Origin of the sequence: Streptomyces sp. QH1-20, from assembly GCF_041283565.1 — a bacterium.
Taxonomy (GTDB): domain Bacteria; phylum Actinomycetota; class Actinomycetes; order Streptomycetales; family Streptomycetaceae; genus Streptomyces; species Streptomyces syringius.
In genome coordinates this window covers 1,435,001-1,492,506 of record NZ_CP166299.1, presented here as the reverse complement: position 1 = coordinate 1,492,506, position 57,506 = coordinate 1,435,001, and the positions used below count along the sequence as shown (strand labels likewise).

The 57,506-nt window shown below is 73.4% G+C and carries 46 protein-coding genes and 2 pseudogenes (1 of these 48 cut by a window edge); 21 read left to right on the top strand and 27 right to left on the bottom strand.

The features are described 5' to 3' along the window. A protein-coding gene (locus AB8O64_RS06640; RefSeq protein WP_370418336.1) for a PLP-dependent aminotransferase family protein crosses the window boundary here: on the top strand, window positions 1–829 show its 3' portion. Its footprint begins 677 nt before the window's first position; only the last 829 of its 1,506 coding nucleotides appear in the window; its start codon lies beyond the left edge, outside the window; its stop codon occupies window positions 827–829. Here AB8O64_RS06640 and AB8O64_RS06635 read toward each other — a convergent pair. Both AB8O64_RS06635 and AB8O64_RS06630 read right to left on the bottom strand, forming a co-directional pair. Next, window positions 817–2,727, bottom strand: a complete 1,911-nt coding sequence (locus tag AB8O64_RS06635; protein WP_370418335.1) for a hypothetical protein — start codon at window positions 2,725–2,727, stop codon at window positions 817–819. The genes AB8O64_RS06640 and AB8O64_RS06635 overlap by 13 nt on opposite strands. A gap of 42 nt (window positions 2,728–2,769) precedes the next feature. Beyond that, a complete protein-coding gene (locus AB8O64_RS06630; RefSeq protein ID WP_130877060.1) occupies window positions 2,770–2,964 on the bottom strand; it encodes a hypothetical protein in 195 nt (64 codons plus the stop codon). Window positions 2,965–3,421: 457 nt separating this feature from the next. Here AB8O64_RS06630 and AB8O64_RS06625 point away from each other — a divergent pair, with 457 nt between their 5' ends. Next, a complete protein-coding gene (locus AB8O64_RS06625) occupies window positions 3,422–3,835 on the top strand; it encodes an ankyrin repeat domain-containing protein (RefSeq protein ID WP_370418334.1) in 414 nt (137 codons plus the stop codon). Window positions 3,836–3,877: 42 nt separating this feature from the next. On the opposite strand, the pseudogene AB8O64_RS06620 reads toward AB8O64_RS06625, so the two are convergent. Further along, window positions 3,878–5,093, bottom strand: a pseudogene (locus AB8O64_RS06620) (MFS transporter). Window positions 5,094–5,189: 96 nt separating this feature from the next. Between AB8O64_RS06620 and AB8O64_RS06615 the strand changes: the two are divergent. From AB8O64_RS06615 to AB8O64_RS06605, 3 genes and pseudogenes are all read left to right on the top strand, one after another. Continuing rightward, window positions 5,190–5,642 (top strand): winged helix-turn-helix transcriptional regulator, encoded by a 453-nt coding sequence (locus tag AB8O64_RS06615; protein WP_370418332.1) that lies wholly within the window; start codon window positions 5,190–5,192, stop codon window positions 5,640–5,642. A gap of 28 nt (window positions 5,643–5,670) precedes the next feature. Continuing rightward, window positions 5,671–6,523 (top strand): annotated as a pseudogene (locus AB8O64_RS06610) (hypothetical protein); the annotation flags it as partial. Between the two features lie 195 nt (window positions 6,524–6,718). Further along, complete coding sequence (locus AB8O64_RS06605; RefSeq protein ID WP_370418330.1) at window positions 6,719–8,737, top strand: glycoside hydrolase; 2,019 nt, start codon at window positions 6,719–6,721, stop codon at window positions 8,735–8,737. A gap of 2 nt (window positions 8,738–8,739) precedes the next feature. Here AB8O64_RS06605 and AB8O64_RS06600 read toward each other — a convergent pair whose 3' ends face one another. The 4 genes from AB8O64_RS06600 to AB8O64_RS06585 all read right to left on the bottom strand — a co-directional run bounded on the left by AB8O64_RS06600 (window position 8,740) and on the right by AB8O64_RS06585 (window position 14,155). Further along, window positions 8,740–10,347 (bottom strand): ATP-dependent DNA ligase, encoded by a 1,608-nt coding sequence (locus AB8O64_RS06600; RefSeq protein ID WP_370418329.1) that lies wholly within the window; start codon window positions 10,345–10,347, stop codon window positions 8,740–8,742. Between the two features lie 75 nt (window positions 10,348–10,422). Continuing rightward, on the bottom strand, window positions 10,423–11,838 hold the full coding sequence (locus tag AB8O64_RS06595; RefSeq protein WP_370418327.1) for an FtsW/RodA/SpoVE family cell cycle protein: 1,416 nt from the start codon (window positions 11,836–11,838) through the stop codon (window positions 10,423–10,425). Window positions 11,839–11,944: 106 nt separating this feature from the next. Further along, on the bottom strand, window positions 11,945–13,477 hold the full coding sequence (locus AB8O64_RS06590) for a sensor histidine kinase (RefSeq protein ID WP_370418325.1): 1,533 nt from the start codon (window positions 13,475–13,477) through the stop codon (window positions 11,945–11,947). A 3-nt stretch (window positions 13,478–13,480) separates the two neighbouring features. Further along, window positions 13,481–14,155, bottom strand: a complete 675-nt coding sequence (locus AB8O64_RS06585) for a response regulator transcription factor (protein WP_370418323.1) — start codon at window positions 14,153–14,155, stop codon at window positions 13,481–13,483. A gap of 166 nt (window positions 14,156–14,321) precedes the next feature. On the opposite strand from AB8O64_RS06585, the gene AB8O64_RS06580 reads away from it, so the two are divergent. Next, window positions 14,322–14,714, top strand: coding sequence for a hypothetical protein (locus tag AB8O64_RS06580; protein ID WP_370418321.1), 393 nt, complete (start codon window positions 14,322–14,324; stop codon window positions 14,712–14,714). A 107-nt stretch (window positions 14,715–14,821) separates the two neighbouring features. Here the strand turns inward: AB8O64_RS06580 and AB8O64_RS06575 are convergent, their stop codons facing one another. The 6 genes from AB8O64_RS06575 to mdlC form a co-directional block, all read right to left on the bottom strand. Beyond that, window positions 14,822–15,184 (bottom strand): hypothetical protein, encoded by a 363-nt coding sequence (locus AB8O64_RS06575; RefSeq protein WP_370418319.1) that lies wholly within the window; start codon window positions 15,182–15,184, stop codon window positions 14,822–14,824. Next, window positions 15,181–16,968 carry a peroxidase family protein gene (locus AB8O64_RS06570; protein ID WP_370418317.1) on the bottom strand — a complete coding sequence of 596 codons (1,788 nt, stop codon included), beginning with the start codon at window positions 16,966–16,968 and terminating at the stop codon, window positions 15,181–15,183. The genes AB8O64_RS06575 and AB8O64_RS06570 overlap by 4 nt, the downstream gene beginning before the upstream one ends. Window positions 16,969–17,064: 96 nt before the next feature. Beyond that, window positions 17,065–18,492, bottom strand: a complete 1,428-nt coding sequence (locus AB8O64_RS06565) for a hypothetical protein (protein ID WP_370418316.1) — start codon at window positions 18,490–18,492, stop codon at window positions 17,065–17,067. Next, the gene (locus tag AB8O64_RS06560) at window positions 18,489–19,898 is read right to left on the bottom strand and encodes a cytochrome P450 (RefSeq protein WP_370418314.1); all 1,410 of its coding nucleotides are present in this window, start codon (window positions 19,896–19,898) and stop codon (window positions 18,489–18,491) included. Before AB8O64_RS06560 ends, AB8O64_RS06565 begins: the two co-directional genes overlap by 4 nt. Further along, window positions 19,895–21,298 carry an FAD-linked oxidase C-terminal domain-containing protein gene (locus tag AB8O64_RS06555; RefSeq protein WP_365379450.1) on the bottom strand — a complete coding sequence of 468 codons (1,404 nt, stop codon included), beginning with the start codon at window positions 21,296–21,298 and terminating at the stop codon, window positions 19,895–19,897. Before AB8O64_RS06555 ends, AB8O64_RS06560 begins: the two co-directional genes overlap by 4 nt. A 77-nt stretch (window positions 21,299–21,375) precedes the next feature. Next, complete coding sequence (gene mdlC / locus AB8O64_RS06550) at window positions 21,376–23,037, bottom strand: benzoylformate decarboxylase (RefSeq protein ID WP_370418312.1); 1,662 nt, start codon at window positions 23,035–23,037, stop codon at window positions 21,376–21,378. A 166-nt stretch (window positions 23,038–23,203) separates the two neighbouring features. Between mdlC and AB8O64_RS06545 the strand changes: the two genes are divergently transcribed. Next, window positions 23,204–23,386, top strand: coding sequence for a hypothetical protein (locus AB8O64_RS06545; RefSeq protein ID WP_356452243.1), 183 nt, complete (start codon window positions 23,204–23,206; stop codon window positions 23,384–23,386). 103 nt (window positions 23,387–23,489) lie between these two features. On the opposite strand, the gene AB8O64_RS06540 is transcribed toward AB8O64_RS06545, so the two are convergent. Further along, window positions 23,490–23,921, bottom strand: coding sequence for an SPW repeat protein (locus AB8O64_RS06540; protein WP_370418310.1), 432 nt, complete (start codon window positions 23,919–23,921; stop codon window positions 23,490–23,492). A gap of 163 nt (window positions 23,922–24,084) precedes the next feature. Between AB8O64_RS06540 and AB8O64_RS06535 the strand changes: the two genes are divergently transcribed. Together AB8O64_RS06535 and AB8O64_RS06530 are read left to right on the top strand one after the other, a co-directional pair. Then, entirely contained in the window at window positions 24,085–24,243 is a 159-nt protein-coding gene (locus AB8O64_RS06535) for a hypothetical protein (RefSeq protein ID WP_370418308.1), read from the top strand. A gap of 121 nt (window positions 24,244–24,364) precedes the next feature. Continuing rightward, complete coding sequence (locus AB8O64_RS06530) at window positions 24,365–25,519, top strand: glycosyltransferase family 4 protein (protein WP_370418307.1); 1,155 nt, start codon at window positions 24,365–24,367, stop codon at window positions 25,517–25,519. Between the two features lie 7 nt (window positions 25,520–25,526). On the opposite strand, the gene AB8O64_RS06525 is transcribed toward AB8O64_RS06530, so the two are convergent. Genes AB8O64_RS06525 through AB8O64_RS06510 form a run of 4 tightly spaced genes read right to left on the bottom strand, consistent with a single transcriptional unit; the run spans window position 25,527 to window position 28,466 of the window. Then, window positions 25,527–26,390, bottom strand: a complete 864-nt coding sequence (locus AB8O64_RS06525) for a biotin-dependent carboxyltransferase family protein (protein WP_370418305.1) — start codon at window positions 26,388–26,390, stop codon at window positions 25,527–25,529. Next, on the bottom strand, window positions 26,387–27,034 hold the full coding sequence (gene pxpB, locus AB8O64_RS06520; protein WP_370418303.1) for a 5-oxoprolinase subunit PxpB: 648 nt from the start codon (window positions 27,032–27,034) through the stop codon (window positions 26,387–26,389). The genes AB8O64_RS06525 and pxpB overlap by 4 nt, the downstream gene beginning before the upstream one ends. Further along, window positions 27,031–27,825, bottom strand: coding sequence for a LamB/YcsF family protein (locus AB8O64_RS06515; protein WP_370418301.1), 795 nt, complete (start codon window positions 27,823–27,825; stop codon window positions 27,031–27,033). The genes pxpB and AB8O64_RS06515 overlap by 4 nt, the downstream gene beginning before the upstream one ends. Beyond that, complete coding sequence (locus AB8O64_RS06510; RefSeq protein ID WP_370418300.1) at window positions 27,822–28,466, bottom strand: GntR family transcriptional regulator; 645 nt, start codon at window positions 28,464–28,466, stop codon at window positions 27,822–27,824. The genes AB8O64_RS06515 and AB8O64_RS06510 overlap by 4 nt, the downstream gene beginning before the upstream one ends. Window positions 28,467–28,642: 176 nt before the next feature. On the opposite strand from AB8O64_RS06510, the gene AB8O64_RS06505 reads away from it, so the two are divergent. The 6 genes from AB8O64_RS06505 to AB8O64_RS06480 all read left to right on the top strand — a co-directional run bounded on the left by AB8O64_RS06505 (window position 28,643) and on the right by AB8O64_RS06480 (window position 38,444). Next, window positions 28,643–29,353, top strand: coding sequence for a DUF969 domain-containing protein (locus AB8O64_RS06505; protein ID WP_370418299.1), 711 nt, complete (start codon window positions 28,643–28,645; stop codon window positions 29,351–29,353). Continuing rightward, window positions 29,350–30,318 (top strand): DUF979 domain-containing protein, encoded by a 969-nt coding sequence (locus tag AB8O64_RS06500; protein WP_370418298.1) that lies wholly within the window; start codon window positions 29,350–29,352, stop codon window positions 30,316–30,318. Before AB8O64_RS06505 ends, AB8O64_RS06500 begins: the two co-directional genes overlap by 4 nt. A 70-nt stretch (window positions 30,319–30,388) precedes the next feature. Beyond that, on the top strand, window positions 30,389–31,033 hold the full coding sequence (gene pcp, locus AB8O64_RS06495) for a pyroglutamyl-peptidase I (RefSeq protein ID WP_370418297.1): 645 nt from the start codon (window positions 30,389–30,391) through the stop codon (window positions 31,031–31,033). Between the two features lie 78 nt (window positions 31,034–31,111). Then, window positions 31,112–32,635: a hypothetical protein gene (locus AB8O64_RS06490; RefSeq protein ID WP_370418296.1), complete on the top strand. Its 1,524-nt coding sequence runs from the start codon at window positions 31,112–31,114 to the stop codon at window positions 32,633–32,635. A 180-nt stretch (window positions 32,636–32,815) separates the two neighbouring features. Next, window positions 32,816–33,736, top strand: coding sequence for a hypothetical protein (locus AB8O64_RS06485; RefSeq protein WP_370418295.1), 921 nt, complete (start codon window positions 32,816–32,818; stop codon window positions 33,734–33,736). A gap of 31 nt (window positions 33,737–33,767) precedes the next feature. Next, a complete protein-coding gene (locus tag AB8O64_RS06480; protein ID WP_370418293.1) occupies window positions 33,768–38,444 on the top strand; it encodes a hypothetical protein in 4,677 nt (1,558 codons plus the stop codon). Window positions 38,445–38,653: 209 nt separating this feature from the next. Here AB8O64_RS06480 and AB8O64_RS06475 read toward each other — a convergent pair whose 3' ends face one another. From AB8O64_RS06475 to AB8O64_RS06465, 3 genes are all read right to left on the bottom strand, one after another. Further along, entirely contained in the window at window positions 38,654–39,307 is a 654-nt protein-coding gene (locus AB8O64_RS06475) for a hypothetical protein (protein ID WP_370418292.1), read from the bottom strand. 33 nt (window positions 39,308–39,340) lie between these two features. Further along, on the bottom strand, window positions 39,341–40,474 hold the full coding sequence (locus tag AB8O64_RS06470; protein ID WP_370418291.1) for an L-histidine N(alpha)-methyltransferase: 1,134 nt from the start codon (window positions 40,472–40,474) through the stop codon (window positions 39,341–39,343). A 98-nt stretch (window positions 40,475–40,572) separates the two neighbouring features. Next, on the bottom strand, window positions 40,573–40,923 hold the full coding sequence (locus AB8O64_RS06465; RefSeq protein ID WP_362217203.1) for a hypothetical protein: 351 nt from the start codon (window positions 40,921–40,923) through the stop codon (window positions 40,573–40,575). 401 nt (window positions 40,924–41,324) lie between these two features. On the opposite strand from AB8O64_RS06465, the gene AB8O64_RS06460 reads away from it, so the two are divergent. From AB8O64_RS06460 to AB8O64_RS06445, 4 genes are all read left to right on the top strand, one after another. Continuing rightward, window positions 41,325–43,970, top strand: a complete 2,646-nt coding sequence (locus AB8O64_RS06460) for a nitrate- and nitrite sensing domain-containing protein (RefSeq protein ID WP_370418289.1) — start codon at window positions 41,325–41,327, stop codon at window positions 43,968–43,970. Then, on the top strand, window positions 43,967–44,428 hold the full coding sequence (locus AB8O64_RS06455) for a roadblock/LC7 domain-containing protein (RefSeq protein WP_370418287.1): 462 nt from the start codon (window positions 43,967–43,969) through the stop codon (window positions 44,426–44,428). The genes AB8O64_RS06460 and AB8O64_RS06455 overlap by 4 nt, the downstream gene beginning before the upstream one ends. Before the next feature lie 8 nt (window positions 44,429–44,436). Further along, window positions 44,437–44,937, top strand: coding sequence for a DUF742 domain-containing protein (locus AB8O64_RS06450; protein WP_370418286.1), 501 nt, complete (start codon window positions 44,437–44,439; stop codon window positions 44,935–44,937). Between the two features lie 135 nt (window positions 44,938–45,072). Then, the gene (locus AB8O64_RS06445) at window positions 45,073–45,684 is read left to right on the top strand and encodes an ATP/GTP-binding protein (protein WP_370418285.1); all 612 of its coding nucleotides are present in this window, start codon (window positions 45,073–45,075) and stop codon (window positions 45,682–45,684) included. 65 nt (window positions 45,685–45,749) lie between these two features. On the opposite strand, the gene glpK is transcribed toward AB8O64_RS06445, so the two are convergent. The 4 genes from glpK to AB8O64_RS06425 form a co-directional block, all read right to left on the bottom strand. Beyond that, window positions 45,750–47,267, bottom strand: a complete 1,518-nt coding sequence (gene glpK / locus AB8O64_RS06440) for a glycerol kinase GlpK (protein ID WP_370418283.1) — start codon at window positions 47,265–47,267, stop codon at window positions 45,750–45,752. 56 nt (window positions 47,268–47,323) lie between these two features. Then, complete coding sequence (locus tag AB8O64_RS06435) at window positions 47,324–48,121, bottom strand: M15 family metallopeptidase (RefSeq protein WP_370418282.1); 798 nt, start codon at window positions 48,119–48,121, stop codon at window positions 47,324–47,326. Between the two features lie 77 nt (window positions 48,122–48,198). After that, window positions 48,199–48,366 (bottom strand): hypothetical protein, encoded by a 168-nt coding sequence (locus tag AB8O64_RS06430; RefSeq protein WP_370418281.1) that lies wholly within the window; start codon window positions 48,364–48,366, stop codon window positions 48,199–48,201. Window positions 48,367–48,764: 398 nt separating this feature from the next. Continuing rightward, window positions 48,765–51,200 (bottom strand): glycoside hydrolase family 31 protein, encoded by a 2,436-nt coding sequence (locus tag AB8O64_RS06425; RefSeq protein ID WP_370418279.1) that lies wholly within the window; start codon window positions 51,198–51,200, stop codon window positions 48,765–48,767. Between the two features lie 229 nt (window positions 51,201–51,429). Between AB8O64_RS06425 and AB8O64_RS06420 the strand changes: the two genes are divergently transcribed. Both AB8O64_RS06420 and AB8O64_RS06415 read left to right on the top strand, forming a co-directional pair. Next, complete coding sequence (locus AB8O64_RS06420) at window positions 51,430–53,442, top strand: acetoacetate--CoA ligase (RefSeq protein WP_370418278.1); 2,013 nt, start codon at window positions 51,430–51,432, stop codon at window positions 53,440–53,442. 120 nt (window positions 53,443–53,562) lie between these two features. Next, window positions 53,563–54,513, top strand: coding sequence for a hypothetical protein (locus AB8O64_RS06415; protein ID WP_370418276.1), 951 nt, complete (start codon window positions 53,563–53,565; stop codon window positions 54,511–54,513). Between the two features lie 79 nt (window positions 54,514–54,592). Here AB8O64_RS06415 and ptsP read toward each other — a convergent pair whose 3' ends face one another. Further along, on the bottom strand, window positions 54,593–56,263 hold the full coding sequence (gene ptsP, locus AB8O64_RS06410) for a phosphoenolpyruvate--protein phosphotransferase (protein WP_370418274.1): 1,671 nt from the start codon (window positions 56,261–56,263) through the stop codon (window positions 54,593–54,595). An 86-nt stretch (window positions 56,264–56,349) separates the two neighbouring features. After that, window positions 56,350–56,799, bottom strand: a complete 450-nt coding sequence (locus tag AB8O64_RS06405) for a PTS glucose transporter subunit IIA (RefSeq protein ID WP_356459058.1) — start codon at window positions 56,797–56,799, stop codon at window positions 56,350–56,352. Between the last annotated feature and the right edge of the window lie 707 nt (window positions 56,800–57,506).

Below are 57,506 nucleotides of genomic sequence, written 5' to 3'. Positions count from 1 at the left end.
GGCCGGCACCCGGCTCGTGCCCGTCGCGATGGCCGACCGACTCGCCGGCTGGGACCTGCCCGCCTGGCGTCAGGTGCTGCGCGACGCCGCGCCCCGCCTCGCCTACGTCATCGCCGACTTCCACAACCCGACCGGCGCGCTGGCCCCCGAGGAGCAGCGCCGTCAGCTCGTCGAGGCCGCCCGGGCCGCCGGCACCCTCCTCATCGCCGACGAGACCATGTCCGACCTGTGCCTCGAACCGGGCGTCGACATGCCCCGGCCCGTCTGCGCCTTCGACCCGGCGGGCAGTGCGGTGATCACCGTCGGCTCGGCCAGCAAGACGTTCTGGGCCGGGCTGCGGATCGGCTGGGTGCGCGCGGCCCCCGACGTCATCCGCAGCCTCGTCGCCGCCCGCGCCTACGCCGACCTCGGCACGCCCGTACTCGAACAGCTCGCCGTCACCTGGCTGCTCAGCACCGAGGGCTGGGACGCCTCCATCGACATACGGCGCACCCAGACGCGGGAGAACCGCGACGCCCTCGTCGACGCCCTCGGCCGCCATCTGCCCGACTGGGAGTTCACCGTCCCGAAGGGCGGGCTCACCCTGTGGGTGCGCACCGGCGGCCTCTCGGGATCGCGCATCGCCGAGGCGGGGGAGCGGCTCGGGGTGCGGGTGCCCTCCGGTCCGCGCTTCGGTGTCGACGGGGCCTTCGAGGGCTTCGTACGGCTCCCGTTCACCGTCACCGGGGCGGTCGCCGAGGAGGCCGCGACCCGGCTCGCGGAGGCCGCCCGCCTGGTGGCGAGCGGCGCGACGGCAGCGGTCGAGGCCCCGCGGACCTACGTGGCCTGAAGCGGCTTCGGGTCCGTTCCGGGGTGGTGGGGCCCGGCCCGGTCACCGGTGTCCGGTCCGGCCGGTCCGTGCCCCGGCCGGCCCTCGCCGGCCTCCGCGAGTTCGGCACCGGCCCAGGCCAGACCGGGGCCGGCCTGCGTCGAATCCACACTGAGCCACACCGGGTCGGTGCCCGCCCAGGTGGGTCCGCCGTCGTCGGCCGCCGGGACGGCGGTCGCCCACGCCGCGCCCACGCCGCCCTCCGTCGAGTCCGGGTCGAGGAGGCCCGGGCCCTGGGCGTAAGCGGAGACAGAGGCATAGGCGGAGACGGGGGCGGCGGCCGGGACCGGGGCAGGGGCGGTGACCGGGGCGGGGTCCGCGTACGACCACGTCTCCTCCGCGCCACCCGGCGCGGAAGTGGTCTCGGGCAGCAGGGCCAGCACCGCCTCGCGCTGGGCGTCGGTCGTCTCCTCGTCGTACGGGTTGGGCGTGTGCGGCACCTGGACCCGGTGCACCGGGCCCGAGCCCAGCCGGGCGTAGCCGCGGCCCGGCGGGACGTCCCGCGCCGGAGTGGTGTGCGGTGGCGCGCCGAGCGCGGTGCACACCTGATCGGGGGTCACGGCGCCGAGGACCAGCCGGGCGCGGGTGTGGGTCCGGACCGGCTCGGTCAGCTGCTCGTAGCCGTCGAGCTGTTCGGCCACCGCGACGGTGACGTTGCCGACACGGCCGTGCCGCAGGGGCACTTGGAGCAGCTCCTGCGGATCGCGGCGCCCCTCGCCGCGGGCGAGATGGCTCAGCACCGTGGGCCGGTCGACGATGACCCACAGGGGGCGGCGGATGTCCTCGGGCGTCGGACGCCCCTGCTGGCGGGCGTGGTTGGCGGTCAGCAGCCGGCGCTCGGTCTCGTGCGCGGCCCACTCCAGGGTCGCGAGGGCGCCCGGCAGGGAGGATTCGACGGCCAGCACCCCGTCCCGGCCGCGCAGGAAGGCGTACTCGCCCGCGCCGCTGCCGTCGACCACCACGACGTCGCCGTGGTGGAGGACCTGCAAGGTGATCGACCGCAGCAGCGTCGTGGTGCCGCTCGACGGCTGACCGAGGGCCAGCAGGTGCGGCTCGGTGGACCGCTGGCCCGTACGCCACACGACGGGCGGCGCGTCACGGGTCTCGTCGCCCGCGGTCACCGGCAGGGTCCGCTGGACGTCCGAGGCGTCGGTGAAGCCGAGCACGGCCTCGCCGGGCGCGGTGACGAACCGCTGGGCGAAGACGTCGGTGTCGAGCGCGGGCAGCGCGTGCAGGGCGAGGCGGTTGCCCGCCTCGTCCCAGTCGAAGCGGTACTCCCGGCCCCGGCCGGCCTTCAGGTGCAGCAACTGCTCGATCCGGGTCCGGGATTCGGCGTCGCCGTCGGTGAAGTAGGCGGGGTAGCGCAGCCGGAGGGTGATCAGCCGTCCCCGGTCGTCGAAGGCGTGCCCCTCGAACGCCGCGCTCCAGCTGCCCCCGTGCGCGTAGAGCGGCGCCGGGTCCCCCGGGGCCGCGAAGTACGGCACCAGGGCCTCGTACAGCGCCTGGAGCCGTCCGGTGTCCGCCTCGTCCACCTCCGCCGCCGGCTGGGGCGCGTTCCGGCGCCCCGCCCAGGCGGCCGCCGCCATCAGCCCGATCGTGGCGAGCACCGGCCCGTACGGCACGAGCGCCACGATGAACACGCACGAGCCCACCAGGACCACCGTGGGCCCCCGCCGTTCCTTCGGCGTCTCGGCCCACTTGCGCCGCCCGGAGGCGGCCAGGGAACGCAGCCCGCGCGAGAGGACGATCAGCGGGTGGAGCACATCAGCGGCATTGTCGGCGACGGTGCGCGAGAACTCCCGGACACGGGTGACGGTCGGGTTCTCGGACAGAAAGCGGGGAAGCGTACGCCGGCCCACGTCGGTCTCCTGTTGTCGGTACGTGCGGGGGTGCGGGAGGCGTCAGAACTTGAGCCCGCCCAGCAGGCTCGCGAGGCTCGCCCCGCCCGCCTTGATGCTGGGCGCGATCGCCGTACCCGCGAGGTAGAAGCCGAAGAGGCAGCAGACGAGCGCGTGCGATGCCTTCAGGCCGTCCTTCCTGAAGAACAGGAACACGACGACACCGAGGAGCACGACGCCGGAGATGGTCAGGATCATGGGGTTCTCCTGTTGGTGGGGGACGGTCACCATGAGTCCCTCCAGCCTCACAGAAAGTGTTAATACGGCAAAAGCGGCAAAGGGGTTATTGGTCGTTCGATTCACTCGATCGGGAGGACGCGTGATCACTTCGCCGGGGGAGGCGAACCCCGCAATCACGGCCCGAAACCGGCTCCCCGGCGATCATCGACCCCCCTGCCACGCCATTGCCGTCCGCCGATGGGGATCTGCGGTGATTCACCCGGATGGACGCGCCCGAACCCCGTCGGGGTCCGTCCGAGGGTTCACCATCGAGCTCCGTCCGGGGCCGGTCATCGAGCTCCGCCCGGGGCCGGTTGGCCGAAGCGGCGCGCGCCGCACAGCACCGCCGGTTCCCCCGCGCGCGGCCGTACGTAGGGTGGAGCGGCACCCAAGTCGGGGTGCCGTTCCAGGCGCCGAACCCGGAGGACCGCAGACCATGACCGAGCCGACCCCCGAGACCGAGCCCGCACACGACCCCGAGATGCTCCAGCTCGCGTCCAAGGTCTTCGACCTGGCACGCCACGGGGACACCGACACCCTCGCCGCCTATGTGGACGCGGGTGTACCGGCCAACCTCACCAACGACAGGGGTGACTCCCTCATCATGCTGGCCGCCTACCACGGCCACCTCGACGCGGTGAACGCCCTCCTCCAGCGCGGCGCTGACCCCAACCGCCCCAACGACCGGGGCCAGACCCCGCTCGGCGGTGCCGTCTTCAAGGGCGAGGACGAGGTCGTCCGCGTCCTCCTCGCCCACGGCGCGGACCCGGAGGCGGGCTCCCCCTCGGCGATCGAGGCGGCGGGGGTCTTCGGCCGCCAGGACCTGGTGGAGCTGTTCCGGGGGGTGTGAGGGGGGTGGGGGCGGGTGCCGGGGATGCCGGGCGCCCGCCCCTTACCCGGCGGGGACCGGGGTGCTGTGCCGAGTGAACGCCCACAGCACGAGCCCGAGGCAGCTGAACGCGGCTCCCAGTGCGCACACGGCGCCCCAACCGGCCACCGTGTAGAGGGAAGTCGCGGCGATGGCGCCGGTGGCACTGCCGATCGAGTAGAAGACCATGTAGCCGCCGATCAGCCGACTGCCCGCGTCCGGGTGCAGCGCGTAGATCAGGGTCTGGTTGGTGACATGCACCGCCTGCACGGCGAGGTCGAGCAGGATCACCCCCACGACCAGGGCCCAGAGCGAACTGCGGGTGAAGGCCAGGGGCAGCCACGAGGCGGCGAGCAGTGCCAGGGCGATGCCGGTGGTCCGCCGGGAGAGTCCGCGGTCGTTCAGTCGGCCCGTCACGGTCGCGGCCAGGGCCCCGGCGGCACCGATCAGCCCCAGCGCCCCGATCGCGCTGTGGGACCAGAAGTACGGGGCCTCGCTGAGCGGCAGCGCGACGCTGCTCCACAGGGTGCTGAAGGCGGCGAAGATCAACAGGCCGAAACAGGGCCCGGAGCCGCAGCAGTCGTTCCCGTGCGAACAGAATGACCGTGGAGCGCAGGAGTTGTCCGTAGCGCAGGGTTGTCGGCGGAGCGTCACTGTGGCGCGGCAGCACCCGGTGCAGGACCAGGGCGAGCGAAGCCGTGAGCGCAGCCGAGGCGAGGTACACGGAGCGCCAGCCCGCGAGATCGGCCATGAGGCCGGACGCGGTGCGGGCGAGCAGGATTCCGATGACCACTCCGCTGGTGACCAGACCGACGACCCGCCCGCGCCCGGCGGGAGGGGCCAGTGATGCCGCGAAGGCCACCAGCGTCTGTGTGACGACCGCGAGAAGCCCCGTCGCGGCCATGCCCGCGAGCAGGACCGCCGCGCTGGGGGCGGCAGCCACCACGGCCAGCGCCCCCACCAGGAGCAGTAACTGGCCCACGATGAGCCGTCTGCGGTCGGCCACGTCCCCCAGCGGCACGAGGAAGAAGAGCCCCAGCCCGTATCCGACATGGGTGAGGGTGACCACGCTGCCGACGAGTGCCGGGCTCATGGCGAGGTCGTGTCCCATGGTCACCAGGAGCGGCTGGGAGAAGTAGACGTTGGCCACCGCGGCCCCGCAGGCGACGGCGAACAGTGTGACGACACCACGGGACAGGACGAACGCGGAACCTTCCCCGCTTTCACGGTTGCCGGGCATCGGCACTCCCTCATCTATCTGGTTTCATCTTGCTACCAGAGGCGACGGTAAGCTCTTCGGTAGCATGTTGCAACCGTCGTGAGAGTGGAGGACGCCATGGTGACCAGGACGCGCTTCGACGACAGCGAATGTCCCGTCGCCCGGTCGGTGGACGCGATCGGCGACTGGTGGTCCCTGCTGATCGTGCGGGACGCCTTCGACGGAAGCCGGCGCTTCGGGGAGTTCCAGCGCAGCCTCGGCGTGGCGAAGAACATCCTCACCGCGCGTCTGCGCACCTTGGTCGCCGGCGGCGTCCTCGAATCCGTCCCCGCCTCGGACGGCAGCGCCTACCGCGAGTACGTCCTGACTCCGAAGGGCAAGGCGCTCTTCCCCGTCATCGTGGCCCTGCGGCAGTGGGGCGAACAGAACTTCTTCGCCCCCGGCGAACCCCACTCACAGTTGGTCGATCGCCAGCAGGGACATCGCCTCCGCGCACTGGAAGTGCTGTCCGCGGACGGGCGACGGCTGGACCCGGACGACACGGCCGTCCACAAGATCTCCACCCAGTGATCCGGGCCGGGGCGCCAAGGAGGTCGTGATGACCGCATCCCTGCCCGTCGCTGCCCGAGTGGATCTGCGCCGCCAGCCGGTCGAAGACGTGGTGGAGCGCGTGGAGGAAGCCCTGCGTGTGCGCTTGGACCGACAGACGCTGGTACGCAAGCGCCGTTCCTTGGGCGGCCGTACGGAGCAGGGCACGTGGGTGCGTATCGAGCGGCGGGGGTTCGAACGGATCGGCCCGCAGGGCTGGAACGGGACTGAGGCCGCTGCGGTGCTGCGAGGTGTCGCGATGCCCGAGTGGTACCGGGGCGTGGCATGGCGGGAGCCCGGCGAGCCGGTGATGTGGCGTGCGGACGAGCTGGAGCTGATCGCTGTACCGCCGGTCGCCAACGGCGCCTTGCTGCTCAAGGGCCCGGGCCTGCCGGATGCGTGGTGGGAGGCGCTGAACGCCTCACTGGACGCCCTCGCCGAACAGCCAGACACCACGGATCGCGACACCGGACACGGTGACGATCACGCAGGAGCTGGTGACGCGGATGCTCGGGGAGGTCTTCCCGGGCGTGACCGACGCGCGGGTCGAGCGGTGGACACCGGCTCACGCCGATCTGACCTGGGCCAACGTGATGGGGTCGAAGTTCACCATCGTCGACTGGGAGGACTGGGGCATGGCGCCCCGCGGCTTGGACGCGACAACGCTGTGGGGCAACGCGCTGGCCGTCCCGGCACTGGCGGACCGCGTCCGCCAGGAGAGGCGCGCGGACTTGGAGAGCCGGGACGGCAAGCTGATGTCGCTGTTCTTCCTGTCGAAGATCGTCGGACCGCACGCCTACGAGGAGGATCCGCTACTGGCGCCGGCCCGAAAGGAAGCCGATCGTCTGGTGGCTGAGCTTCAACTCCTCGGCCAGGCCGGTGACGGGTTCGGCAGCGGGGGGCAGACGGCATCCCTGGCAGCGGATCAGGAAGGGGTTGGGTGCGCAGCGTAAGACCTGACTGTCTGCTTCTACCTGGGGCGGCACGACGGAAGCCCCTCTCCCGCGCTCACCGCCGCGTCTTAGAAGTCTCTTAATCCCGTTCGTTATTAACTCCTCATGCACTTCATCACCTCCCGCCGGACCGCCCGCACCGTCCGCGCCGCCGCCGTGGCCCTCGCGGCTACCCTCCCGTGCGTCACCCTCGCCGACTCCGCGCAGGCCACCATGCAGCAAACCGCCCCCAGCGCCCCGCAATCCGCCCGTGTCCATGGTGGTCACCTCGTCGACCTCCCCATCCGGGGCGGCACCGCCACCGTCGACACGACGACGCTCCGCGTGACGGCGCGCACGGGCAAGGGAGAGGTCGAGCTCTCCGCACCCGCCGCCACCGCTCCCGGGAAGCCCGGGAAGGTGGCCGTCACCGCCGACGGCGCCCGGTGGACGTACCCCGGCAGCGGGCTGGCCGTTACCGCCCGTTCCGACCGAGGGCGGCTCGTCGTCTCCGTCAAGTCCACCGGTGCCGCCGACCGCACGCTGAGCTGGCCTGTCACCGGGACCGACCGGGCCGCCTCCGCCGTGCAACTGCCGCGTGGCGAAGGGCTGTCCATACCCGTGGGCGACGCGTTCTGGAACTCCGACCGGGCGCAGCTCGTCAACAGTGAGCTCGATGTGTCCTCGGCGCTGACCATGCCGTTGTGGGGGCACACCCTCGGTGGCCGGGGTGTCAGTTATCTGGTGCCCACCGACATCGGGACCTCCCTGCGTTCGACCTCCGAGCACGGGCGGCTGCGTACCACCGCCACTCACCGTTTCTCCCGCGGCGAGGGCACCACCGACTACACCGTCACCTTCGCCCTCACCGACGGTTCCCCCGTCGCGCCCGCCGTCGACTACCGTGCCTGGCTCGAGCAGCACGGGCAGCTCGGCAGTCTGCGTGCCAAGATCGACGCGGTGCCGGCCACCAAGAAGCTGCTCGGTGCCTTTCACGCCTACACATGGGGCGACGCCCGTACCGCCGAGGGCGTGAAGAAGCTGCGGGCGCTCGGCGTGGACCGGATGTGGCTCGGCTACGACGCCGACGACACGCCCATGGACGCCGCCGCCGTCGCCGCCGCGAAGAAGGCCGGGTACCTCGTCGGGCCGTACGACTCCTTCGCCAACGGCCAGGACCCCAAGGCCTCCGACGCCCCCACCTCCGTCTGGCCCGACAAGGTCTATCCGGACTTCTGTGTCCAGGGCGCCGACGGCAAGCCCGTGCCCGGCTTCCACGACCGCGGCTGCTACCTCAGCTCCGAGGCGTTCGAGAAGGCCGAGCCCACCCGGCACTACCTCGCCGACCGCACCAAGAAGATGACCGCCAACGGTGCCGACAGCTACTTCCTCGACGTCGACGCCGCCGGTGAGCTGTTCCGCGACCACAGCGACGCCCACCCCATGGACCAGGCCCGTGACCGTGCCAACCGGCTCGCCCGGATGGAGCGGCTGTCCGGCAAGGGCCGCCTCGTCCTCGGTTCCGAGTCCGCGGGCGCGTGGTCCAACCAGGTGCTGGCCTTCGACCACGGATCCGGCACCCCCGTCGCCGACGGGCTGTGGAAGGCACAGAAGGACAAGGAGAAGTGGGGCGGCTACACCCCCGCCAAGGCCCCGGGGATCTTCTTCAAGCCCGCCGAGCTCCCCGCCGATGTCGCCAAGGCCATGTACGACCCCGCCTACCGCGTCCCGCTGTTCGAGACCGCGCTGCACGACTCCCTCGTCAACACCGAGCGCTGGGAGCTGTCCTACGACAAGCTCCCGCAGCAGAAGACCACCCGCGCCCTGCTGGCGATGCTCTACAACACCCCGCTCAACTTCGTCCTCGACGGCAAGTCCATCCAGGAGCGCGGCAGTGAACTCGCCGCACTGCAGAAGTACTTCAAGCCCCTGCACGAGGCGGCCGGCACTCAGGCCATGACCGACTTCCGTACCCTGAACGCCGACCGCACCGTCCAGCGCACCGTCTTCGGTGGCGGCACCCTCACCGTCACCGCCAACTTCGGCACCAAGGCTTACGACGGGCTGCCCGGCGGCTGCGTCGACGCGAAGCTGCGCGACGACAAGAAGCCGCGACGTCTGTGCCCCGCCGACGTCAACCGGTGACCTCAGCCGGCGGAATCGGCGGGACCAGCGGGATCGGTGAGGTCGACCGAATCAACCGAATCGGCGGCATCGGCTGACAACGTCAGGCCCAGCACGCTCTCGACCGTGTCCGCCTCCTCCGCCGTCTTGTCCTCCCGGTACCGCAGCACCCGCGCGAACCGCAGGGTCACCCCCTCCGGGTACCGGGTGGACCGCTGGACGCCGTCGAAGGCGATCTCCACCACCAGCTCCGGCCGCACGGTCACCACGAAGCCGTCGTCGGAGACCGCCAGCTCCCGGAGCCGCTCGGTCTGCCAGGCCAGCAGCACGTCCGTCAGCCCCTTGAAGGTCTTGCCGAGCATGGCGAACGAACCGTCCGCCCGCCGCGCTCCCAGATGCAGATTCGACAGCTTGCCGGTCCGTCGTCCGTGGCCCCACTCGGCGGCCAGTACCACCAGGTCCAGAGTGTGCACCGGCTTCACCTTCAGCCAGGAAGCACCGCGCCGGCCCGCGCTGTACCGCGCGTCCAGCGCCTTGGCCACCACCCCCTCGTGGCCGCGCCGCAACACCTCGGCCGCGAACTCCCGCGCCGCCGCGCGGGCCCCGGCGTCCGTCGGGTCGGCGACCACCAGCCGTCGGACGCGCAGTGGCTCGGGCACCACCCGTGCCAGCTCCGCGTGCCGCTCGGCCGTCGGCAGTTCCAGCAGATCCCGGCCGTCGACCGCCAGCAGGTCGAAGAAGACCGGTGAGAGCGGCACCGTGACCGCCGCTCCCGCCACGTCCGTCCGGGAGCCGACCCGGCCGGCGGTCTCCTGGAACGGGCGCGGGCGGCCCGTCACGTCCAGGGCGATGAGTTCGCCGTCCAGCACGGCCCGGGACACCGGCAGCTCCCGGGCCACGCGGGCCAGTTCGGGCAGCCGCTCGGTGATCTCGTCCAGGGTGCGGGTGTAGACCCGCACCTCTTCACCGTCCCGGTGCACCTGCACCCGGATGCCGTCCAGCTTCTCCTCCACCGCGCACGGCCCGAGCCGGTCCAGTGCCTCGTCCACGTCCTTGGCGCTGTGCGCGAGCATCGGCTGCACCGGCCGTCCCACCTCCAGCCGGAAGTCCGCCAGCGCCTCGGGCCCTTCGGCCAGCAGCGCCCGGGCGACCGTGCCGAGGGAACCGCCCAGCATCACCGCCCGCCGGACGTCTGCCGGGGCCGCGCCCGTCGCCGCCGCCAGCCCCTCCACGGCCAGCGCGTCCAGGGCGCCCTGCCGCAGCTCACCGCCGATCAGCCCCAGCAGGAAGCGCTGCTCCTCGGCTGTGGCCGCGCCCATCAGCGCGTTCACCAGCCGTTTGCGTTCGCCCTGCGCGCCCTTGCCCGTGACGCCCGCGATCCGGGTGAGGGCCGCGTTCACCTCCAGGACGGTCAGGGTCGGGGCGTCCGCCGGGGCGGCGGCGTTGCGCAGGGTGCTCCAGCCGACGCCGATCCTGCGCTGCGGCAGCCGGCCGGCCAGGTACGGAATGACGATCGGTGCCTCGTCGGGCTCGGCCTTGCGGAACAGCTCCGCCAGCAGGGAGATCTTGGCCGACCGCGCACTGGTCGCCGCCACCTGTGCTGACACCCGGGCGATATCGACAAGAAGCATGCGTTCATCCTGCGACGTGCGCCGACCGGGCGCCTCCCGGATCCCGGTGGACACGGGCGAACGGACCCCCTGGCCTCAAGCGGGAGCGCCGGCCGCTTCCCGGTCCCGCCCGGCGCCGTCGCTGATTCTGATCAGCAGGGCCACCATCAGCCAGTTCGCGACGAGGGACGAGCCGCCCTTGGCGAGGAACGGCAGCGCCTTGCCGGTGAGCGGGATGAGGCCCATGACACCGCCCGCCACCACGAAGACCTGGAGCGCCAGCGCCGCCGCGAGCCCCACCGCCAGCAGCTTGCCGAACCGGTCGTGCGAGCGCAGCGCCACGCTCAGTCCGCGCTGGACGAGCAGCGCGTAGAGCAGGATCACCGCCATCGTCCCGGCGAGCCCGAGTTCCTCCCCGACCGTGGTGAGGATGAAGTCGCTGCGGCCCGCGAAGCCGATGAGCTCGGGGTGGCCCCGGCCCAGGCCGGTGCCGGTGACGCCGCCGCTTCCGAAGCCGAAGAGGGCCTGGGCGAGCTGGTCGGAACCCGTGCCCGGCGGCTGCCGGTCCTTCGGCAGGTACACCGCGAACGGGTGCTGCCAGGCGACGATGCGCCCCTTGACGTGCGGTTCGGTCGAGCCCACGACGCCGGCTCCCACCACGGCCATCGACAGGCCGACCAGCACCCAGCTGAGGCGCTCGGTGGCGGTGTAGAGCATCACCACGAACAGCCCGAAGAAGATCAGCGAGGTGCCGAGGTCACGCTCGAAGATCAGCACCAGCAGGCTCAGCGCCCAGACGCCCAGGATCGGTCCGAGCTGCCGTCCCGGCGGCAGCCGCACCCCGAGGACCCGGTGGCCGGTGAGCGCCAGGGCGTCCCGGTGGGTGACCAGATAGCCCGCGAAGAACACCGCGATCATGGTCTTGACGAACTCGCCGGGCTGCAGCGACAGCGGCCCCAGCAGGATCCACCGCTTGGCGCCGTAGGTGTCGCCGGGGAAGAACGCCGGTGCCATCAGGAGCACCAGCGCCACGGCCATCAGGACGTAGATGTAGCGCTGCAACCGGCGGTGGTCCCGCAGCACCAGCAGCACGCCGACACAGACGGCGACCCCGATGACGGACCACATGAGCTGGCCCGGGGCGGTCGGTTCGGATGCGTACGCCGCCCGGTACGCGGGGTCCAGCCGGTACAGCAGCACCAGCCCGAAGCCGGAGAGCAGCGTCGCCAGGGGCAGGATCAGCGGATCGGCGTACGGGGCGTAGCGGCGCACCGCCAGATGCGGTACCAGGGCCAGGGCGGCCATGCTGACGGCGAACCCGACGAAGCCCTCCGGGACGGTCCCGTCGAGGGACAGCCCCGTGCTGACATAGCCGAAGCAGCTGATGAGGACGGCGAAGGCCAGCAGCAGTGCCTCGCTGCGGCGGCGCCGTCGTGGTGCCGCGGACGGCACCTCGGGGGCCCGGCTGTCGTCGCTGTCCCCGACGCGTACGGAATCCACGGTCACACTCATGAATCATGGACGGCACGCCCTGAAGGAAACCTGAGGGTCCTGAACGTTCCTTCAGGAACCGCTGCGTTGTCCGGATCGTGTGCGCGTGGGCCGTGCGCAGGCCGGATCACAGGGCCCCCGGCCGCCTCTCGGACCGCTTCCCCGGCTGCTGTCCCGGATGCCCGTCCGGCAGTGGGAAGCGGGCCACCAGCCGTGCCCCGCCGCCCCCGGCGGCCACCACCAGGCTTCCGCCGTGGGCGTGCGCGATCTCCCGGGCGATGGCCAGCCCGAGGCCGCTGCCGCCGCTCTCCCGGTCCCGCGCGGCGTCCAGCCGGACGAAGCGTTCGAAGACCCGCTCCCGCTGGTCCGCGGCGATCCCCGGGCCGTCGTCCGCGACCTCCAGCACCGCCTGCCCCGCCGCCTGGTCGAGGAACGCGCTCACCTCCACGCGCGAGGACGCGTGGCGCAGCGCGTTGTCCACGAGGTTGGCCAGCAGCCGCTCCAGCTGCCCGGTCCGGCCGCGCATCGGCGTCGGCAGGGCGGCGGTCACCGTCAGCGGTACGCGGGTCGCCGGCCGCCGGGCGGCCTCCTCGGCGGCCAGCAGCGCCAGGTCCACCGGCTCACCGGTCCCGGTCGGCAGCCGGGCGTCGAGCCGGGCGAGGAGCAGCAGGTCCGCGGCGACGTGCTGCAGCCGTACGGTGTCGGCCAGGGCGGCCCGCACGGCATCGCCCGTCGGGCATGTGACGGCACCGCCCGCCGGGCAGTCGGTCGCCCGGTCCGGGCCACGGCCCTCCGGGAAGTCCGCCCGGTGGTCGGGCCGGGCCGCGGCGGCCAGCGCGACCTCCAGCTGTGAGCGCACCGCGGCGACGGGGTTGCGCAGCTCGTGGGAGGCGTCGGCGACGAACTGCCGCTGCCGGGCGACCGCCTGCTCCAGCCGGTCCAGGGTGGCGTTGACGGTACGGGCCAGCGCCGCCACCTCGTCCCCGCCCGCCGGGTCCGGCACCCGTCGGCCCAGCTCGCTGGCGGTGACGGCGGCCAGCTCGGTGCGGATCGCGGTGACCGGCCGCAGCGCCAGCCCGGTCACCGCCCAGGCGATGGCGGCGGCGAGGGCGATGAGCGGCGGGGCGCCGCCGAGCAGGCCGAGCGCGATGGCGTGCGTGGCGTCGTCCACGTCGTTGAGCACGGTCAGCGCGTAGACGTAGCGCTCCTCGCCCGGCACCGGTGTCGCCCGGACCACGACGACGTCGCCGCGCTCCCCGCCCATGGCCCGGGAGCAGCACAGGACCTTCGAGGCGGCGTCCTGCCCCGGCTGCGGGCGCAGGTCCGCGAAGGCGCGGGCCAGGGGCTCGGCCGAGGGCCGGCTGGTGGCGACCACCTTGCCGCGCGGATCGAGGACGAGGACCACGTCGACGCCCGACCGGGGCGCGGGCAGCAGGGTCGGCAGCGGTCCGGCGTCCGCCAGGGCCGCCACCTCGCGGGCGGCGAGCTCCGTGCGGCCGTTGGCGTTGTCCAGCAGATTGGCGCGCAGGATCACATACAGCCAGCCGCCGCCGCCCGCGAGGACCAGCGCCATGGCCAGCGCCGCAGCCGCCGCGGACCGGCCCCGGACCGTACGGGGCCACAGCCGCGCGCGGCCCCGCCGGGGCGTGGGGAGGCTCATGGATCAGCCGCCGTCGGGCGCGAGCCGGTAGCCCGTGCCGTGGACGGTCACGATCGCGTGGCGGCCGAAGGGGGCGTCGATCTTCTTGCGCAGCGAGGAGACGTAGACCTCCACGATGTTCGGGTCGGTCTCGGCGGGGGAGTCCCACACCTCGTCGAGAATGTCCCGCTTGGCCACCGCCTGCCCCGCGCTCGCCATCAGGTAGCGCAGCACCGACAGCTCGCGCGCGGTCAGCTCGATCTCCTGATCGCCGCGGCGGCAGAGCCGCCCGGCGATGTCCAGGACGAGGTCCCCGGCCTGAAGGGTGGTGGCCCCGGCGCCCCGGCGGCGGCCCAGGGCCCGCAGCCGGGCCAGCAGCACGACGAACGAGAACGGCTTGGAGAGATAGTCGTCCGCTCCCGCGTCGAGCCCCTCGGCCTCGTCGTACTCGCCGTCCTTCGCGGTGAGCATCAGCACCGGCGTCCACTGGCCGAGCCTGCGCAGCCGCGCGCAGATCTCGTAGCCGCTCAGGCCCGGCAGCATCACATCGAGCACGATGGCGTCGTACGCCCCGGACAGCGCCGACTCCAGCCCGCGCTGCCCGTCGTGGACGACGTCCACCCAGTGCCCCTCGGCGCCCAGCCCCCGCCGCAGCGAGTCGGCGAGCCCCACCTCGTCCTCGACTATCAATATGCGCACGCCCCCAGCGTCACATATCCGGTATGCCGGGAAGCCTGGGCTCGAAGCATTACTGTGCGTCATTTTTCGCACACCTGGCGGAATTACCGTAACCGGGCGGCGCCGGGCCGAGTTGACGCCTTCAGACAGCAGGAGCCGCCAGCAGGACGGGAGCAGTGGATCAGCCATGAGCAAACGCCAGAAGGGCCGTAGACACCGCAAGGTCAACCGCACCCCCCGCCCGGTCGGCTCGTCCCGCCCGGGACGGTCGCGTGCCGAACCCCGTGCCGAGTCGCGTGCCGAGCCCCGCGCTGAACCCCGTGCCGAGCCGCGCGCGGTGGTCCCCGCCACGACGCCGGACCTCGGCCGGCACGAGGCCCGCACCTGGGAGGGGCTGCGGGCGTCCGGCGTCGAGGGGGCGTCCGTCGACGAACTGTGCGCGGCCGTGGGCTACCAGGCGCGCACCGTCCTCAAGCACGTCAACGGGCTCGCCGCGTACGGCATGGCCGAGCAGCGCGGCGACCGCTGGTACGCGAAGCGGATGCCGCGCCCGGCTGAGGGCATGCTCGTCGACGCCTAGGCCGGTCGGCGGTGTGCCCTGCGCCCTTCGGGCGCGTCCTCAATCGCCGGACGGGCTCAGAGCGAGCCCGTCCGGCGATTGAGGACAGAGCACAGCGAGGCCGTCCGTCACCCGAGGTGCGTCGCACCTCCCGTTTCCCGTCGGCGCGTGGTGAGCGCGGTGAGCACCGCCTCGTGGGCGAACAGGGCGTCGGCCGTCCGGTCCAGCGAGCGTGCCGCCGACTCGGCGCGCGCCGCGTGCCCGAGGATCCGCCGCCGCAGGGCGGCACCCTCGGCGCCGGGCAGCGACACCGCCGCCGCGCCCTCCCGGAGCCGGGCCGCCTGCTCCCGCAGCCGGCCCGCCTGGGCGTGCACGGGCTGCGACCAGGGCGCGATCCCGGCGAAGGAGATGCCGTCGGCGGCTCCGCCCGGGCCGTCGGAGCCGTTCGCTCCGGCGGCTCCGTCCTGTTCCTCGCGGTGGTTCCGGCTCACCGGTTCACCCCCCGCGGCTTCGGCCGCAGCGCCGTCCAGGGCGCGAAGGCGTTCCGTGCCCCCTCCAGTGCCGGGGCGAGCTCCGGGTGGTGGCGCAGCAGGACGTCGCACATGCCGGTGCGGTCGATCCACTCCAGGCCCTCGGCGGTGTAGACCTCCGGCCGGTAGTCGGAGGTGAAGAAGCGGTCGCTCTTCAGCCGCCGGGACGCCATCAGCACGAACACCCGGAACGCGGTGTCGCTGAACGCGAAGCCCCTGGGCTTGCGTTCGGCGTACATGCCGATCATCGTGTCGACCCGGTCCAGCCGCCCGTCGTAGACCTCCCGCAGCTCGGCCGCCAGCCCCGCGTTCCCGCCGGTGAGGTCCTCGAAGGAGGTCACCGGCGGACGGTGCAGCGCCGTACGGAAGGCGGCGTAGCGCGGGACGCCCCGCTCGCGGTCGCGCAGGACGTCCACCGTGCCGACGTCGACGTGCTCCCCGGAGATCCGGGCGAGGTCCCGCAGACAGTCGGGGTGATTGTGCAGGGTGATGGCCCCGGGGTTCATGGTGCCGAAGGAGTAGAGCAGGTCGGACCAGCCCCAGCGGTCCACCGCCTCCCGGGTGGCCAGTGCCTGGAGCGGATCGAACCCCGTCCGTTCGATGAGCTCGCCCGTGCGGTGGGAGCGGATCTCGTACTCGTCGCGGATCAGCGGATGCAGCCGGTAGGAGCTGACGAACTCCTCGGTCATGGAGAACGGGGCGGTGTGGTGGTCGGTCGGGCCGCCGAGGATGCCGAAGAGCGCCTCGCCCTTGCCGAACCGCCGTACGTTGCGGCGCAGCCGGGCGGGCAGCACCCCGTACCAATTGAGGTGCATCGCCGCCCGGGTCACCCGCTGGTCGATCATCGCCGGGGTCCACTCCACCGTGTGGATCTTCGCCATGACGGCGGTGTTGACGAGCCTCGCGGTGTGGAACAGCCGCTCGTCGCCCCAGGTGGGGTGGGCGGCGGCGACGCGGTCACAGATCGCGTTGTGCTCCTTGGCGAAAAGCGTGTGCAGCAGGGACAGCCCGACCCAGTAGTTGTCGTTGAAGCCGGTGGCGTCGATGCCGGAGAGACCCTCCGTGGTCTCGTCGGGCAACCGGCCCTTCTCGACGAGGAGTTTGCCGCCCTCGCCGGTGCGCAGGGACCGGCACTGCGCTTCGCTCGACCCGTAGATCTGCGAGCCGTCCCACCAGTGCGTGACGGTGTTCTCGTACGTCGGCGGGCGGTCCCCGCCGGTGTGGGCGACCGGGTCGGGGCGCGAGCGGCGCACCGTCATCGGGCAGCGCGGCCAGTCGTCGTCCGCGGCGAGCGGGACCTCCAGCGGCTCGTCGGTCTTGTTGTCGCCGTGGCTGAACCACCCGTGGTTCTGGAACTGGATCCAGGCCGCGGCCAGCATGTTGAGCGTGGGCGCCGGGCGGAAGCCCGCGCGGCGCGCCAGCAGCCGCCTGCTGACCTCGCGCGGGCTGGGGGCGAACAGACCGTCGTCCTCGGGGTCCGGGAAGGTCTCCGGCAGCGCGCAGTTGCGGTCGAAGCGGGTGCCCGCCTTCCCCATGTCGACATCGTCCGGGTCATAGCCGGACCCGTCGTAGCTGCGGTACGGCAGCAGCTCGGGCGTCGGCTTGCGCGGGCGCTCCCCGCCGGCGCCGAAGGTGTCGTGCAGATTGTGCGCGCGCAGCAGCTCCCGCTGCTTCCTGATCTCCAGCAGCGCCAGCGGGAAGGGCAACGAGTGCCACTCGCGACGGGGCCGCGGTACCGGGGGCATCAAACATCTCTCCAGGACTCGGGATGCCGGCGCACGTGAGGGGCGCGCCGGCGGGTGCGGGCATGGATCGGCCGGGGACGGGTCAGCGGGTGCGGGTCAGCGGTCGTGGAGGCGGAAGACGACGGTCTCCTCGACGACCCCCCGGTACGGGGCGAGCAGGGCGTCCACCCGGTCGCGCGCCTCGGGGACGACCTCGTCGAGACTCTGCGCGTAGACGCCCACGTTGTGACACATCGGAAAGTCGTGCGCGGGGTCCACCCAGGTGATCTCCAGCCAGTCCGCGGGCACCGGGAAGACCGACACCGGACTGCGGCCCTCCAGATTGGGCACCACATCGTGCTCGTTGACGAGACTGACGACGCGGGTCTCGGGATCGCGGGGGCGTTTGAAGTCGATGGGCGAGCCGACGGCGACGACGTGCGTCAGCCGCCACTTCTGGTTGACCTCCGGGATCTCTGTCAGGTTCATGGCCGCGATGCCGCCCTGGCTGTGCCCGATCAGCGCGATCGACGCCCCCTCGGGCACGGTCTGGGCGACGGCCTTGCGGACGGCCCGGGTGTACGGCGAGTCGTTGCGGCCCACCGCGGTGACCGCGCCCACCAGGTCCTGCGGGGTGGCGTTGCGGGGCAGCCCGAAGGCCATGCCGGCCAGCAGCACCAGATAGCGGGTGACGCCGTCCGGGCCGGTGACCCGCTGGATGAGCATCCGGCCGTCGTTGCCGATCGCGGTCAGATTCCGCAGATGCGCGCTGATGCCGCCGCCGTCGTCCAGGGCGGCGAGCAGGGCCGGATCCGGCGGCTCGGCCACGGCCCGGCCCGCCCCCCGGTCCCAGCGGGCCCAGGCCCCGATGCTCGTGCCCAGCAGCGGATCGCCCTCGGCCCGTGAACCGGTGACGATGCACCAGGCCGCCGCGTCGTTGAACGGGTTCTCGTCCACCAGCGCGTTCCACGCCATGACCTCGGTGAGCGACGGGGCGAGCGCGGCCAGGGCCCGCTCGGCGCCGTCCGCGCGCACCGCCCGGTGGAAGACCCGCAGCGCCTGGGTCTGCCGGTCGGCCTCGATGGCCCCCAGCAGCCGCCGCACCGGCCCGTCCTCGATGAACTCCGGGTGGCGCACCGCGCACAGCCGGATCCGCAGCTTGAGCGAGGTGACCGCCACCGCGACCGCGAGATTCTCCCGGCTGGTGAGCACCCCGCCCAGCCAGGCGGCCCGGCCCACCCGCCCGCCGTCCGGGGCGTAGCCCAGCCCGGCCGGTTCGGTCAGGGTCCGGGCGAGGGCCCGCACCGCCCGCACCCCGGTGCGGGGCGAGCGGCCGAGCGAGGCCGCCAGCTGCGGGTCCGTGGCGATCGCGGTGACGGTACGGCCCGCCTCACGGATCACCCCGGCCACCTCGCCCAGCATGCGGGCGACGGCCGCGAGCGAGGCGGTGTCCACCCCCTCGGGGCAGTCCTCGGAAGCGGCCCCGCCGACCCCGTCGGCCGCGGCGCCGCGCGTTCCGGCGGGCGCTTCGCTGTCGGTCGTCATACGCCCTCCACCGGCCGGCGGGAGCGGACCCCGATGCGCAGCCGTGCCGCGTCGAAGGTGTGCGGCAGCGGCCGGTCGGGGCTCAGCCGCGGGCCGGCCACGGCCAGCTCCCCGGCGCGCAGGAACTCGGCGACGAAGCCGGTGGCCAGCTGAAGGCCCAGTTCCATGCCGCTGCACTGGGCCTCGCCCCGGCTGAACGGGCTGACGGCCCAGTCCCGCTCGGCCGTGCCGTCCAGCCACTTCTCCGGCGCGAACCGGTGCGCGTAGTCGATCCGTTCGCCGTCCCGCGCGTGGAAACCGGCGGGCACCAGCACATTGATGCCCCCCGGCGCCACCGCGTCGCGCCAGCGGGTCTCGGCCGTGGTGCGCCGCATCAGACTGGGCACCGGCGGCCACAGTCGCGCCGCCTCCTGGACACAGGCACGGACGTACGGCATGGCCTCGAACCCCGCCGCCGTGCGCGGCCCGTGCGTCCGGTCGGCCGACTCGGTCTCCGCGAGCGCCCGCTCGTACTGCACGGGGTGCGAGGCGAGCAGGGACAGGGCCTGGAGAGCCGCCGCGTGCACCACGGCCAGCGCCATGAACCAGTGGGCGATCTGCCCCTCGGGCGCGGTCTCCGGCCCCCGGGGCGCGCTGCCGAACAGCCCGGCCAGGCTGCGCGGGTCGGCGTCGCTGAGATAGCGGGCCTGACGCTGCATCATCCGCCGCCGGATCCTGCGGGTGCGGCCGGTGCGCCAGCGCCGCGCCCCCATCCAATTCGCCTCGGACAGCAGCAGATCGAGCAGCCGGGAGTACTCCACGTCGTCGGCGGCGGCCTCGCCCAGGAAGCAGCGCCGCCCCGCGCGCTCGAAGCGCTCGCGGATCTCGTCCGGCCGCAGGCCCTCCACCGCCCGGGGCCCCAGCAGGGCCGCCGCCTCCTCGCCCACGACCCGCAGGAAGTGGTCCGCGAGCCGGTGCACGGGACACCCCGCGTCCAGCACCGCGTCGTTGAACGCCCGCCGCGCCGCGCGCTGCCCGCCGTGCGAGGCGACCAGCGCCTCGGGCTGGACGGCCGCGAAGCCACTGACCTTCTCCCAGGTGTCCACCGCGTACACCTCGACGGGCCCCGCCAGCACCTGCTTGGCGTCCTCGGCGTCCAGGACCAGCAAGGTGGGCCCGGAGGTGCCGCGCACCAGGACCGGGCCGCGGCCGTGCCGGCGGCGCATCCGGCGCATCAGCTCCAGGCCGCGCCGGGCGGGGTCGGTCCGGGCCACGAAGGCGGCGACGCGGGGACGGGAACGGAAAACGCCCTTGATGTAATTGGGAAGGAAATAGACGAAGGTGAGCCGGAGATTCTCGCCGCGGGACGCGGTCGGCAGCACGGCGCGCCGCTCACCGAGTCCCGGGGCGTCGATCGTGTCGCTCATGCCAGCACCTTCCCCGGGTTGAGCAGCCCCTCGGGGTCGAGCAGCCGTTTGACGTCGCGCTGCAACCGAAGGTTGCGGGGCGGCAGTTCACGGGCCAGCCAGTCCCGCTTGAGGACGCCGACGCCGTGCTCGCCGGTGATGGTGCCGCCCAGCTCCAGCCCGGCGGCCATGATGGCGTCGTACGCCTCCTTGGCGCGCCGGACCGCGTCCGGGTCGGAGCGGTCGAAGATGACGGTCGGGTGCAGATTGCCGTCCCCCGCGTGTCCGACGGTGGAGATGTAGAGGTCGTACTCGTCGGCGATCAGCTCGATCCGGTCGATGAGCGTGGCCAGCGCGGCGCGCGGCACCGCGACGTCCTCGATGAACGCCGTCACGTCACCGGAGAGCGCCGCGGCCCGGGCGCCGAGTGCCGGCAGCACCATCCGCCGCGCCTCCAGCACTTCTTTGGACTCCCGCTCGTCGGCGGCGGCGCTGACGGACAGCGCCTTCGCCGACCGGCAGAGCGCGGCCATCGCCCGCACCTGCTCGGCGGCGTCGGGCGCGTCGCTCGCCACGATCAGCGTGGCCGCCGCGTGCCCGGCCAGCAGCGGATGGCCGAGCGCGGCGACCGCCTCGGTGGTGGTGCGGTCCATCAGCTCCAGCGCGGAGGGGATATGGCCCTCACGGATGATCGCGGCCACCGCCTCGCCCGCGTCCGAGGCGGACGGGAACTGGGCCAGCAGCGCCAGGGCGGGCGGCTGCGGCGGACGCAGCGCCAGCGTCGCCTCGACGATGATGCCCAGGGTGCCCTCGGAGCCGACGAACAGCCGGGTGAGGTCGTAGCCCGCGACGCCCTTGACGGTGCGCCGGCCGACGCGCAGCACCTCGCCGTCGGCGAGCACGACGGTCAGCCCGAGGACGTAGTCGGCGGTGACCCCGTACTTCACACAGCACAGGCCGCCGGCCCCGGTGGCGATGTTCCCGCCGATCGTGCAGGTCTCCCAGGAGGCCGGGTCCGGCGGATAGCACAGGCCCCGCTCGGCGACGGCCGCGGCGAGGTCGGCGGTGACCACCCCGGGCTCGCAGCGCACCAGCCGGTTCGCGGTGTCGATCTCCAGGACGCGGTTCATCCGGACCATGGACAGCACCACACAGCCGTCGACGGCGTTGGCGGCCCCGGCGAGGCCCGTGCGGGCACCCTGCGGCACGACGGGCACCCCGTAGGCCCGGGCGGTGCGGACGACGTGCTGGACCTGCTCGATGGTGTCGGGGCACACCACGGCGGCGGGTCTGCCCGCTTCGCTGAACGGCGCGGAATCCCTGGTGTGCAGGTCGAGTTCGGCTTCGCCGGTCAGTACGGATCCGGGGGGCAGGGTTTCGCCCAGGGCGGTGAGGAGGGGATTCTCGACGGTTACGGTCATCGGCAACTCCATGCGGTGGGGGGCCGCTTACGAGGCGGTGTGAAGAAGAAGTCGAGGAGGGCGAGGGGAAAGCGCGGTCACAGCGTGGGGGGAACGGTGGTGATGGGCGCCACGATGAGCACCGGCCCGTCCGGCGATGTGGTGGCGGCCGCGACCAGCTCGGCGAGGTGCGCGGCGTCCGTGGCGCGGTGCGCGGGGACCCCGTAGCCCCGGGCCAGGGCGCACAGGTCGATGCCGGGGATGTCCAGACCGGGCACACCGGGGGTGTTCTCGAAGCGGCCGAACCACTTGAGGATCGCGTACTCCCGGTTCGCCGGGATCACGAAGGTGACCGGGACGCGGTAGGCGGCCGCCGTCCACAGCGCGGTGATCGCGTACTGGGCGGAACCGTCACCGACGAGCGCCACCACCGGCCGGTCCGGCCGGCCGAGGCGGGCGCCCACCGCCGCCGCGAGACCGAAGCCCAGACCGCCGCCGGTGGTCATCAGGAAGGACCCCGGCCGGTCGATGCGCACGTGGTCGCGGAAGGCCTGCACGTTGGAGGGCGACTCGTTGACCCACACGGTCTCGGGCGGGGCGGCACTCGCGACGGCCGCGAGGGCGTCCACCGCGGACATCGGCTCGGGGGCCGCGTCGGCGGCGGGCGCGCTCTCCGCTCCGGGCGCGGTCCCCGCCACCGTGGGCGCCGTCGTCACTCCCGCTGCCGCGTCCGCCGGGCCGTCGCCGCCGCCCTTCTTCTCCAGCACCTCCGTCAGCAGTTCCAGGGTGGGCCGCAGCCCCGCGACAATGGCGTCGCCGACGGGTGCGCGCGCCGCCTCGTCGGGGTCGCTGGTGAGCAGCACCAGCTCGGCCCCGTCCGGCAGCACCGGGCCGGGCACATAGGGGTAGTAGCGGAAGACGGGCGCACCGACCACCAGCACCAGATCGTGTCCGGCCAGGGTCTGGGCCAGCGGCGCGAGGGCCGGCGGCAGGACGCCCTGATAGAGGGGGTGGTCCTCGGGGAAGCCGACCCGGCCCTCGATGGGCGAGGCCCACACCGGCAGCCGCCGGTGCTCGGCGAGCGCGACGGCCGCCTCCCAGGCCCCTTCGGCGTCCACCGCGCCACCGGTCACCAGCACCGGATTGACGGCCTCCGCCAGCCGTCGGGCGAGGGCCTCCACCGCGGGCGCGGCGGCCGCGGTGCCGTCGTGGACCCGGCGGCGCGCCGCGGCCAGCGCCGCCGCGTACTCCGCCTCGTCCAGTTCGACGTCGAAGTCGTCCATCGGCAGCGACAGGAACACCGGGCCGCGCGGCGCGGTCTCGGCCAGGTGGAAGGCCCGGGCCAGCGCCGCGGGAACGTCCTGCGCGCGCGGTGGTTCGTACGCCCACTTCACGGCCGGGCGGGGCAGGACGGTGGCGTCCACGTTGGTCAGCAGCGCCTCCATGGTCATCATGGCGCGGACCTGCTGCCCGGCGGTCACCACCATGGGGGTGTGGTTGGCGGCCGCGGTGATGATGGCGCCCATGGCATTGCCCACGCCGGGGGCCGTGTGCAGATTGACCAGGGCGGTCCCCCCGGTGGCCTGCGCGTACCCGTCGGCCATTCCGACGACGACGGCTTCCTGGAGGCCGAGCACGTACCGGAAGTCGTCGGGGAAGTCCTGGAGGAAGGGGAGTTCCGTGGAGCCCGGGTTGCCGAACACCGTCGTCACTCCACGGGACCGCAACAGCTCAAAAGTGGCTGCGCGTACGGTCGTCATGCCTCGCACCTCTTGGGGTCGGTGGGCCGGTTGGGAGAGGGGAGCATTGCCACTTCCCGCCCGGCAAAGCCATGACAGCCGAAGATCAGCTCAGTATTCATCCGCAGGAGTGAAAACCTGCTTTTCCGCCCGGTCCGACCGGTCTGCGGGTCCTACGGTCGCCGGTATGCCCGACTTGGACGAAGTCATCCAGCGGATCCGTCACGACATGGACAGACGCCTTCGTGAGCGCCTGCGCGGGATCCCGCCGGAGCGGCCGGCCGACTGGCCCGTCGACACCCTCTCCGACCCCCGTGCCGACCGTCCGCTCGACGCGGTCGAACCCGGACAGGCGGCCGGGACCGGCTGAGGCGCGGTCCCGCGCGCGGGACCGGACACGACGGCGGGAGGCGGGCCGTCTCTCGGCGGCCGCCTCCCGTCGTCCGGTCGGTGGGTTGTCCGGTATGCGGTGGTCAGCGCCTGGATCTGCTCATTCCCAGCCCCGCGAGGGCGAGGGAGCACAGGAGGGCCACACCGCCGACGATGATGTTGCTGACGATGGCCCGGGTGGTGGCGACGTCGCCCGCCACGACCCAGGGCGCGACGATCGTCCACGCGGCTATGCACAGCGCCGCCCAGCTCATCGCGTGCGTACGCTCATACGCCGACCCGAAGCCGCCGAGCAGAGAAGCGAAGGCCGCACCGGCGATCAGGTTGGTGATGGCCAGGGTCGTTGAGCCGTTGAATCCGACAATCCATGGTGAGGCGGCCAGATAGACGCCACACATAAAGGCGAGGGCTTCGACGCCCTGTGCGGTGGGTGTCGCGGTGGTTTCCTCCGAGTGCGCGCGGAGCGCGAGGAGGTCCGGGTGCTGGTCGATACGGGGCGACGTAGGAGCGCTCACGTCGGCCACCTTCTTTCCCTACTTGAGTGCCACCTGGCTGTATTTTAACCTCAATTGCCCCAATTTCCACCCTGATGGCGTAGGCAACCCCACACCCTGACGCCTGTTTGGGAGCGGTGGAACGGGGGAGCCGCAAAGAAGGGGCGTCGAAGGGGGAAACGGCATGGAACGTCGCGAGGGACAGCAGGAGCAGACAGCGAGCCGGGCGGGGGACCGGACGCCGGGACCGTTACCCGGCCGGACGGAGCTGACGGACCCCCCGGGCAGCACCGTCCGCGACGAGGACGACAGCGAGCCGCACATCGTCCGCGGCATGGACTGAACCGGGCCCGCACCCGGTCCGGAGCCGCCCGGAGCGTCGCGCGGCCAACGCTCACGGGACGTTCCCCGGGCGGAAAGATCCACGTGGCCCGCGCGGCGCGCGGGGGGCCGACAACACCCCTATGCGCATCGTCATCGTCACCGAGTCCTTCCCGCCCGACGTCAACGGCGTCGCCCACTGCGCCGAGCAGACCGCCCGGCACCTGGCCCGGCGCGGCCACGAACCGCTCGTCGTCACCCCGTCGGGCCCCTACGATCCGGGTGGCGGCGAGGACGACGGCGGGCGGTACCCCGTCGTGCGGGTCCCCTCGGTGCCGCTGCCCGGCTATCCGCAGATCCGCGTCGCGCTGCCGAGCCGACGGCTGCCCGGCGTGCTGGCCGCCCACCGGCCCGACCTCGTCCATCTCGCGAGCCCTTTCGTGCTCGGCGCGCGCGGCATGAGCGCCGCCGCGCGCCTCGGCGTGCCCGCCGTCGCCGTCTACCAGACCGACCTCGGCGGCTACGCCCGCACCTACCTGGGCACCGGTAGCAATCTCGCCTGGCGGCGGATACGGGCGGTGCACGCCGCCGCCGACCGCACCCTCGCGCCCTCCTCCTCCGCCGCCCGCGACCTCGTCGCACACGGCGTCCCGCGGGTGCGGCTGTGGCCGCGCGGCGTCGACTCCACCCGCTTCCACCCCGCGCTGCGCGATCCCGAGCTGCGCCGCGCGCTCGCCCCCGGCGGTGAGCTGATCGTCGGCTACGTGGGCCGGCTCGCCCCGGAGAAACGCGTCGAGCTGCTCGCACCCGTCTGCGCGCTGCCGGGCGTCCGCCTCGTCGTCGTCGGTGACGGCCCCAGCGCCGCCGGGCTGCGCACCGCCCTGCCCGGGGCCCGCTTCCTCGGCAGCCGCACCGGCGAGGGCCTCGCCCGGATCTTCGCCTCACTGGACGTCTTCGTCCACACCGGCCCGCAGGAGACCTTCTGCCAGACCGTGCAGGAGGCGCAGGCCAGCGGCGTCCCGGTGATCGCCCCGGCGGTCGGCGGCCCCCTCGACCTCATCGACCACGGCCGCACCGGTCTGCTGGTGCGGCCCTGTGACGCCGAGGCGGTCCGCGACGCCGTCCTCGCCCTGGAGCCCTGCCGCGCCCGGCGCGCCGCGTACGGGCGAGCCGGCCGCGAATCCGTCCTCGGCCGCACCTGGACGGTGATCGGCGACCGGCTCCTGGACCACTACGACGACGTGCTGGCCCGCCGGTGCGCCCGGAGCCGGCCGGCCGTGGAGGGCAGCGCGGCCTGAGGGCGCCTTACGCCCGTACGAGCACGAACCGCACCGGCGTGCCCGGCACCGCCTGGGCCGCGGCGGCCAGCGACGGCTCGGGGACCACCCCGACGACGGGATAGCCACCGGTCGTCGGGTGATCCGCGAGGAAGACCACCGGGCGGCCGTCGGGCGGGACCTGGACGGCGCCGAGAACCATGCCCTCGCTGGGGAGTTCGCCCTCCCGCACCCGCTCCAGGCGCGGACCCTCGGTGCGCAGCCCGATGCGGTTGCTCGCCGGCGACACCCGGAAGGCACCGCCCGCCAGCGCGCGCCCTACCTCGGGGACGAACCAGTCGTCCCGCGGGCCGAGGACGACCGGCAGCACCAGCCCGGCCGTGGGCGGACCGGCCCCGGGCACGGTGTCGGCCGCCAGGGGCGGCCCGCAAGGGGCGCCCAGCGGCAGGGACATGCCGTCGGTCAGCGGTTCGGGCCCGAGGCCGGAGAGCAGATCGCGGGAGCGGCTGCCGAGCACCCGCGGCACGGCCACACCGCCGCCGAAAGCCACATAGCAGCGCAGCCCCGCGCGGGCGCTGCCCACCTCGAGCACGGCACCCGCCGCCAGCCGCACCGGCGCGCCCCACGCCACCGGGCGGCCGTCGACCCGCACCGGACAGGGCGCCCCCGTCACGGCGGCCGTCACGGCCGTATCCGTGCGCACGGCACACCCGTTGACCGTGGTCTCCAGGGTGGCGAAGGCCGCGGGGTTGCCCACCAGGCGGTTGGCGAGCCGGTGCGCGGGCTGGTCGAGGGCACCGGAGCGGGGCACCCCGAGATGCGCGTGGCCGGGCCGGCCGAGGTCCTGCACGGTCGTCAGCGCCCCGGCCCGCACCACCGTCAGGGCGCTCACGCGAGTGCCTCGAAGCGCACGCGGGTGCCCGGGGCGAGAAGCGCGGCCGGCTCCCGCGCGGGGTCCCACAGGGCCGCGTCGGTACGGCCGATGAGCTGCCAGCCGCCGGGGGAGGAGCGCGGATAGACACCGGTGTAGGGCCCGGCCAGACCCACCGACCCGGCGGGCACGGCCGTGCGCGGGGTGGACCGGCGGGGCACCCGCAAGTGCTCGGGCAGACCGGTGAGATAGCCGAAGCCGGGTGCGAAACCGCAGAAGGCGACGCGGAATTCGAGGGTGGAGTGGATGCGCGGCACCTCCTCCTCCGGTACCTGCCACAGGGCCGCGACCTCGGCGAGGTCGGCCCCGTCGTAGCGGACCGGCAGGACGACGGCCGTGCTGTCGGCGGCGGTCAGCGGGGGTATGGACCAGCTCGCGAGGTCCGCGGCGAGGTTGTGCGGGTCGTCGAGGCCGTCCAGCAGGACCGTCCGGGCGGCGGGCACGATCTCGGCCACGGGCGGCAGCGCCCCGGTGGCGCGGCGGCGCAGCAGTTCGGCGTGCAGGGCCTGCGCCTGCTCGGCGGTGGCGACCTCGACGAGCAGGGCGCGGCGTCCGACGGGAAGGGCGCGAAGGCCGGTGGGCCGCTCCGGGGGCGGCGCGCTCACGCGAACGCCTCGATCCGGACGCCGGCGGCCTCCAGCCCGTCCCGCACCCGGCGGGCGAGCTGCGCGGCCCCGGGGGTGTCGCCGTGCAGGCACAGCGAGCGGGCGTCGACGGCGATCTCCTCGCCGGTGAGGGCGAGGACGGCGGACGCGCGGGCGATGCGGACGGACCGGGTGACGACGGCGTCCGGGTCGGTGATCACGGAGCCGGGCTCCCGGCGGGAGACGAGCGTGCCCGCGGCGGTGTACGCGCGGTCCGCGAACGCCTCCGGGACCACCGGCAGTCCGGCCCGCGCGGCGGCCTCGTGCAGCAGCGAGCCGGGCAGTCCGAGAACGGGCAGCGGCCCGCCCGCACCCGATATGCCCGCCACCACGGCGGCGGCCTGGGCGGCGTCGGTGACCGTGCGGTTGTAGAGCGCGCCGTGCGGCTTCACATACGCGACGTCCGCCCCGGCCGCCTGCGCGAAGACGCGCAACGCGCCGATCTGGTAGGTGATCTCGTCGGCGAGCTCGTCCGGCGGCACGTCCATGGCGCGGCGGCCGAAGCCGGCCAGGTCGCGGTAGGAGACCTGGGCGCCGATGCGCACCCCGAGTTCGACGGCGCGCTCGCACACCCGGCGCATCGTGGAGGGGTCCCCGGCGTGGAAGCCGCAGGCGATGTTCGCGCTGGTGACGACCGACAGCAGCGCGTCGTCGTCGGTGAGCCGCCAGCGTCCGAAGCCCTCGCCCAGGTCGGCGTTGAGGTCGAGCGTCGGCCGGGGCGTCGTGCCCGGCCCGTCGGCAGGTCCGGTCATCGGCTGGTCTCCCGCATCACGTCGAGTATGAGCGTCCGGGCGTCGTCCAGGTAGGAGGTCAGCTCGGCTTCGGCACGGTCGTACGCACCGGCGTCGAGGAGGGCGGCGAGGGTGCGGTTGCGCGCCAGGAACGGCTCGTGGAAGCGGCGCGGCGAGGGCATCGCGTGGAAGGCCAGGCGCAGTTCGGCCAGCAGCCGGTCCATGGCGGTGTCGATGCGGGCGCTGCCGGCCAGCGCCGCGAGCGCCCGGTGGAAGCGCAGGTCCGCCGAGCCGACCTCCCGCCAGTCGTGACCGGCCGCGGCGCGCTCGCCCTCGGCCACCGCCCGGCCGACGGCGTCGCGCAGCGGCCGGGCCGCGTCGGCGGCGGCCCGTACCCCCGCGGTCTCCAGGGCGGCGCGCACCCGGTAGATGTCCGTGACGTCGGCGGGCTCCAGGACCCGGACGAACACGCCCCGGTTCAGCACATGGACGACCAGGCTCTCGTGGATGAGCAGCCGGAAGGCCTCGCGCAGCGTATTGCGCGACACCCCGAGGTCCCGGCCGAGGGCCTCCTCGGACAGCTGGGTGCCGGGCGGTAGTCCGCCGCCCTCGATACGGGTGCGCAGCGCGTCGGCCACGCGCTGCGCGGTGGATCGGGCCATGCGTCCTCCACGGTGCGGCAGTCAAGCGGTCAAGGGCGATGCGGAGGCGCGTCCACCGGCCGCGGCCAAGTGATCCGCCAGTCAAGCCCCTTGAGGATTGTTGAACAATATCTTAGCCTCCTCGCCAGTCACCTCACCCGATCGAGTGAGGTCCGGGAACGCGGAAGGCAAGGCCCATGCTCGTTCTCCTGGGCGTCCTCGTGGTCGTGATCGGCTTCGCCACGAGGCGCAACCCCCTGCTGGTCGTCGGTGTCGCGGGCATCGCCACCGGTCTGCTCGGCGGGCTCTCGCCGCAGAAGGTGCTGGCCGCCTTCGGCACCGGCTTCGCCTCCAGCCGGGCGGTGACGATCTTCGTGATCACCCTCCCCGTCATCGGTCTCCTGGAGCGCCACGGCCTCCAGGAACAGGCCCGTCGGCTGATCACCCGCTTCGCCGGGCTCACCACCGGCCGCTTCCTGGCCCTCTACCTCCTGCTCCGTCAGATCACCGCCGCGCTCGGGCTCATCAGCGTCTTCGGACACGCCCAGACCGTGCGCCCGCTCGCCGCGCCCATGGCCGAGGGCGCGGCCGAGCGGCGCCACGGCCCGCTGCCCGACAAGGCCCGGGAGAAGGTGCGCTCCTTCGCCGCCAGCGCCGACAACGTCGGGCTCTTCTTCGGCGAGGACGTCTTCCTGGCCGTCGGCTCGATCCTGCTCATCACCGGATTCGTCAACACCACCTACCACACCCACCTCGAACCGCTGCAGCTCGCACTGTGGGCCATACCCACCGCCCTGTGCGCCCTCGCCATCCACGGCTGGCGGCTGCTGCGCCTGGACCGGGCGCTGGCCGCCGGGGCCACCGGCACCGGCGCGCACGAGGCCCTGGACGGGAAGGCCGCCAAGTGATCAAGGCAGAGTGGTTCTACTGGCTCGTCGGGGGCATCTTCCTGGTGATGGCCGCCCAGATGCTCACCGACCGCAGCAATCCCAAGCGGCTGGGCACCGCCGCCTTCTGGGGCCTGCTCGGCCTCGGCTTCGTCTACAGCACCTGGGTCGTCGACAAGTCGGCCCCGCCCGAGCCGCTCGGGGTGGCCGTCCTCGTCATGGTCTGCCTCGCCGGCTTCGGCTTCACCGGGCGCGGCGAGGCCCGGACGACGACGCCCGAGCAGCGGACGGCGAGCGCGCGGCGGTTCGGCGGCAAGCTGTTCGTGCCCGCCCTCACCATCCCCGCCGTCGCCCTGATCTGCGCGGTCGGCGTCAAGAAGCTGTCCCTGGGCGGCGAGCCCGTGCTGCAGAAGGGCAGCGAGACCATCCTCGGGCTCGGGATCGGCTCCCTGGTCGCCCTCGCCGTCGGCATGGTGATGCTGCGCGAGCGGCGGATCACCGTGCCCGTGCACGCCGGGCGCTCGCTGCTGGAATCGATGGGCTGGGCGATGCTGCTGCCGCAGCTGCTGGCCACGCTCGGCACGATCTTCTCCGTCGCGGGCGTCGGCGACCAGGTCCGCCGGATCACCACCGCGGTCCTGCCGGACGGCTCCGTCATCGTCGCCGTCGTCGTCTACTGCGTCGGGATGTTCCTCTTCACCGTGATCATGGGCAACGGCTTCGCCGCGTTCCCCGTGATGACCGCGGCCGTCGGCTGGCCGGTCCTGGTGGAGCAGGCGCACGGCAACGCCTCCGCGGTCCTCGCCATCGGAATGCTCGCGGGCTTCTGCGGCACCTTGGTGACGCCCATGGCCGCGAACTACAACATCGTCCCCGCCGCCCTGCTGGAGCTCAAGGACCAGTACGGGCCCATCAAGGCGCAACTGCCCACCGCGGTGGCCCTGCTCGGCTGCAATATCGTCATCATGGCCGCTTTTGCCTTTTGACGCGTTACGACATCATCTGACGTCATATGGTGCCTTCCGGCGCCACCTGTCCTCTAGGGAGCATCCCGCGATGACCCGGGTACTGCTGACCGGATTCGAACCCTTCGGCGGCGAGAGCATCAACCCCTCCTGGCAGGCCGTGCGCGCCGTCGCCGTCGACCCGCCCCAGGGGATCGACGTGCACGCCGCCCAACTGCCCTGCGTCTTCGGCGACGCCATCGACGCCCTGTACGACGCCGTCCGGGAGACCGGGCCCGACCTCGTCGTCTGCGTCGGCCAGGCCGGCGGCCGCCCCCAGCTGACCGTCGAGCGCCTCGCCGTCAACATCGACGACGCCGTCATCCCCGACAATCTGGGCGCCCGGCCCGTCGACGAACCCGTCGTCCCCGGCGGCCCGGCCGCCTATTTCGCCACCCTCCCCGTCAAGGCCTGCGTCGCCGCCGTCCGTGACGCGGGCCTGCCCGCCGCCGTTTCGCAGACCGCGGGCACCTTCGTCTGCAACCACGTCTTCTACGCGCTGATGCACCTCGCCGCGACCGAACGCCCCGGCCTGCGGGGCGGGTTCGTCCACGTTCCGTACGCGCCGGAACAGGTCACCGACCGGGCCCTGCCGTCACTCCCCGTGGCCGCCGTCGCCGAGGGGCTGCGTATGATCGTGATCACCGCCGCGCACCGCACCGAGGACGTACGCGCTGTGGGCGGCGCCACACACTGAGGCCACCGGCTCCGGCACCGGGCACGTCCGCCCGTGCCGTTTCGTCCGTTGTCGGGGTGAGCGCCTACTCTGTGCGACGTGACTTCTCCAGCCCCGGCGGCCGTTCCGCCCCAGCTCAACGGGCCCGCACGCCCAGCCCCGGGCCCGGCCGCCGACGAGGGCCTGGCCCGTCGGCTGCGGGCGCTCGCCTGCACCGCGCCGCTGCACGACCTGGACGTGCGCAAAGCCAATCTCGCGGGCGAGTACGGCGGCTACGCGATGGCGGAGGTGGCCCTGGCCGCCATCGACCTGGTCACGCTCAACATGGACTTCGACACCGGCGCCGACCACGAGCAGATAGTGGCCAGGCTGCTGCCGCGCGTCGCCGCCCAGGAACCGCACCGGCCCGCCGCCGAGCACGAGCGCGTCGCCCGCTGGGTCCTGGAGAACCTCATCAACGTCGGCAGTGTCGACCGCGGCTTCCGGGCCGTCTACGGCACCTTCGGCACCGACGGCGCCTACGTCCGCCGCGACTACGACTTCAAGCTGATCGAGGAAGTCCCCGGCCACGGCGGCACCGTCTTCCTGCGCACCACCGACGAGGCCGTCAACGTCCTCGTCGGCGCCCTCGACACCGACGTCACCAGCGCGCAGATCGCCGCCGAGGTGAAGCTGGAGGTCCTCATCAGCCGGGGCCGGCTCGCCGACGCCCAGCTCGCCGCGGAGCAGGCCCGCTACCGCACCGTTCAGTACGCGGAGACACTCCGCAAGACCCTCGACGCCACCCGCCGCAACGTCCGGGCGGTGGACTGGCTGCGCACCGTCCCCGACATGATCGCCGAAGCGCTCGACCACGTCGCCGACCGCTACCGCCACGAGAACGCGATCCTCACCAACATCCGCAAGGCCCGCGACGAGGCCGAGGAGCCCGAGAACAAGCGGCGCGCCGCCGAGCTGGTCGACATCGTCAAGGACTGCATCCGCCGCCACACCCAGCTGCAGTCGAGGCTGCTGGAAGCCGGCCCCCTCTTCCGCGCCGAACAGGACCGGCAGGCCTTCGCGCCCCCGGCCGCCCGCGCCGGCCTCGACCTGTTCGGGCAGCTCCTCGCCCCCGTCCTGCCGCTCCCGCTCGAGCAGGCCGGCCGGGTCACCGACGCCTTCTTCGCCCATGGCACCGGCCTGCGCACCCCGGTGTCCGTCCGCGTCGGCGACCTGGTGGAGATGCTGCTGACGCCGCCCGCCGAGCGCGAGCACCTCGGCGCGGAGATGCCCGAGCCGGACCTCATCGCGACCCCGGACGACAGCCGCTTCAGCGAGGAGCAGCTGGCGAGCGCGATGGAGCTGCTCGACCTGCCGGCCGACGCGCCCCGCCGTCTCTCCGGCCTGCTGGCCGACGCCCGCCGCCGCGACCCGGAACTGCCCTACCTCGTCGCCCTGCTGGCCGTCCACGCCGCGAGCCCCTCGGTCGGCACGGCCTACCGCCAGGGCGAGCAGACCCTGCTGTTCGCCGTCGACGACGGAACCCAGCTCGACGACATCGAGTTCGGCGGCGCCGACCTCATCGTCGGCAAGGCCCTGCTGGACGCGGCCGGCATGGCGGCGGACCGCGCGGAGGCGTCGTGACCGCCGTGCGGCGGGCTCCGGGAAAGGGCCGCCCCACGGGGTCCGGGGCGAAGCCCCGGGTTCGGGAAGGGGCGGGACCGGGGCTCTCCTCCCCGCCGCCACGGCGAGCCACCACCGCGGCGCGGTCCGGCGGCGCCCGACCCACCGCAACCCATGCCATCCCCAGCAGGAGCACCAACCGTGACTGAGTACGACGCCGAAGACCCGACGCAGCCCGACGTGGCGGACGCGGAACCGGCACGCGGCAGCGGCAACGTCACCCCCGCCGACGCCGCCGACGCCGCCCGGCTCATCGCCTTCGGGCTGCAGCCCAAGCTGCTGCCCGCCCGCGACGCCGAGTACGCCGAGCTGCTGCGCCGCCACCGTGACGAGCCCGCCTTCGCACGGCTCGCGGACGCCGTCGCCGCCGGGCTCGGGCTCATCGTGCTGGAGGTGTCCACCCGGGCGGGCATGGCCGTCACCGCCGCCGAGGACTCCGTCTTCGCCGTCCGGATGGGTGACTACGCCCGCCGGGCCACCGCCGACTCCGCCGACCGGTTCCTGCACGGCCTGGCCCACCTCGCGGTCGCCGCCATGGCCTTCCCGCGCCCCGAGGACCTCGCCGACGACGGTTACATCGGCCGCGTCACCGTCAACGGCATCGACGCGTTCGTCCGCCAGGCCTGCCGCCGGCTGGAGGAGAAGGCCGCCGAGCAGGGCGAGAACACCGACCCCACCACCGACGCCCCCGGCCTCGAAGCCGCCTGGCGGGTGTACTCCCGGCGCAGCGCGACCGGCGCCACCAAGGACGCCCGCCGCCTCGCGGGCTCCACCACCGGCATCATCGCCAAGGCCGTCGCCTTCCTCGTCGACTCCGGCTTCCTCCAGCGCACCGGCGACGACGCCGGCGGCGCGTACCGCACCACGCCCCGCTACCAGCTCCAGGTCCGCGACATGGCGGGCAGCGCCGCCATGGCCGAGCTGCTGGAGCTGGGTGTCGTCCCCGTCGGCGACGGCAGCGCCACCCTGCTGCCGCCGGACGACGCCGACGCCCTCGACCTCGTCGCGGACGCCGGACTGCCGTTCTTCGAGAACGACTTCGACAACAGCAACGCCTCCTGACCACCGCCCGACACGACAACGAGAGTCCGCCATGTACGAGCTGTCCCGGGTCCGCCTCTACTCCATCGGGCCCGCCGGTGCGCGGTACGCCGACACCGTGCTGGACCTGCGGAGCGTCGGCGCGCCCGTGCCCCACCCCGCGCCCGCGCAGGCGGAGTTCTTCGAGGACGAGCCCGTCGGCCCGCCGCGCCGCCCCGCGCCCGCGGGCGTGCTCTTCCTGGAGAACGGCGGCGGCAAGTCCGTCCTCCTCAAGCTGATCTTCTCGGTGATGCTGCCGGGCCACCGCAACACCCTCGGCGGCGCCAGCTCCGGTGTGCTCCGCAAGTTCCTCCTCGCCGACGACTGCGGTCACGTCGCCCTGGAGTGGAGCCACGTCCTCACCGGCGAGTCCGTAGTCGTCGGCAAGGTCAGCGAGTGGCGGGGCCGCCAGGTCTCGGGCGACCCCCGCAAGTTCGCCGAGGCCTGGTACTCCTTCCGGCCCGGCCCCGGACTGAGCCTCGACTCGCTGCCCGTCGCCGAGTCCACCGCCATGCGCGGCGGCGCCGACGGCAGCTCCGGCGCCCGCGGGCGGCGCCGCACCATGAAGGGGTTCCGCGACGCCCTCACCGAGGCCGGCAAGGCCTACCCGCACCTCGACGTGGTGTGGGAGGAGATCCACGAGCGCTGGAACGAGCACCTCGGCGAGCTGGGCCTGGACCCCGAACTCTTCCGCTACCAGCGCGAGATGAACGCCGACGAGGGCGAGGCCGCCGGCCTCTTCGCCGTCAAGAACGACTCGGACTTCACCGACCTGCTGCTGCGCGCCGTCACCGACACCCGGGACACCGACGGCCTCGCCGACCTCGTGCACGGCTTCGCCCACAAGCTGGGCCGCCGCGCCGAGCTGACCGCCGAGCGGGACTTCACGGCCGGCTCGCTGGACCTGCTGACCCGCATCGCCGACGCCGCCGCCGTGCGCGAGCAGGCGCGCGGCGTGCACGCCGGGGCCGAGCGCCGCACCCGCGTCCTCGCCCGCCGGCTCTCCGCGCGCGGCGCCGAGGAGCGCGGCCGCACCGCCGAGCTGGCCGAGCAGGTCGCCGCCGCCGCGCACGGCGTCACCGACGCCGAGACCGAGCGCGGCCGCCGCTCCCTGGTCGCCGCCGAGATCGCCTACCGGCACGCCTCGCTGGCGCTCGCCGCCGCCGAGAAGGCCGCCGCCGCCCAGCGCCGCGAACTCCTCGACGCCCGTACCCTGCACGCCGCCTGGCAGGCCGCCGAGACCGTCCTGCGCCACCGGGCCGCCGCCGACCGCTCCGCGCGCGTCGCCGCCGCCATCCAGGAGGCCGAACGGGACGCGGCGCCCGCGCTGGCCGCCCGCGCCCAGGCGGCCACCGAGCTCGTCCGGGCCCTCAACACCGCCGCCGAGGAAGGCGAGCGCGTCGCCAACGAGGAGGAGGAGCGCTCGGCCGTCCTCCAGGAGACGGCCGAAGCCGCCCACCGCGACGCCACCTCCGCCGCCACCGAGGCCCAGCGCGCCCGCAGCGAGTCCGGCCACCTGCGCCAGCGACTCGTCGAGGTCGAGCAGGAGACCGCCGAGGCGGTCCGCGCCGGCTGGCTCGACGACAGCGCCCCCGACGCCGACCCGGCCAGGGCCGCGCTCGCCGCCAGCGACGCCGAGAAGCCCGCGGCCGCCGCCTACGAGAGCGCCCGCGAAGCCGCCCGCCAGGCGGCCGAGCGCGCCAAGGAGGCCGCCGCCGCCCAGGCCCGCACCGAGCTGTCCGCCGCCCGCGCCGCCGACGCCGCCACGGCGGCCGAGTCCGCCTACGACGCCGAGCGCCGCGCCGCCGAGTCCCTCGGCGCCGACCAGCGCATCATCGAACTCCTGGGCCTGCCCCAGCCGACGGCCGCGGGGCAGGTCCCCGGACCGCGCTCGGGCGCCGCCCGCACCCCCGCCGACACCACCGCGGGCACCGCGGTGCCCGCCGCCCGGCGCACGGTCGAAGGGCCCCTGACGGCCGAGGAGCTGGACCGCAACGCCGACGCGCTGCGCGAGATGCTCGACGCGAGCGTCGCCGCCTCCGAGCGGCAGATGTTCGACCTGCGCACCGCCGCCGCCGACGACTCCCGCATCCTCGGCGCGCTCGGTGACGGCGGACTGCTCCCGCCGAGCCCCGACGTCCTCGCCACCGTCGAATACCTCGGCGAGCACGGCATCCCCGCGCTGCCCGGCTGGCGCTACCTCGCCCAGGCCGTCGACCCGGCCGAGCACGCCACCGTCCTCGCGGCGCGGCCCGAGCTCGTCGACGGCGTCGTCATCACCGACCCGGACGCCCACGCCCGGGCCCGTGAGGTGCTCGCCCAGGCCTCGCTGCTGCCCCGCTCCGCCGTGGCCGTCGGCACGACCGCCGCCCTGCTCGCCCCGGCACCCGACCCGGAGACGGGCGACGGCTCCGGTGCCTCCGGCGTCTTTCTCGTCCCCCCGAACCCCGCCATGCACGACGAGCGCGCCGCCGACGACGAGCGGCACGCCCTGCGCGCCCGGGCCGCCGCCCGGGACGAGGAGATCCGCGCCATAGCGGCACGGCTGGCCGGCGACCGCACGCTCGCCGCCCGACTGGCCTCCTGGCGCGCCGGCTGCCCCGTCGGACGCCTCGCCGAGCTGGCCGCCGAGGCCGAGCGGGCCCGCACCGCCGCCGACGACGCCCAGGAAGAGCTGGCCGAGCTCCGCATCGCCCGCGCCGAGGCCGACGAGAGCGCCGCCGAAGCCGCCCGGGTGCGCGACGAACGACAGGAGACCGCCCAGCGCGCCCGCCGCGTCGCCGACGCCCTCGCCGGCCTCGCCTACCGGCTGCGCGAGCGCGCCGCCTGGCAGTCCCGGCTGCGTGAACTCGCCGAGGAGGCCGCCGAGGCCGAGGAGCAGGCGGCGGTCTGCGTGGACCGCGCCCGCGCCGCCGACGAGGACCGCCGCGCCGCCCAGCGCGCCGCCGACGACGCCCGCCGCACGGCCCGCGCGCTGCGGGCCGAGCGGGCCGAGATCGCGGGCGCCCCCGACGAGGTCGCCGCCGGCACCCCGGCCCCCACCGCCTCGCTGCCCGCCCTGCGGGAGGCCCACCGCGCCGCCTCCCAGCTCTACGAGAAGGTGGGCGTCGGCGCCGACCTGCGCGCCGAGCAGGCCCGTGCCGAGAGCGACGAGAGCGCCGCCCGCGCCGAACTCGACCGCCTCACCAACAAGGTCCGCACCCGCGCCGCCCAGCTCCTCGAAGGCACCGACGGTGCCGACGGCCCGTCCCGGCAGGCCGCCGCGGCCCGCGCCGAGGCCCTCGTGCAGATGCTGGAGACCCGCGCCTCCACCGCCAGCGAACAGCTCGGCCGGCTGCGCGGCGAGGCCGAGCGGCTCGCCCCCGCCGACGGCGACGCGCACACCGAGCTGCCCGCCGAGCTGGTGCCCGCCGACGCCGACCGGGCCAAGGAGCTGCTGCGCACCGCCACGGCCGAACTCGCCGCCGGCACCGATGCCCTGGAGCGCGCCCGCACCGTCCACGGCGACCTGCTGCGCGCCCACCGCGCCGCCGAGGACGCCGCCGCCGGCTTCGACGACACCGCAGCACTCCTGCGCGACCTGCTCCGCGACAACACCCCGGAGGACGAGGGCGAGCAGCCCGACGCGTACACCGGGACCCTGGAGGAGGCCCGGCAGGCCGCCGCCGAGGCCCGGCGCTCCCTGCGCGGCTGCGCGGGCGAGCTGTCCGCCGCCGAGTCCGCCGTCCGCGAGGCGAGTGACGTCCTCGTACGGCACGCCAACTCCACCCGCTACGAGCAGGTGCGCACCCCCGCCCGCCAGCAGATCCGCGAGCTGCCCGCCGCCGCCCTGCCGGAGCACGCCCTCGCCTGGGCGGAGGCCTTCGCGCCCCGGCTGCGGGTGCTGACCGACGAGCTGGAGCAGCTGGAGCGCAACCGCGACAGCATCGTCGACCGGCTGCGCGGCCTCGTGGAGTCCTCGCTCACCACGCTGCGCTCCGCGCAGCGCCTCTCCCGGCTCCCCGAGGGCCTGGGGGAGTGGTCGGGCCAGGAGTTCCTGCGCATCCGCTTCGAGGACCCCGACCAGTCGACCCTCACCGAGCGGCTCGGCGAGGTCATCGACGAGGCGACCAGCTCGGCCGTCAAGAAGAACTCCGACCTGCGCCGTGACGGCATGTCCCTGCTGCTGCGGGGCGTCCAGGCGGCACTGCTGCCGCGCGGCGTGGCCGTGGAGATCCTCAAGCCGGACGCGGTGCTGCGCGCCGAGCGGGTGCCGGTCCGGCAGATGGGCGACGTGTTCTCCGGCGGCCAGCTGCTGACCGCGGCCATCGCGCTGTACTGCACCATGGCGGCGCTGCGCAGCAACGACCGGGGCCGCGACAAGCAGCGGCACGCGGGCACGCTGTTCCTCGACAACCCCATCGGCCGCGCCAACGCCACCTATCTGCTGGAGCTCCAGCGGGCGGTCGCCGACGCGCTCGGCGTGCAGCTGCTCTACACCACCGGCCTCTTCGACACCACGGCCCTGGCGGAGTTCCCGCTGGTCATCCGGTTGCGCAACGACGCGGACCTGCGGGCGGGCCTGAAGTACATCAGCGTCGAGGAGCACCTGCGCCCCGGCCTGCCCCAGCAGGACCCGGACGCCGAGCCGGTACACGGGGAGATCACGGCGACCCGCATGTACCGCCGCCCGGTGGAAGAGCCGGCGTAAGGCCTGGCCGGACGGGCTGCCGTGCTGTGTCCTCAAGCGCCGGACGGGCTGCTGTGTTGTGCCCTCAAGCGCCGGACGGGCTGCTGTGTTGTGTCCTCAAGCGCCGGACGGGCTGAAATAAGCCCGTCCGGCGCTTGAGGACGCGCCCGCAGGGCGCCCGCCGCCGCAGGCGGCAAAGACGGCCCGCAGCCGAAGACCGGTCGGCCGGGCTAGCCGCAATCGGACCCGTCAGGGAGCCGACCCAGCCGCACCGCAACACCCGGCTGCCGCCCGTACCGCTCGCGCAGCACCCGCTCCAACTCGTCGCGCAACCGGCACAGCCCGTCGAGCTGTCCGCCCGGCCGGCGCATCGCCTCGTCGATCGCCAGCAGCTCCTCCGCGGGCACCTGGCTGACGTACGTCCGCAGTTCGGCCAGGTCGAGCCGGCGGTTGAAGTCGTGCACCGCGTCACGCCAGCGGTGCAGCAGCGCGATCAGCGCGTCGTGCCCCGGTTCGGAGAACGCCCCCGACACCAGCGTCGCGTCCGTCGCGGACTGCACGAGCCGGGGATAGACCCGCGCCTTCGGGGCCAGCGGGTCCTGCGGCAGAAAGCTCTCCCCGGCCAGCAACTCGCTGTTCTTCACCAGCTCGTCGGTGAGCGCGTACAGCGCCTGGGCGCGCCGCTCCCGCGCGGCCGCCCGCCGCTCCGCGTACACCCCGGTGATGGCGGCGACGAGCGCGAGGCCGGAGGCCACCGGCTCGAAGCGGCTGCCCGCGCCCTCGGCGACGGCCACCCACCACACGCACGTACCGAGCGCGATCAGCAGACAGGAGATCGTGGCCGCGGCGAAGAACTGCCGGCTGAACCGGCTGACGAGTCCCATCGGACGTCCCCCCGGGCGTCTCATCGCGGCCCGTCAGTCGCGGAACGGATTGGGCCCGGGGGCGCGGGGCGCCGGCGGCGGGGCCGCGTCGGCGCACTGGAGCATCAGCAACGCCAGCCCGAACGCGGGCCGGTCGAAGGCGGCGTGCCCGACGTCATGGGTCTCGCCCACCTTCGTCACCCGCGCGTCCACCAGCATCTTCTCCAGCCCGGCCGGGGTGTACTTACGGCTGAGGAGCAGCCGGATGGTGTCCTGGTCGGGGAACGGCACCGTGCTGCGGTCGGGCAGCGTCAGCTCCAGCGGACCGCCCGTGCGATTGCGGTAGACGACCTTGATCTTCAGTGCCCGGTCGTCCTCGACCAGCCCCTCGCAGGTGAGGCTGTTCATATCGATCTGGAGGTCGGTGTACTGCATCAGGGCGCTGGTGACGAACTCCCGGAAGCGCGGGCTGTTCTCGTACTCGTGGGCCGCCGCGCGCGCCGCCGCCTCGTCCTGGCCGGCGGTGCTCGCCACCTCCAACAGGAAGCGGTCCTGCGGACGCAGCAGCTTCTCGGCGAGGAGCGCCAGCAGCTGGGTGTCGTTGTCGAAGTTGGCGAGGGTATTGCCCAGCAGTGAGAACACCACCGGCTCGTCGCCCACCGCGTGCCGGATCAGGGCGCACAGCCGGTCGAGGTTGGCGGGCATGGAGAAGTCCAGCTGCACCGGCAGCACATCGGCGGGCGGCACGTGCAGGTGCTCCAGCGCCTCGCGCTGCGCCAGGCGCAGCATCTCGGCGCTCACGTCGACCGGGATGTAGCAGCCGGAGCGGCCCCGGCTGTCGAGGTATCTCAGCAACGCCTGGTCCTTCTGGCCGGTGCCGGGCCCGAGGCTCACATAGTGCAGCGGACCGTCGGGCAGCGTCTGGGTCATCGCGCGCCAGCGGCGGCTGAACGAGCCGATGCTCTCGCGCATCACCGGGTAGTACAGGTCGTTGCACGCGTGGGCCCACGCCACCGTCGACTCCAGGCCCCAGTAGGAGAAGCCGGAGGTGATGCGCTTGCCCGAGCCGCTCGGGTCCGGCCCGTGCCGCAGCCCCGCGGTCACCTGCGCGAGCTTGCCCGACTGCTCCTCGCCGACCAGGCACACCGTCCAGCACGGGTCCCCGAGAATCGACGGAATCCGACGCACTGCCTGTTCCCGCTCCGACATCCGTGACGCCCCCTCCGGCCGACCGCCGCGCACGGCCGACACACCGTCAACTCCCGAACCTACCCGCCTGTTGACGATCAGGGGAAGCGTGGTCGGCGCGCTCTGCGCATCTCGCGTGCCGAACTGCTGGGCACCGACACCACACCGTGCCGCTGGCGCCACACCTGCCGGGTCACCCACACGTCCAGCACCGCCCACGTCGCCGCCACGACGCTCGCCACCGTGCACAGCAGCGCGGGCAGCGCGAGCCAGGAACCGACGAGGGTGAACAGCGCCGCGACCATGGCCTGCACCAGCGTCACCGAGATGATGAGCACCGCGCGCACCGCGGAGTCACGGACCGGATCGGGCATTCTCGGCCGCTTGGCCGGCTCTTCCACCCACAACGGCCTGCGCGCGTACGGCCGGATGTCGCGATCCTGGTCCATGACGGCTCACCTCCCCCATTGGCTGCCCCGTTCGGGCCGCTTCCAAAAGGATTCCAAAACGATCCAAAAGCATTCCAAAGGTGGGGGCATCGGATGTGACGCCGTCGTCGTCCCGTCCGGCTCGCCCCTTGAAAGAGCGATCGACCAGGCCCGATGGTTCCCGTGGGGAGGGCAATTCCAGCCAGTTCGGCCGGTTGGGTAACCTGCCGCGAGCGGCCTGCGGCCTCCCGTAGCGCGGGGGGAAAGTCGGGCAATCACCGGACAACTCATGACGCCTCTCCCGCCGCAACAGGTTCGACGGCCGCACTGGTCTTCGAGCACAGCGCAACGCAGTAGTAGGCTCACGCCGCGTTATCCGTCGGAACACCACCCCCGCGCCGGGGGTTCACGTAGGGGAGGCCATGCGCTTTCGCGGGAAGTCGATCCGCCGGAAGATCGTGGCGCTGCTGCTGGTGCCACTGGTGTCCCTGACGGGCCTGTGGGCCTTCGCCACCGTGATCACCGGCAGTGAGGCGATGCAGCTGCTCGGCGTCGCCGACGCGATGCGAAAAATCGGTTATCCCGCCGACGACCTGGTACGCGCCCTGCAACAGGAGCGCCGCCAGACCCTCGTCCACCTCGCCGACCCCCGCCGGTCCGACGCCCAGGCCGCCCTGCGCCAACGGCAGCGCACCACCGACAGGATGGTCGCCACCTTCCGCACCGGCGCCGCCGACGGCGTCCGCGACGAGGTGGACGACACCGCCCGGGCCCGCTTCACCACCATCGAGAAGAGCCTCGAGACCATCGAGGACATCCGCCGCAAGGTCGACGACAACACCGTCTCCCGCTACGGCGCCTTCCAGGCGTACAACGACCTCATCGAGCCCTACTACGCCTTCCTCGGCAGCCTGAGCGCCGTCCAGGACGACGACCTGGACCGGGAGGGCCGCGCCCTCGTCGGCATCACCCGGGCCCGCGAGGCCGTGGCCCGCGAGGACGCCCTGCTCGCCTCCGCGTTCGCCGAGGGCAGCATGAGCCGACAGGACCTGCGCGCCTTCTCCGACCACGTCGCCGAGCGCCGGGTCCTCTACAACACCAATCTGCCCGTCCTGCCCGTCGCCGACCAGAAGATCTACGAGGACTACTGGCGCGGCACCAACGCCCAGGCCCTGCGCACCGCCGAGGACGCCGTGATCCTCGGCGGCGCCGGCCGGGCCACCCACGCGGTCAACCCCCAGCGCTGGCAGCACACCATCGCCCCGGTCCTCGACGACCTCGGCCGGATGGGCATCGAGGCCAGCAACCGCTACGCGGACCGCGTCGAGCCCGTCGCCATCGGCGTCCTCGGCAAGGCCGCCGCCGCGGGCGTCCTCGGCCTCGCCGCCCTCGTCTGTTCCCTCGTCGTCTCCTTCAAGATCGGCCGCGGTCTGGTACGGGACCTCAGCCGACTGCGCAAGGAGGCCCACGAGGTCTCCGGCATCCGGCTGCCCAGCGTGATGCGCCGCCTCGCCGCCGGCGAACAGGTCGACATCGAGACCGAGGCTCCCCGCCTCGAATACGGCGCCGACGAACTCGGCCAGGTCGGCCAGGCCCTCAACACCCTGCAGCGCGCCGCCGTCGAAGCCGCCGTGAAACAGGCCGACATGCGTCGCGGCGTCTCCGACGTCTTCGTCAACCTCGCCCGCCGCAGCCAGGTCCTGCTGCACCGCCAGTTGACGCTCCTCGACACCATGGAACGCCGCACCGAGGACACCGACGAACTCGCCGACCTCTTCCGCCTCGACCACCTCACCACCCGTATGCGCCGCCACGCCGAGGGCCTCGTCATCCTCTCCGGCGCCGCTCCCTCCCGGCAGTGGCGCAAACCCATCCAGCTGATGGACGTCGTACGGGCCGCGGTCGGCGAGGTCGAGGACTACAAGCGCGTCGAGGTACGCCGTCTGCCCCGGCTGGCCCTCCACGGCCCCGCCGTCGCCGACCTCACCCACCTCCTCGCCGAACTCCTGGAGAACGCGACCGTCTTCTCCCCGCCGCACACCGCGGTCCAGGTCGTCGGTGAACGCGTCGCCAACGGCTTCACGCTCGAGATCCACGACCGGGGCCTCGGCATGACCCCCGACGCCATGCTCGAAGCCAACCTCCGGCTCGCCGAGACCCCGGAGTTCGAGCTGTCCGACACCGACCGCCTCGGCCTGTTCGTGGTCAGCCGGCTCGCCCAGCGCCAAGGCGTACGGGTCAGTCTCCAGCCCTCCCCCTACGGCGGCACCACCGCAGTCGTCTTCCTCCCCGCGACGCTGCTCACCGAGACCGTGGCGGGCGCCGGGCCGGGCCTCAAGAAGGGGCAAGGACGGGGGAAGGACGACGAGGACAGCGGCGCCCACGCCAAGCCGCCCGGGACGCCCGAGGGGCGGGGCGGGACCCTCCCGCTCACCCGCCGCCCACCGCTGGCCCCCGTGCCCCCGGCCGGCGGGGACCGGGCCGACCGGCCCGTCCGGAGCTGGGTGGCACAGAAGAACCTGCCGGTCGAACTCGAACCGCCGCTCTCCCTGTTCGACGACGAGGCGGACGAGAGCTGGCACGACGGCGAGAACGGCTGGCCCATCCCGCGCCGCGCCACCACGGCCTCCCCGGCCGCGGACCCCGGCGCCGAGCAGCACCACCAGGCGAGCGACGCGCTCGCCCCGCTGCCGCGCCGCAGGTCCCCCGTCCTGGTCTCCGACCACGGGCGGCGGATCGACGAGCCCGAGACGGACGGGGCGGCGGGGACGGCGCGCGAGCCCGCCAAGGACACCGCCGGGGAACCGGACGAGGAGCGGACGCCGACCGGCGGACTGCCCCGGCGCGTACGACAGGCCAGCCTCGCCCCGCAGTTGAAGGACGCCCCGGCGGACCGGCCCGGCCCGTCGTCGGCCCCCGCCGACCCCGGCCCCCTCCGCGACGCCGACGAGGTACGGGCCAGGATGGCGGCCCTCCAGCGCGGTTGGCAGCGCGGCCGGGAGGAGAATGAGACGGACCCACCGGGAACAGCAGCACCAGGAACAACATCTGAGGGGGACGGTCGATGACCGCACCGAAGGCCGCGATACGCACTGCCCCAACCGGGCGGAGCACAGAAGAGCAGACCGGCACGGGAGAGCTGAGCTGGCTCCTCGACGACCTGGTCGAGCGCGTCGGCAGCATCAGCAAGGCCCTCGTCCTCTCCGGCGACGGTCTGCCCACCGGCACCTCGAAGGGCCTCACCCGTGAGGACGGCGAGCATCTGGCCGCCGTCGCCTCCGGCTTCCACAGCCTCGCCAAGGGCGTGGGCCGGCACTTCAGGGCCGGCGACGTCCGCCAGACCATGGTCGAGCTGGACGAGGCCTTTCTGTTCGTCACCGCCGCCGGCGACGGCAGCTGCCTGGCCGTGCTCGCGGACGCGGAGTCCGACATCGGGCTGGTCGCCTACGAGATGACGCTGCTCGTCAAGCGTGTGGGCGCACACCTGGGCACCGCTCCGCGGACCGGCGTGGCCGCCGACGAGTGACGGCCGGCATGACCGGAGACCATCCCGCGTCCGCCCGGGGGGCACCGACGCCCCCCGGGCCCCCGGCCACCGCGCCCTCGCGGGCAGCGGGACGCCCCCACCACCCGGGGGCGCCCGCAGCCCGCTGGTACGACGACGCGGCGGGCCCCGTCGTCCGCCCGTACGCGATGACCCGAGGGCGCACCCGCAGCGCCGCCGAGGCCAAGCTCGACCTCATCGCCGTCGTCGTCGCCGACGAGAGCCTGGCCGACCACCCCGGCGGTGCGCACGCCATCGCCGACCAGACGCTGTCCCCGGAACACCTCGACATCGTCGACCTCAGCCGCGACGCACCGCAGTCCATCGCCGAGCTGTCCGCCGGGCTCGATCTGCCGGTCGGCGTGGTCCGGGTCCTCGTCGGAGACCTGATCGACGCCGAGCTGGTACGCGTCTCCCGGCCGGTCCCCCCGGCGGAACTGCCCGACGAGAGCGTGCTGCGCGAGGTGATCGACGGCCTGCGGGCGCTGTGAGCCCGCGGCGCGGGCCCGGCCCGAGAAGTCCCAACTGCCGCCCGTTGGGACTTGTCGGGGCCGTGGTCCGTGCGGAACGATCACATCCACGGGGGAGCGCGATACCGCACTGCACCTGAAGAGAAGGAAGAGACCATGGTGTTCAGGCGCTCCGACCGGGGCCGTCAACGGTCCGCCACCGACCCGGTGACCCTCAAGCTCCTGGTCGCCGGCGGCTTCGGGGTCGGCAAGACCACGCTCGTGGGCGCGGTGAGCGAGATCAGACCCCTGCGCACCGAGGAGGTGCTGACCGAGGCGGGCCGCCCCGTCGACGACACCCGCGGCGTCGAAGGCAAACGCACCACGACCGTCGCCATGGACTTCGGCCGCATCACCCTCCGCGACGACCTCGTCCTCTACCTCTTCGGCACCCCCGGCCAGGACCGCTTCTGGTTCCTCTGGGACGAGCTGGCCCAGGGCGCGCTCGGCGCGGTCGTCCTCGCGGACACCCGGCGGCTCGCGGACTGCTTCGCCGCCGTCGACTACTTCGAGCGCCGCGACATCCCCTTCACCCTCGCCGTCAATGTCTTCGACGGCGCCGTCCGCTACCCCGAGGAGACCGTGCGCGAGGCCCTCGACCTCGACCCGGAGGTCCCCGTCGTCCTGTGCGACGCCCGCGAGCGCGACTCCGCCAAGCAGGTCCTCATATCCGTCGTCGAGCACGCCATGGCCACCGGCGCCGCCCGCCGCCGGGCGGCGGCCGTATGAACGCGGAATCAAGCCCGTCCGGCGTTCGAGGACGTGCCCGTAGTCAAAGATCCACGGCGTAGTCCCTAAGCCCCGGCCGCAGGCTCCTCGTGCCAGCCGAAGCTGCGTTCCACGGCCCTGCGCCAGTTGCGGTACTCGCCCTCCCGCGCCGCCGCCCCCAGCCGCGGCGTCCACTCGGCGTCGCGCTTCCAGTGCGACCGCAGCTCGCCCAGGTCCCGCCAGACGCCCGTGGCGAGCCCCGCCGCGTACGCCGCGCCCAGACACGTCGTCTCCGAGATCACCGGACGGATCACCGGCACCCCCAGCACATCGGCCTGATGCTGCATCAGCAGACCGTTGACCGTCATCCCGCCGTCCACCTTGAGCGAGCTGATCCGCACCCCCGAGTCCTGGTACATCGCGTCCACGACCTCACGTGTCTGCCAGCTCGTCGCCTCCAGCACGGCCCGCGCCAGATGCGCCTTCGTGACGTATCCCGTCAGCCCGGTGATCACACCACGGGCGTCGGAACGCCAGTACGGCGCGTACAGCCCCGAGAACGCGGGGACGATGTACGCGCCGCCGTTGTCCGGCACGCTCGCCGCCAAGGCCTCGATCTCGTCGGCCGAGCGGATCAGCCCCAGTTGGTCGCGGAACCACTGCACCAGGGAGCCGGTCACGGCGATCGACCCCTCCAGGCAGTAGACCGGCGGTTCGCCACCGAGCCGGTACCCCACGGTCGTCAGCAGCCCGTTCTTCGACGGAACGGGCCGCTCACCGGTGTTCAGCAGCAGGAAACTGCCCGTGCCGTACGTGTTCTTGGCCTCGCCCACCCCGAAACACGACTGCCCGAAGACCGCCGCCTGCTGATCACCGAGCGCCGACGCCACCGGCACCCCGGCGAGCCGCCCGACGGCCCTCCCGTACACCTCCGACGACGACCGGATCTCCGGCAGCACCGCCTCCGGGATGTTCATCTCGGCCAGGATCGCGGGGTCCCACTGGAGGGTCGCGAGGTTCATCAGCATCGTGCGCCCCGCGTTGGTGACATCCGTGACGTGCGTCCCGCCGTCCGTGCCGCCCGTCAGATTCCAGATCAGCCACGAGTCCACGGTGCCGAACGCGATCTCACCGTTCTCCGCCCGCCGGCGCAGCCCCGGCACATGGTCCAGCAGCCAGGCGACCTTGGGACCGGAGAAATAGCTGGCCAACGGCAGCCCGGTGGCTTGCCGGAACCGGTCCTGGCCGGCCGCGCCGCCCAGCTCATGGCAGAGCGCGGAGGTGCGGGTGTCCTGCCAGACAATGGCGTTGTGCACCGGCTTGCCCGTGGTGCGGTCCCACAGGACGGTCGTCTCGCGCTGATTGGTGATACCCAGTGCGCTCAGCTCATCGGCCCGCAGCCCCGCCCGGGCCAGCGCCCCCGCCACCACCGCCTGCACCTTCGTCCAGATCTCCGCCGCGTCGTGCTCCACCCAGCCGGGCCGGGGGAAGATCTGGCGGTGCTCACGCTGCTCGACGGCGACGATCGCACCACTCCGGTCGAAGACGATGCAGCGGCTGGAGGTGGTGCCCTGATCGATCGCGGCGACGTACGAGTCCGTCATGGCGTCTCCTGACTCGGTGGTCCGAACGGGCAGTGTTCACCTGCCGTGACGGAGCGTCAAGGCGCTGGACGCCGTGAGACGGGGAAGTCGAAGTAGGTGTCGGGGAACGGCTCCGCGCGGTAGGTGTAGTGCCACCACTCCTCGGCGAGATTGACGAAACCGGCCTTCTCCATCAGGGACTTCAGCAGCATCCGGTTGGCCCGCGGTGCCCCCTGGACACGCGGGTCCGCGGTGTGCGACAGGGTGTCGAAGCAGTCGTATCCCGTGCCCATGTCGACGGAGTTGTCGGGGAACCGCAGCTCCTTCGGCGCGTAGCAGGGCACCAGCGGCTCCCCGGGGCGGTACGGCCGGGTCGGCACGGCCGGCAGCTTCACGATCGTCAGATCCAGGGTGCTGCCCCTGCTGTGCCCGGACTTCTCGGCGATGTAGCCGTCCAGGAACAGCCGTGACTTCGCCACGCGCGGATAGAACTCCGCCTTCATCCGCAGATCGTCGAGATCCTTCGCCCACGCCACGAAGTCGTCGACCGCGCGCTGCGGGCGGTAGCAGTCGTAGACCTTGAGACCGTAGCCCCGGCGCAGCAGCGCACGCTGGGCCCCGCGCAGGGCCTCGGCGGCCGGGCGGGTGAGCAGACACAGGGGACGGCGATAGCCGTCGACGCGGTGGCCGGTGAAGTTGTGCGGGGTGAAGTAGCGCATCTCCTGGAGGATCGTCGGATCGACGTCGGAGAGCGCCACGAACTCCTTCGGCGGCCGCGGTTCCGGCCGCGCCTGCGCCGAGGGCGCGGAGGCGACGGCGACCACAGCGGCGAGGGGCAGGACGAGGACACGTAACACGGCGGAGAGTCTGGACATGGGTCCCAGATAACCAGCGCGGGGGAGACGCGCGGAAGGGCTGCGGCCGGGGAGTGCAAGGCCACGGCGCGATTCGCCTACAGGACGAGCTGATACTCGTGGGACGTGTGCGTCGGCAGGTAGCCGAGTTGGTCATTGACGTGCCGCATGTACGGGATGTTGTCGGCGGTGCCGGCCAGCCGGACCAGGCGGCGCCCGGCGGAGGTCTCCTCGGGGTCGGTCAGGGCGGTGATGCGTACAGACAAGCTGACTCCGTTTACGGGAAGGATGTGCGCGGTGCGGGGTGGTGCGTCCTGTGCGAGGCCGTCACTGGACCCAGGGCAGGACGCGGGTGCCCTCGGTGCCGGGGACAGAGGCCACGCCGTCCGAGCGCATGCTGACGTGGGCCTCGGCCGCCTGGGGGCGTGCACCTGGCGGAGCACGTGCGGCGGGAGGACGAAGGTCTGCCCGCCGTGGTCTTCTCGCTGCGGCCGTCGCAGGTGACTTGGAGGACGCCGGCGGTCACCGTCCAGACCTGTTCGCGGCTGATGACGTGCTCGGGACCGGTCCGGCCGGCCCGCATCGCGACGGTCCAGGTGCTCAGTTCCGTGCTGCCCCGGCTGGGAGCGGCCAGAACACCTGGCCGCGCAGCGGACCCGTACCGCTACCCCGCAGCGGACCCCGCGGCCCCGCACACGCGGACCGGGTACGCGACCTCCTCCGCACCCTCCTGCTCCACCGTCACCACCCCACCCCGCGACCGTGTCGTGAACCGCACCACCTCCGGCTGCTCCCAGCCGTCACCCGCGTCCGTGATCAGCACACCGCCACCCGTACGGCCCGGAGCCGGGGCCCACACCTCCAGCTCCACCTGACCGTCCGCCCCCGCGACCGGCACCACCGAACCCGCCCGCGCCAGCACCGGGATCCGGGACAGCGGAGCGTCCAGCAGCACCTGCCCCGGCCCCTCGTGCGCCAGACCCGTGGCCGTGTCGTACCAACGCCCCCGCGGCAGCCGCACCGCCCGCCGGTCCGCCCCCTGCTCCAGCACCGGCGCCACCAGCAGCGAATCCCCCAGCAGAAACGCGTCCTCGCAGTCCCGCAGCGCCCGGTCCTCGGGCGAACGCCACCACACCGGCCGCACATAAGGGGCCCCGGTGCGCCGCGCCAGATGCGCCAGCGTCATGAAGTACGGCAGCAGCCGCACCCGCTCCCGCAACGCCGCCGTCGCGTGCTCGAGAGTCCGCGCACCGAACTCCCACGGCTCCCGCCGACCCGCCCCGATCGCCGCGTGCGTACGGAACAACGGCAGATACGAGCCCAGCTGGAACCAGCGCAGATACAGCTCCGGCGACGGCGAACCCGTGAACCCCCCGATGTCCGGCCCCGAGTACGGCACCCCGCACAGCCCCATCCCCAGCACCAGCGCCAGCGACGCCCGCAGCCCCGGCCACCCCGTCGTCACATCACCCGACCACGTGCCGCCGTAACGCTGCATCCCCGCCCAGCCCGAGCGGGAGAAGAGGAACGGCCGCTCCCGCGGGCGCAGTTCGCACAACCCCTCGTACCCGGCCCGTGCCATCGCCAGCCCGTACACATTGTGCGCCTCGCGGTGATCACCGCCGCGGCCCTCCAACGCGTGCCGGGCCGAACGCGGCAGCGTCGGATCGCCGAACGCCGCGAACGACACCGGCTCGTTCATGTCGTGCCACACCCCGGAGAACCCCTGCGCCAACCGCTCCGCGTACAGCCCGCCCCACCACGCGCGCACCGCCGGATCCGTGAAGTCCGGGAAGACCGACTCGCCCGACCACACCTCGCCGCGCACCTGGCGCCCCCGCCCGTCCCGCACGAAGGCCCCCGCCGCCACCCCGCTGTCGTACTCCGCGAGCCCCGGCTCGGCCTTCACCCCCGGATCCACGATCGACACCAGCCGCACCCCCTGCTCCCGCAGATCGGCCGCCAGCCCCGGCAGATCCGGGAACCGCTCCCGGTCCACGGTGAAGACGCGATGGCCCCGGTAATGATCGATGTCCAGATGCAGTGCCGACAGCGGCAGCCCCCGCTCCCGGTAGCCGGCCACCACCCGCCGCACCTCGCGCTCACTGCCGAACCCCCACCGCGCGTGATGGTGGCCCAGCGCCCACGCGGGCGGCAGCGCCGGCGCACCGGTGAGCGCCGCCCACGCGTGCAGCACGCGCGCGGGCGTGCCCGCCATCACCCAATACCGCACCGGGCCGCCGTCCATCCGCAACTCAGCACGGCCCGGCCGGTCGTGCCCGGACCCCTCGCCCTCCTCGCCTTCCCACAAGGTGACCTGCCCGTCCCACGAATTGTCGTGGAACATCAGATGCGTCCCCGCGTCCGCCACCACCAACTGCACCGGCATCGTCACGTACAGCGGATCGTCGCCCGGCTCGAACGCACCCCCCGGATCGGTGTTCCACAACCGGTACGAACCGGTCCGCAGCCGCGGCCCCGCCGCCCTGCCCCCGAGGCCGAAGAACCGGGCGTCCGCCGCCACCTCGGACCGCTGCACCCACCGGGAACCCGCGGCCGAACCGGTGCCGGCGCCGGCGCGGGGCCCAGCAGCGCCCGCCGGGCCCCGCAGCGCCGCCGGCACCGGCTCCCACCACCGCGGCGGCAGATCACGCCGCAGCATCACCCCGCCCGGGGTCCGCACCTCCACCGCCCCGAGCCGGGACACCACCACCAGCACCCGTTCGGACACCACCCGCCAGCCGCCGTCGGTGTCCGGCTCCAGCACCGCCCGCTCGTCCGCCTCCGGACACGCCCCCGCCAGCGCGTACGACGGCTCCGGCTCCGCCCCGTCCCAGCCGCAGAACACCGCGCCGCCCGCCGCCACCCGCACCCGCAACGACGACCGCGCGAACCGCACCACCCCGCCCCCCGGCTGCGGCTCGGCCCCCACCGCCTCGCCGGGCACCCGCGCCCGCCCCGCCCCCGGCGGGGGCAGCTCCACCGAGTCCGCGCGCCACCGCCGCCACGCCGACCGCACGGACCGCAGCCCCCGCGCCGACCCCACCGTCCGCACCGCCGCCACCGACCTCACCGACCGCACCAGCTCACGCGCATCCATGCTGATCACCCTGCCACCGCCGCCACCGGGCGCGCGGTCCGTTCAACTCCCGTTCACCCGCACCGATCACCCACCGAAAAGCCATGACGACACCGACGCGGCCGTGAGATGGGCCGCCGACCCTGGTGCCGGAGTCGATCACGTGGCATCGTCCTGGTCAGCCGCGTCACGCGCATACCCCGCCTGTGTGCGCGGCGACGCCCACGACGCGTACAGCCGGGAGCCGACCATGACCACCGCACCGCAGCCCACCACCCAGCCGGAGCCCCTGTGGCGCCCCGGCGAGGACCGTGTCGCCCGCGCGCAGGTCACCCGCTTCCAGACCTGGGCCGCCGAGCAGCACGGCGCCCCCGCCCCCGTCCCCGGCGACCCGGCCGCGAGCTACGCCGCCCTGCACCGCTGGTCGGTGGACGAGCTGGAGCGCTTCTGGCAGGCCGTCGCGCAGTGGTGCGACGTCCGCTTCACGAGCCCCTACGAGCGGGTGCTCGCCGACCGGGGCATGCCGGGCGCGACCTGGTTCCCCGGCGCCACCCTCAACTACGCCGAACACGCCCTGCGCGCCGCCGAGGACCCAGGTCGCGCCCACCAGCCGGCCCTCCTGCACGTCGACGAGACCCACGAGCCGACCCCCGTCACCTGGGCGGAGCTCCGCCGCCAGGTCGGCTCCCTCGCGGATGAGCTGCGCCGCCTCGGCGTCCGCCCCGGCGACCGGGTCAGCGGCTACCTGCCCAACATCCCGCACGCCGTCGTCGCCCTGCTCGCCACCGCCGCCGTCGGCGGCGTATGGACCTCCTGCGCGCCCGACTTCGGCGCCCGCAGCGTCCTGGACCGCTTCCAGCAGGTCGAGCCCGTCGTCCTGTTCACCGTCGACGGCTACCACTACGGCGGCAAGCGCCACGAGCGCGCCGACGTGGTCACCGAGCTGCGCGCCGAGCTCCCCACCGTGCGCGCGGTCGTCCACATCCCGCTGCTCGGCACGGCGGCCCCCGAGGGCGCCCTCGACTGGGACACCCTCGTCTCGGCGGACGTGGAGCCCGTCTTCGAACAGGTCCCCTTCGACCATCCGCTGTGGGTCCTCTACTCCTCCGGCACCACCGGCCTGCCCAAGGCCATCGTCCAGTCCCAGGGCGGCATCCTCCTCGAACACCTCAAGCAGCTCGCCCTCCACTGCGACCTCGGCCCCCAGGACCGCTTCTTCTGGTACACCTCCACCGGCTGGATGATGTGGAACTTCCTCGTCTCCGGCCTCCTGGTGGGCTCCACCGTCGTCCTCTACGACGGGAGCCCCGGCCACCCCGACACCGGCGCCCAGTGGCGCATCGCCGAGCGCACCGGCGCCACCCTCTTCGGCACCTCCGCCGCCTACGTCATGGCCTGCCGCAAAGCCGAGGTCCACCCCGGCCGCGACTTCGACCTCTCCCGCGTCAAGTGCGTCGCCACCACCGGATCGCCCCTGCCGCCCGACGGCTTCCGCTGGATCCACGACGAGGTCGCCGAGGACATGTGGATCGCCTCCGTCAGCGGCGGCACCGACGTCTGCAGCTGCTTCGCCGGAGCCGTCCCCACCCTCCCCGTGCACATCGGCGAACTCCAGGCCCCCTGCCTCGGCACGGACCTCCAGGCCTGGGACGCCCACGGCAAGCCCGTCGTCGACGAGGTGGGCGAGCTGATCGTCGCGGCTCCCATGCCCTCCATGCCCATCCGCTTCTGGAACGACCCCGACGGCACGCGCTACCGCGAGAGCTACTTCGAGATGTTCCCCGGCGCCTGGCGGCACGGCGACTGGATCACCCTCACCTCGCGCGGCAGCGTCGTCATCCACGGCCGCTCCGACTCCACCCTCAACCGCCAGGGCGTACGGATGGGCTCCGCCGACATCTACGAGGCCGTCGAACGGCTCCCCGAGATCCGCGAATCCCTCGTCATCGGCGCCGAACAGGCCGACGGGGGCTACTGGATGCCGCTCTTCGTCCACCTCGCCCCCGGCGCCACCCTGGACGACGAACTGCTCACCCGCATCAAGCGGACGATCCGCGAACAGCTCTCCCCGCGCCACGTGCCCGACGAGGTCATCGAGGTCCCGGGCATCCCGCACACCCTCACCGGCAAGCGCATCGAGGTCCCCGTCAAGCGCCTCCTCCAGGGCACCCCGCTGGAGAAGGCCGTCAACCCCGGCTCCGTCGACAACATCGACCTCCTGCGCTTCTACGAGGACCTGGCCCGCACCCGCGCCACCGGCTGACGGGGGGCCACGGGCCGCCGGCCATGCCGTCCGGCGGCCCGTACACCCACGTCGAGATCGATTGTCAGTGCCCCCGCTTACTGTGAGTGAGTATTGATCACGCGCGCTGAGGGGGAGTTCATGGCGCACAGCAACGACGGCAGGAAGCGACCGACCGCGCGAAGGCGACCGGGCGCCCGACGCCGGCTCCGGTGCGAAGTGCCCAGCACCGTGGCCGTGCTGGCCGACGAGCGGGACTTCGCCGCCATGCGGCGGTACGCGTCGTTCACGTTCGACGACCACGCGACGTATCTGCGGCAGATGGAGGGGCTGCTGCGGACCCTCGCCGCCGAGGGCACCTACACGAGCGTCGCCCTCTTCGACCCCGCCGACTACGAGGAGTTCTGCGCGGACTCCCACCTCGACCCCGACACCCCGGCCAGCCGTACCCGCTACACGGCCGAAGTCGCCGCGGCGGGCAGCAAAGTGACCTACGAGGGCCAGCCCATCGGCAGGCTCCTGCCCCAACTCGTCGACGAGGCCGAACAGCAGGCGACCTGGGAGTACGCCACGGCGCTGCTGGCCCGCGGCGGCGACTGCGCGACCTGCGGCGAGGACACCGCGAAGACGGCCTTCGCCAGGGCATCGCAGCTCCTGCGCCGGCTCGTCGAAGCCGTGGGCCCCGGCACCCACCACCTCGTGTGCAGCGTCCCCGCCGAAGGGGACGTCCCGCTCGTCGCCGTGCTCCACACGGAGAGCCACGCCGACGGCATGCTGCGGCTGGGGGAGGCCGCGGCGCTGATCTTCTGCACCGTGCTGGCCGCCGGGATCGCCACCGACCGTCCCGGCGGCGTCGTCCTGCGCACCACCACACCCGGTCACCCCGACACGGTGCGCGGCTGGGGCCTGCGCGCCGGCCGGCTGAGGCCCCTCAGCGAGGCCGAGGTCTTCGACGCCTACTGCACCGACGCCGATACCGGCGACCCCGTGCCGCCCGAGCCCGGCGTCGCCTACCGCGCCGGCCTCCCCCTCGACGATCCCGAAGAGCCCAAGGGGCACGAAGGGCCTGAGGGGCCTGAGAGAGGGGCCTGACGTGCGAAGGGGTGTCCCGCCGGTCCGGCGGGACACCCCTCACCTCACTCGTGCGCCGGCTGTCGCCGACGGCACCGGCTCACTCGCCGGACAGCACCGCCTGCGCGGCCACGCGGGCCTCCTCGGCACTGTCGGTGGCACGGGCCGCGGCGGCGGCACGCTCGCACTGCGCGAGCGTGTGCTTGGCCAGCGTCGCGCGCACATAAGGAATCGACGCGGCGCCCATGGACAGGCTCGTCACGCCCAGACCGGTCAGCACACACGCGAGCAGCGGGTCGGCCGCGGCCTCACCGCACACGCCACAGCTCTTGCCCTCGGCCTTGGCGGCCTCCGCCGAGGCGGCGACCAGGTCGAGCAGCGCCGGCTGCCACGGGTCCTGCAGACGCGACACCGCACCGACCTGACGGTCGGCGGCGAAGGTGTACTGCGCGAGGTCGTTCGTCCCCAGCGACAGGAACTCCACCTCCTGCAGGATCGAACGCGCCCGCAGCGCGGCGGAGGGGATCTCCACCATCGCGCCGAACTTGGCGTTCAGCCCTGCCTCACGGCACGCGTCGGCGAACGCCTTCGCGTCGGTCCGGTCCGCCACCATCGGGGCCATGACCTCGAGGTAGACCGGCAGCCCCGTGGCGGCCTTGGCCAGCGCGGTGAGCTGTGTGCGCAGCACGTCCGGGTGGTCGAGCAGGGTCCGCAGACCCCGCACGCCCAGCGCCGGGTTCGGCTCGTCGGCGGGCGTCAGGAAGTCCAGCGGCTTGTCCGCGCCCGCGTCCAGCACGCGCACGACGACGCGGCCCTCGGGGAACGCCTCCAGCACCTTGCGGTACGCCTCGACCTGCTTGGCCTCGGACGGCGCCTTCTTGCTGTCGTCGAGGAAGAGGAACTCGGTACGGAAGAGACCGACGCCCTCCGCACCCGCCTCGACCGCGGCCGGCACGTCGGCCGGGCCACCGACATTGGCGAGCAGCGGCACCTTGTGACCGTCGGACGTCGCGCCCGGACCGGACGAGGCGGACAGCGCCGCCTTCCGCTCCTCCGCGGCCTTGGTCAGCTCGTCGCGCTTCTCCAGGCTGGGGTCGACGAAAACGTCGCCCGTGCTGCCGTCCACGGCCACCACCGTGCCTTCGGCAAGCTCACCCGCGCCGGGCAGCGCCACGACGGCGGGCACCCCGAGCGCCCGCGCCAGGATGGCGCTGTGGCTGGTCGGCCCGCCCTCCTCGGTCACGAAGCCGAGCACCAGCGTCGGGTCGAGCAGCGCCGTGTCGGCGGGAGCGAGGTCCCGGGCGATCAGCACATACGGCTCGTCGCTGTCCGGCACGCCCGGCATCGGCACGCCCAGCAGGCGCGCGACGATGCGGTTGCGCACGTCGTCGAGGTCGGCCACCCGGCCGGCCAGGTACTCGCCGGCGTTGGCGAGCAGCGCCCGGTAGGCGGCGAAGGCGTCGTACACCGCGCGCTCGGCGGTGCTGCCGACGGTGATACGCCGGTCCACGTCCGCCATCAGCTCGGGGTCCTGAGCCATCATGGCCTGGGCCTCGAGCACGTGCTGAGCCTCGCCACCGGCCAGGTTGCCGCGCGCGATGAGGTCGGCGGCGACGGCCTCGACGGCCTGGCGGGCGCGCCCCTGCTCCCGCGGTGCCTCGTCCGTCGGAATCTGCTTGGCCGGCGGCTCCAGAACCGCCGTGCCCATGTGCCGCACCTCGCCGATCGCCACACCGTGGCTCACGCCGACGCCTCGCAGCGTTGTCTCCATTTCACCCGTCTCCGGTTGATGCGGCGGATTCGCCCGCCGCGGTGAATGTCGTACGTGCCGTCAGAGACGGCGGAGGGTCGCTGCGATCACTGCCAGGAGAACAGAGCGTCGCCGGCCTTGAGGTCGCCGTCCTCACGGACGTCGCCCAGCGCGTCGGCGGTGGCCTCGAGCGCGACGATCGGGCAGACCGGCGACTTGCCGGCGGCCTCGACCGCGACGGGGTTCCAGCGGATGATGTCCTGGCCGCGCGTCACGGTGTCGCCCTTGTTGACGAGCAGTTCGAAGCCCTCGCCGTTGAGCTGCACGGTGTCGATGCCGAGGTGCGTCAGGACGCCGTGTCCCTCCGTGTCGACGACGACGAACGCGTGCGGGTGCAGCGAGACGATCACACCGTCGACCGGCGAAACCGCCGTCGAGGGCTCACGCACGGGGTCGATGGCGGTACCGGGACCCACCATCGCGCCGGAGAAGACGGGGTCGGGCACAGCCGCGAGTCCGATGGCGCGTCCAGCGATCGGGGACGTCACGGTGGTCATGGGAAGCCTCCCAGGGGTGGAGATTCATCACGCGCCGCCACTACCTGTCCTGGGCGGCGCGCTGGTCAGAAGCGTAAGTCATAGGAACTGAGGATTCCGCACACGTGAGCCCACCTGGCGGAGGTCGCGCGAGGGCACGCGCGCGCGTGCGGAGTAGAGCTGTGGCGTAAGGAAGAAGGTGAGCCGGCGGAGCGTCGGTGGGGGAAGTCGTCCCGGGTGCGTAGGAGGGGCCCCGGAGGGCTCCGAGTTGGCGGTCGACGCCGCTCCAGAATCGATTTGCCTCGCCCTGGTGGGACCTGTACTGTCGTACTCCTGCCCACCACCGAGGCCCGCAGTCAACTGCCGGCAAGGCGGGGGCGGCACCTATCGGATTATGATCCTTCCCGGATCCGCTTCTGTGTGTCCGTATGTCTTTTATGGCTGCGGAAAACGAGCGGTAAGGGAGCGGGAAAACTCCTGATAGAGTGGTGGAACACGAAGGGAAGCGCCCGGAGGAAAGCCCGAGAGGGTGAGTACAAAGGAAGCGTCCGTTCCTTGAGAACTCAACAGCGTGCCAAAAGTCAACGCCAGACTATAAAATACCCCGTCTCCGGTCACTTGTGATCGGGACGCGGTTCCTTTGAAAGTCCTGCCGGTCCCTTCGGGGTCTGGTGGGCAACAACACAGCGAGGACGCTGTGCACGACCGGACTTATTCCGTCTGGTTGT

Bases quoted from the DNA above. Each gene is read 5' to 3' on its own strand.
- AB8O64_RS06425 (WP_370418279.1), bottom strand. From the start codon at position 51,200: ATGGATGCGCGTGAGCTGGTGCGGTCGGTGAGGTCGGTGGCGGCGGTG.
- AB8O64_RS06415 (WP_370418276.1), top strand. From the start codon at position 53,563: ATGGCGCACAGCAACGACGGCAGGAAGCGACCGACCGCGCGAAGGCGA.
- AB8O64_RS06630 (WP_130877060.1), bottom strand. From the start codon at position 2,964: ATGATCCTGACCATCTCCGGCGTCGTGCTCCTCGGTGTCGTCGTGTTC.
- AB8O64_RS06420 (WP_370418278.1), top strand. From the start codon at position 51,430: ATGACCACCGCACCGCAGCCCACCACCCAGCCGGAGCCCCTGTGGCGC.
- AB8O64_RS06555 (WP_365379450.1), bottom strand. From the start codon at position 21,298: ATGACCGTAACCGTCGAGAATCCCCTCCTCACCGCCCTGGGCGAAACC.
- AB8O64_RS06570 (WP_370418317.1), bottom strand. From the start codon at position 16,968: ATGCCCCCGGTACCGCGGCCCCGTCGCGAGTGGCACTCGTTGCCCTTC.
- AB8O64_RS06625 (WP_370418334.1), top strand. From the start codon at position 3,422: ATGACCGAGCCGACCCCCGAGACCGAGCCCGCACACGACCCCGAGATG.
- AB8O64_RS06465 (WP_362217203.1), bottom strand. From the start codon at position 40,923: ATGGACCAGGATCGCGACATCCGGCCGTACGCGCGCAGGCCGTTGTGG.
- AB8O64_RS06460 (WP_370418289.1), top strand. From the start codon at position 41,325: ATGCGCTTTCGCGGGAAGTCGATCCGCCGGAAGATCGTGGCGCTGCTG.
- AB8O64_RS06480 (WP_370418293.1), top strand. From the start codon at position 33,768: ATGTACGAGCTGTCCCGGGTCCGCCTCTACTCCATCGGGCCCGCCGGT.
- AB8O64_RS06560 (WP_370418314.1), bottom strand. From the start codon at position 19,898: ATGAGCGACACGATCGACGCCCCGGGACTCGGTGAGCGGCGCGCCGTG.
- AB8O64_RS06565 (WP_370418316.1), bottom strand. From the start codon at position 18,492: ATGACGACCGACAGCGAAGCGCCCGCCGGAACGCGCGGCGCCGCGGCC.
- AB8O64_RS06605 (WP_370418330.1), top strand. From the start codon at position 6,719: ATGCACTTCATCACCTCCCGCCGGACCGCCCGCACCGTCCGCGCCGCC.
- AB8O64_RS06435 (WP_370418282.1), bottom strand. From the start codon at position 48,121: ATGTCCAGACTCTCCGCCGTGTTACGTGTCCTCGTCCTGCCCCTCGCC.
- AB8O64_RS06600 (WP_370418329.1), bottom strand. From the start codon at position 10,347: ATGCTTCTTGTCGATATCGCCCGGGTGTCAGCACAGGTGGCGGCGACC.
- AB8O64_RS06405 (WP_356459058.1), bottom strand. From the start codon at position 56,799: ATGACCACCGTGACGTCCCCGATCGCTGGACGCGCCATCGGACTCGCG.
- AB8O64_RS06450 (WP_370418286.1), top strand. From the start codon at position 44,437: ATGACCGGAGACCATCCCGCGTCCGCCCGGGGGGCACCGACGCCCCCC.
- AB8O64_RS06545 (WP_356452243.1), top strand. From the start codon at position 23,204: ATGCCCGACTTGGACGAAGTCATCCAGCGGATCCGTCACGACATGGAC.
- AB8O64_RS06515 (WP_370418301.1), bottom strand. From the start codon at position 27,825: ATGACCGGACCTGCCGACGGGCCGGGCACGACGCCCCGGCCGACGCTC.
- AB8O64_RS06595 (WP_370418327.1), bottom strand. From the start codon at position 11,838: ATGAGTGTGACCGTGGATTCCGTACGCGTCGGGGACAGCGACGACAGC.
- mdlC (WP_370418312.1), bottom strand. From the start codon at position 23,037: ATGACGACCGTACGCGCAGCCACTTTTGAGCTGTTGCGGTCCCGTGGA.
- AB8O64_RS06445 (WP_370418285.1), top strand. From the start codon at position 45,073: ATGGTGTTCAGGCGCTCCGACCGGGGCCGTCAACGGTCCGCCACCGAC.
- AB8O64_RS06590 (WP_370418325.1), bottom strand. From the start codon at position 13,477: ATGAGCCTCCCCACGCCCCGGCGGGGCCGCGCGCGGCTGTGGCCCCGT.
- AB8O64_RS06475 (WP_370418292.1), bottom strand. From the start codon at position 39,307: ATGGGACTCGTCAGCCGGTTCAGCCGGCAGTTCTTCGCCGCGGCCACG.
- glpK (WP_370418283.1), bottom strand. From the start codon at position 47,267: ATGACGGACTCGTACGTCGCCGCGATCGATCAGGGCACCACCTCCAGC.
- AB8O64_RS06580 (WP_370418321.1), top strand. From the start codon at position 14,322: ATGAGCAAACGCCAGAAGGGCCGTAGACACCGCAAGGTCAACCGCACC.
- pcp (WP_370418297.1), top strand. From the start codon at position 30,389: ATGACCCGGGTACTGCTGACCGGATTCGAACCCTTCGGCGGCGAGAGC.
- AB8O64_RS06455 (WP_370418287.1), top strand. From the start codon at position 43,967: ATGACCGCACCGAAGGCCGCGATACGCACTGCCCCAACCGGGCGGAGC.
- AB8O64_RS06505 (WP_370418299.1), top strand. From the start codon at position 28,643: ATGCTCGTTCTCCTGGGCGTCCTCGTGGTCGTGATCGGCTTCGCCACG.
- AB8O64_RS06530 (WP_370418307.1), top strand. From the start codon at position 24,365: ATGCGCATCGTCATCGTCACCGAGTCCTTCCCGCCCGACGTCAACGGC.
- ptsP (WP_370418274.1), bottom strand. From the start codon at position 56,263: ATGGAGACAACGCTGCGAGGCGTCGGCGTGAGCCACGGTGTGGCGATC.
- AB8O64_RS06615 (WP_370418332.1), top strand. From the start codon at position 5,190: ATGGTGACCAGGACGCGCTTCGACGACAGCGAATGTCCCGTCGCCCGG.
- AB8O64_RS06510 (WP_370418300.1), bottom strand. From the start codon at position 28,466: ATGGCCCGATCCACCGCGCAGCGCGTGGCCGACGCGCTGCGCACCCGT.
- AB8O64_RS06535 (WP_370418308.1), top strand. From the start codon at position 24,085: ATGGAACGTCGCGAGGGACAGCAGGAGCAGACAGCGAGCCGGGCGGGG.